This window comes from Citrobacter sp. L55 (assembly GCF_002850715.1).
Classification (GTDB): Bacteria; Pseudomonadota; Gammaproteobacteria; order Enterobacterales; family Enterobacteriaceae; genus Citrobacter; species Citrobacter braakii.
On record NZ_KZ559402.1, the window covers coordinates 228,940 to 285,507 of the forward strand.

General features: G+C 53.1%; 54 protein-coding genes, 3 tRNA genes, 2 pseudogenes and 1 other annotated feature (1 of these 60 only partly in view). Of the genes and pseudogenes, 35 read left to right on the forward strand and 24 right to left on the reverse strand.

Annotation, left to right across the window (positions count from 1 at the left end):
* The 6 genes and pseudogenes from opgB to B9P82_RS11145 form a co-directional block, all read right to left on the reverse strand.
* Positions 1–1,105: pseudogene (opgB, locus tag B9P82_RS11120) on the reverse strand (phosphatidylglycerol--membrane-oligosaccharide glycerophosphotransferase); it reaches 1,186 nt to the left of the window's first position.
* 230 nt (positions 1,106–1,335) lie between these two features.
* The gene (locus B9P82_RS11125; protein WP_016151586.1) at positions 1,336–1,827 is read right to left on the reverse strand and encodes a YjjA family protein; all 492 of its coding nucleotides are present in this window, start codon (positions 1,825–1,827) and stop codon (positions 1,336–1,338) included.
* A 70-nt stretch (positions 1,828–1,897) separates the two neighbouring features.
* On the reverse strand, positions 1,898–2,635 hold the full coding sequence (dnaC, locus tag B9P82_RS11130) for a DNA replication protein DnaC (RefSeq protein ID WP_101700348.1): 738 nt from the start codon (positions 2,633–2,635) through the stop codon (positions 1,898–1,900).
* 2 nt (positions 2,636–2,637) lie between these two features.
* Positions 2,638–3,177, reverse strand: a complete 540-nt coding sequence (dnaT, locus tag B9P82_RS11135) for a primosomal protein DnaT (protein ID WP_016151588.1) — start codon at positions 3,175–3,177, stop codon at positions 2,638–2,640.
* 122 nt (positions 3,178–3,299) lie between these two features.
* Entirely contained in the window at positions 3,300–3,773 is a 474-nt protein-coding gene (locus tag B9P82_RS11140) for a threonine/serine exporter (protein ID WP_016151589.1), read from the reverse strand.
* Positions 3,764–4,540 carry a threonine/serine exporter family protein gene (locus tag B9P82_RS11145; protein WP_016155624.1) on the reverse strand — a complete coding sequence of 259 codons (777 nt, stop codon included), beginning with the start codon at positions 4,538–4,540 and terminating at the stop codon, positions 3,764–3,766. Before B9P82_RS11145 ends, B9P82_RS11140 begins: the two co-directional genes overlap by 10 nt.
* 458 nt (positions 4,541–4,998) lie before the next feature.
* Here B9P82_RS11145 and B9P82_RS11150 point away from each other — a divergent pair, with 458 nt between their 5' ends.
* A complete protein-coding gene (locus B9P82_RS11150) occupies positions 4,999–5,724 on the forward strand; it encodes a helix-turn-helix transcriptional regulator (protein ID WP_016151591.1) in 726 nt (241 codons plus the stop codon).
* Positions 5,685–6,362, forward strand: coding sequence for a DNA-binding transcriptional activator BglJ (bglJ, locus tag B9P82_RS11155; protein ID WP_101700349.1), 678 nt, complete (start codon positions 5,685–5,687; stop codon positions 6,360–6,362). Before B9P82_RS11150 ends, bglJ begins: the two co-directional genes overlap by 40 nt.
* A gap of 57 nt (positions 6,363–6,419) precedes the next feature.
* Here bglJ and B9P82_RS11160 read toward each other — a convergent pair whose 3' ends face one another.
* Positions 6,420–6,878, reverse strand: coding sequence for a YbaK/EbsC family protein (locus B9P82_RS11160; RefSeq protein ID WP_101700350.1), 459 nt, complete (start codon positions 6,876–6,878; stop codon positions 6,420–6,422).
* A 365-nt stretch (positions 6,879–7,243) separates the two neighbouring features.
* Between B9P82_RS11160 and B9P82_RS11165 the strand changes: the two genes are divergently transcribed.
* Positions 7,244–8,587 carry a PTS sugar transporter subunit IIC gene (locus B9P82_RS11165; protein WP_016151595.1) on the forward strand — a complete coding sequence of 448 codons (1,344 nt, stop codon included), beginning with the start codon at positions 7,244–7,246 and terminating at the stop codon, positions 8,585–8,587.
* Between the two features lie 29 nt (positions 8,588–8,616).
* Here the strand turns inward: B9P82_RS11165 and fhuF are convergent, their stop codons facing one another.
* A complete protein-coding gene (fhuF, locus tag B9P82_RS11170; RefSeq protein WP_016155626.1) occupies positions 8,617–9,405 on the reverse strand; it encodes a siderophore-iron reductase FhuF in 789 nt (262 codons plus the stop codon).
* A 108-nt stretch (positions 9,406–9,513) separates the two neighbouring features.
* The gene (locus B9P82_RS11175; RefSeq protein WP_016151597.1) at positions 9,514–10,590 is read right to left on the reverse strand and encodes a GGDEF domain-containing protein; all 1,077 of its coding nucleotides are present in this window, start codon (positions 10,588–10,590) and stop codon (positions 9,514–9,516) included.
* 216 nt (positions 10,591–10,806) lie between these two features.
* Here B9P82_RS11175 and B9P82_RS11180 point away from each other — a divergent pair, with 216 nt between their 5' ends.
* Entirely contained in the window at positions 10,807–11,082 is a 276-nt protein-coding gene (locus B9P82_RS11180; protein ID WP_019078313.1) for a DUF1435 domain-containing protein, read from the forward strand.
* A 39-nt stretch (positions 11,083–11,121) separates the two neighbouring features.
* Here B9P82_RS11180 and B9P82_RS11185 read toward each other — a convergent pair.
* The 4 genes from B9P82_RS11185 to rsmC all read right to left on the reverse strand — a co-directional run bounded on the left by B9P82_RS11185 (position 11,122) and on the right by rsmC (position 12,677).
* Positions 11,122–11,207, reverse strand: a tRNA-Leu gene (locus tag B9P82_RS11185).
* A 31-nt stretch (positions 11,208–11,238) separates the two neighbouring features.
* A tRNA-Leu gene (locus tag B9P82_RS11190) sits at positions 11,239–11,324 on the reverse strand.
* Between the two features lie 28 nt (positions 11,325–11,352).
* Positions 11,353–11,439, reverse strand: a tRNA-Leu gene (locus B9P82_RS11195).
* A gap of 209 nt (positions 11,440–11,648) precedes the next feature.
* A complete protein-coding gene (gene rsmC / locus B9P82_RS11200; RefSeq protein WP_047358379.1) occupies positions 11,649–12,677 on the reverse strand; it encodes a 16S rRNA (guanine(1207)-N(2))-methyltransferase RsmC in 1,029 nt (342 codons plus the stop codon).
* 103 nt (positions 12,678–12,780) lie between these two features.
* Between rsmC and holD the strand changes: the two genes are divergently transcribed.
* The 8 genes from holD to B9P82_RS11240 all read left to right on the forward strand — a co-directional run bounded on the left by holD (position 12,781) and on the right by B9P82_RS11240 (position 19,291).
* The gene (gene holD, locus B9P82_RS11205) at positions 12,781–13,194 is read left to right on the forward strand and encodes a DNA polymerase III subunit psi (protein WP_003837254.1); all 414 of its coding nucleotides are present in this window, start codon (positions 12,781–12,783) and stop codon (positions 13,192–13,194) included.
* Positions 13,163–13,609, forward strand: a complete 447-nt coding sequence (gene rimI, locus B9P82_RS11210; protein WP_047358378.1) for a ribosomal protein S18-alanine N-acetyltransferase — start codon at positions 13,163–13,165, stop codon at positions 13,607–13,609. The genes holD and rimI overlap by 32 nt, the downstream gene beginning before the upstream one ends.
* A gap of 14 nt (positions 13,610–13,623) precedes the next feature.
* Positions 13,624–14,304, forward strand: coding sequence for a pyrimidine 5'-nucleotidase (gene yjjG / locus B9P82_RS11215; RefSeq protein WP_016151600.1), 681 nt, complete (start codon positions 13,624–13,626; stop codon positions 14,302–14,304).
* Positions 14,305–14,396: 92 nt separating this feature from the next.
* Positions 14,397–15,986, forward strand: coding sequence for a peptide chain release factor 3 (prfC, locus tag B9P82_RS11220; RefSeq protein WP_016151601.1), 1,590 nt, complete (start codon positions 14,397–14,399; stop codon positions 15,984–15,986).
* Positions 15,987–16,292: 306 nt separating this feature from the next.
* Complete coding sequence (gene osmY / locus B9P82_RS11225; protein WP_016151602.1) at positions 16,293–16,910, forward strand: molecular chaperone OsmY; 618 nt, start codon at positions 16,293–16,295, stop codon at positions 16,908–16,910.
* A gap of 127 nt (positions 16,911–17,037) precedes the next feature.
* Complete coding sequence (locus B9P82_RS11230; RefSeq protein WP_003019081.1) at positions 17,038–17,199, forward strand: DUF1328 domain-containing protein; 162 nt, start codon at positions 17,038–17,040, stop codon at positions 17,197–17,199.
* 245 nt (positions 17,200–17,444) lie between these two features.
* Positions 17,445–18,518 carry a patatin-like phospholipase family protein gene (locus tag B9P82_RS11235; protein WP_016151604.1) on the forward strand — a complete coding sequence of 358 codons (1,074 nt, stop codon included), beginning with the start codon at positions 17,445–17,447 and terminating at the stop codon, positions 18,516–18,518.
* Complete coding sequence (locus B9P82_RS11240; protein ID WP_101700351.1) at positions 18,515–19,291, forward strand: metal-dependent hydrolase; 777 nt, start codon at positions 18,515–18,517, stop codon at positions 19,289–19,291. Before B9P82_RS11235 ends, B9P82_RS11240 begins: the two co-directional genes overlap by 4 nt.
* A gap of 32 nt (positions 19,292–19,323) precedes the next feature.
* On the opposite strand, the gene B9P82_RS11245 is transcribed toward B9P82_RS11240, so the two are convergent.
* Positions 19,324–20,187 carry a YjjW family glycine radical enzyme activase gene (locus B9P82_RS11245; protein WP_047358375.1) on the reverse strand — a complete coding sequence of 288 codons (864 nt, stop codon included), beginning with the start codon at positions 20,185–20,187 and terminating at the stop codon, positions 19,324–19,326.
* Positions 20,159–21,709, reverse strand: coding sequence for a YjjI family glycine radical enzyme (locus B9P82_RS11250; RefSeq protein ID WP_101700352.1), 1,551 nt, complete (start codon positions 21,707–21,709; stop codon positions 20,159–20,161). Before B9P82_RS11250 ends, B9P82_RS11245 begins: the two co-directional genes overlap by 29 nt.
* 261 nt (positions 21,710–21,970) lie before the next feature.
* On the opposite strand from B9P82_RS11250, the gene deoC reads away from it, so the two are divergent.
* The 4 genes from deoC (at position 21,971) to deoD (ending at position 26,445) form a co-directional block, all read left to right on the forward strand.
* Positions 21,971–22,750 (forward strand): deoxyribose-phosphate aldolase, encoded by a 780-nt coding sequence (deoC, locus tag B9P82_RS11255; RefSeq protein WP_016155634.1) that lies wholly within the window; start codon positions 21,971–21,973, stop codon positions 22,748–22,750.
* A 179-nt stretch (positions 22,751–22,929) separates the two neighbouring features.
* A complete protein-coding gene (deoA, locus tag B9P82_RS11260) occupies positions 22,930–24,252 on the forward strand; it encodes a thymidine phosphorylase (protein ID WP_016151609.1) in 1,323 nt (440 codons plus the stop codon).
* 50 nt (positions 24,253–24,302) lie between these two features.
* Positions 24,303–25,526, forward strand: coding sequence for a phosphopentomutase (gene deoB, locus B9P82_RS11265; RefSeq protein ID WP_016151610.1), 1,224 nt, complete (start codon positions 24,303–24,305; stop codon positions 25,524–25,526).
* 199 nt (positions 25,527–25,725) lie between these two features.
* A complete protein-coding gene (gene deoD / locus B9P82_RS11270; protein WP_000224864.1) occupies positions 25,726–26,445 on the forward strand; it encodes a purine-nucleoside phosphorylase in 720 nt (239 codons plus the stop codon).
* A gap of 85 nt (positions 26,446–26,530) precedes the next feature.
* Here deoD and lplA read toward each other — a convergent pair whose 3' ends face one another.
* Positions 26,531–27,547, reverse strand: coding sequence for a lipoate--protein ligase LplA (lplA, locus tag B9P82_RS11275; protein ID WP_101700353.1), 1,017 nt, complete (start codon positions 27,545–27,547; stop codon positions 26,531–26,533).
* A 20-nt stretch (positions 27,548–27,567) separates the two neighbouring features.
* A complete protein-coding gene (locus B9P82_RS11280) occupies positions 27,568–28,209 on the reverse strand; it encodes a YtjB family periplasmic protein (protein ID WP_101700354.1) in 642 nt (213 codons plus the stop codon).
* A 115-nt stretch (positions 28,210–28,324) separates the two neighbouring features.
* On the opposite strand from B9P82_RS11280, the gene serB reads away from it, so the two are divergent.
* From serB to nadR, 3 genes are all read left to right on the forward strand, one after another.
* Positions 28,325–29,293 carry a phosphoserine phosphatase gene (serB, locus tag B9P82_RS11290; protein WP_003829946.1) on the forward strand — a complete coding sequence of 323 codons (969 nt, stop codon included), beginning with the start codon at positions 28,325–28,327 and terminating at the stop codon, positions 29,291–29,293.
* Between the two features lie 83 nt (positions 29,294–29,376).
* Positions 29,377–30,759, forward strand: coding sequence for a DNA repair protein RadA (gene radA / locus B9P82_RS11295; RefSeq protein WP_016151613.1), 1,383 nt, complete (start codon positions 29,377–29,379; stop codon positions 30,757–30,759).
* A 65-nt stretch (positions 30,760–30,824) separates the two neighbouring features.
* Positions 30,825–32,054: a multifunctional transcriptional regulator/nicotinamide-nucleotide adenylyltransferase/ribosylnicotinamide kinase NadR gene (gene nadR / locus B9P82_RS11300; protein WP_016151614.1), complete on the forward strand. Its 1,230-nt coding sequence runs from the start codon at positions 30,825–30,827 to the stop codon at positions 32,052–32,054.
* Between the two features lie 99 nt (positions 32,055–32,153).
* Here nadR and ettA read toward each other — a convergent pair.
* Positions 32,154–33,820 (reverse strand): annotated as a pseudogene (gene ettA, locus B9P82_RS11305) (energy-dependent translational throttle protein EttA).
* A 408-nt stretch (positions 33,821–34,228) separates the two neighbouring features.
* Here ettA and sltY point away from each other — a divergent pair.
* On the forward strand, positions 34,229–36,166 hold the full coding sequence (gene sltY, locus B9P82_RS11310) for a murein transglycosylase (RefSeq protein WP_047358370.1): 1,938 nt from the start codon (positions 34,229–34,231) through the stop codon (positions 36,164–36,166).
* Positions 36,167–36,255: 89 nt separating this feature from the next.
* The gene (trpR, locus tag B9P82_RS11315) at positions 36,256–36,582 is read left to right on the forward strand and encodes a trp operon repressor (RefSeq protein ID WP_019078321.1); all 327 of its coding nucleotides are present in this window, start codon (positions 36,256–36,258) and stop codon (positions 36,580–36,582) included.
* 76 nt (positions 36,583–36,658) lie between these two features.
* Here the strand turns inward: trpR and yjjX are convergent, their stop codons facing one another.
* Positions 36,659–37,174: an inosine/xanthosine triphosphatase gene (yjjX, locus tag B9P82_RS11320; protein WP_016151618.1), complete on the reverse strand. Its 516-nt coding sequence runs from the start codon at positions 37,172–37,174 to the stop codon at positions 36,659–36,661.
* Positions 37,175–37,226: 52 nt separating this feature from the next.
* Here yjjX and gpmB point away from each other — a divergent pair, with 52 nt between their 5' ends.
* On the forward strand, positions 37,227–37,874 hold the full coding sequence (gpmB, locus tag B9P82_RS11325; RefSeq protein WP_016151619.1) for a 2,3-diphosphoglycerate-dependent phosphoglycerate mutase GpmB: 648 nt from the start codon (positions 37,227–37,229) through the stop codon (positions 37,872–37,874).
* On the opposite strand, the gene robA is transcribed toward gpmB, so the two are convergent.
* Positions 37,871–38,740 carry an MDR efflux pump AcrAB transcriptional activator RobA gene (gene robA, locus B9P82_RS11330; protein WP_003837295.1) on the reverse strand — a complete coding sequence of 290 codons (870 nt, stop codon included), beginning with the start codon at positions 38,738–38,740 and terminating at the stop codon, positions 37,871–37,873. The two genes, gpmB and robA, sit on opposite strands and share 4 nt — an antisense overlap.
* 211 nt (positions 38,741–38,951) lie before the next feature.
* On the opposite strand from robA, the gene creA reads away from it, so the two are divergent.
* From creA to creD, 4 genes are read left to right on the forward strand one after another with little or no spacing between them, the layout of a single operon-like run.
* On the forward strand, positions 38,952–39,425 hold the full coding sequence (gene creA, locus B9P82_RS11335; protein WP_016151621.1) for a protein CreA: 474 nt from the start codon (positions 38,952–38,954) through the stop codon (positions 39,423–39,425).
* Between the two features lie 12 nt (positions 39,426–39,437).
* Positions 39,438–40,127 (forward strand): two-component system response regulator CreB, encoded by a 690-nt coding sequence (creB, locus tag B9P82_RS11340; protein ID WP_016151622.1) that lies wholly within the window; start codon positions 39,438–39,440, stop codon positions 40,125–40,127.
* Positions 40,127–41,551 (forward strand): two-component system sensor histidine kinase CreC, encoded by a 1,425-nt coding sequence (gene creC, locus B9P82_RS11345; RefSeq protein ID WP_101700355.1) that lies wholly within the window; start codon positions 40,127–40,129, stop codon positions 41,549–41,551. Before creB ends, creC begins: the two co-directional genes overlap by 1 nt.
* 57 nt (positions 41,552–41,608) lie before the next feature.
* Positions 41,609–42,976 carry a cell envelope integrity protein CreD gene (creD, locus tag B9P82_RS11350; protein WP_046275505.1) on the forward strand — a complete coding sequence of 456 codons (1,368 nt, stop codon included), beginning with the start codon at positions 41,609–41,611 and terminating at the stop codon, positions 42,974–42,976.
* Between the two features lie 60 nt (positions 42,977–43,036).
* On the opposite strand, the gene arcA is transcribed toward creD, so the two are convergent.
* Positions 43,037–43,753: a two-component system response regulator ArcA gene (gene arcA / locus B9P82_RS11355; protein WP_001194359.1), complete on the reverse strand. Its 717-nt coding sequence runs from the start codon at positions 43,751–43,753 to the stop codon at positions 43,037–43,039.
* A gap of 95 nt (positions 43,754–43,848) precedes the next feature.
* On the opposite strand from arcA, the gene yjjY reads away from it, so the two are divergent.
* From yjjY to thrC, 6 genes are all read left to right on the forward strand, one after another.
* On the forward strand, positions 43,849–43,989 hold the full coding sequence (gene yjjY, locus B9P82_RS11360; protein ID WP_042998021.1) for a YjjY family protein: 141 nt from the start codon (positions 43,849–43,851) through the stop codon (positions 43,987–43,989).
* Between the two features lie 399 nt (positions 43,990–44,388).
* On the forward strand, positions 44,389–45,075 hold the full coding sequence (locus B9P82_RS11370) for a tRNA/rRNA methyltransferase (RefSeq protein WP_016155643.1): 687 nt from the start codon (positions 44,389–44,391) through the stop codon (positions 45,073–45,075).
* A 206-nt stretch (positions 45,076–45,281) separates the two neighbouring features.
* Positions 45,282–45,408 (forward strand) — a sequence feature (Thr leader region).
* Positions 45,287–45,352 (forward strand): thr operon leader peptide, encoded by a 66-nt coding sequence (gene thrL / locus B9P82_RS11375; protein ID WP_032337689.1) that lies wholly within the window; start codon positions 45,287–45,289, stop codon positions 45,350–45,352. It overlaps the preceding feature by 66 nt.
* Before the next feature lie 23 nt (positions 45,409–45,431).
* Entirely contained in the window at positions 45,432–47,894 is a 2,463-nt protein-coding gene (thrA, locus tag B9P82_RS11380) for a bifunctional aspartate kinase/homoserine dehydrogenase I (RefSeq protein ID WP_101700356.1), read from the forward strand.
* A 1-nt stretch (position 47,895) separates the two neighbouring features.
* Entirely contained in the window at positions 47,896–48,825 is a 930-nt protein-coding gene (thrB, locus tag B9P82_RS11385) for a homoserine kinase (RefSeq protein ID WP_016155645.1), read from the forward strand.
* Positions 48,826–48,828: 3 nt separating this feature from the next.
* Complete coding sequence (gene thrC / locus B9P82_RS11390; RefSeq protein WP_101700357.1) at positions 48,829–50,115, forward strand: threonine synthase; 1,287 nt, start codon at positions 48,829–48,831, stop codon at positions 50,113–50,115.
* Between the two features lie 84 nt (positions 50,116–50,199).
* Here thrC and yaaA read toward each other — a convergent pair whose 3' ends face one another.
* Together yaaA and B9P82_RS11400 are read right to left on the reverse strand one after the other, a co-directional pair.
* Positions 50,200–50,973: a peroxide stress protein YaaA gene (yaaA, locus tag B9P82_RS11395; protein ID WP_016155647.1), complete on the reverse strand. Its 774-nt coding sequence runs from the start codon at positions 50,971–50,973 to the stop codon at positions 50,200–50,202.
* A gap of 77 nt (positions 50,974–51,050) precedes the next feature.
* Positions 51,051–52,481: an alanine/glycine:cation symporter family protein gene (locus tag B9P82_RS11400; protein ID WP_047358364.1), complete on the reverse strand. Its 1,431-nt coding sequence runs from the start codon at positions 52,479–52,481 to the stop codon at positions 51,051–51,053.
* Positions 52,482–52,755: 274 nt separating this feature from the next.
* On the opposite strand from B9P82_RS11400, the gene tal reads away from it, so the two are divergent.
* The 3 genes from tal to B9P82_RS11415 all read left to right on the forward strand — a co-directional run bounded on the left by tal (position 52,756) and on the right by B9P82_RS11415 (position 55,839).
* Positions 52,756–53,709, forward strand: coding sequence for a transaldolase (gene tal / locus B9P82_RS11405; protein ID WP_016151631.1), 954 nt, complete (start codon positions 52,756–52,758; stop codon positions 53,707–53,709).
* A 110-nt stretch (positions 53,710–53,819) separates the two neighbouring features.
* A complete protein-coding gene (mog, locus tag B9P82_RS11410; protein WP_016155649.1) occupies positions 53,820–54,407 on the forward strand; it encodes a molybdopterin adenylyltransferase in 588 nt (195 codons plus the stop codon).
* Between the two features lie 124 nt (positions 54,408–54,531).
* Complete coding sequence (locus tag B9P82_RS11415; protein WP_094168661.1) at positions 54,532–55,839, forward strand: MFS transporter; 1,308 nt, start codon at positions 54,532–54,534, stop codon at positions 55,837–55,839.
* Between the two features lie 34 nt (positions 55,840–55,873).
* Here the strand turns inward: B9P82_RS11415 and satP are convergent, their stop codons facing one another.
* Positions 55,874–56,440: an acetate uptake transporter gene (gene satP / locus B9P82_RS11420; protein WP_047358362.1), complete on the reverse strand. Its 567-nt coding sequence runs from the start codon at positions 56,438–56,440 to the stop codon at positions 55,874–55,876.
* Between the last annotated feature and the right edge of the window lie 128 nt (positions 56,441–56,568).

Consider the following 56,568-nt stretch of genomic DNA (forward strand, 5'->3'; position numbering starts at 1 on the left):
TCCTGGCTGCAGCTGACCGCGCTGAAGGATTGGTTGGCCTTCCCGTCGATGTCATAACGTTTACGGTTGCAGTTACGTGAGATAAATCCATCTGGATGATGGGTATCCACAGTCAGCGTAAATAGTGAAAAGCGCTGGCCCGAACGTGAAAGCTCTTCGAATTTTTTCCATGCTTCATCCAGCACGGTATCGTCGTAGAAGCCCCAGTCGTTGCGATAGGCTGGGTCCGCAACCACGCTTTTTAACTCTTCCGCACCGTAGAGATGATCAAAACCGTGAGATTTCAGGAACACGTCTTTGCCGGCAAAGCGCAGGTTGGCTCCCTGCACAAAGTAGTTTTGATAGCCGGAGTTTTTCAGGATATCGCCCAGACAATATTGTTGGGGAAGAAGCTGGAGACCGATGCCGAGGCGTTACCTTCAAACGGCGCAAACAGCGGAATACCGCACTGGGAGGCGACCATGCCAGCGATGGTGTAATCGGTACCCGGCAGTTGCATGGTATTGCTGAAATCCAGCCCTTCGTTTTTCAACGCACCGAGTTCCGGGGTCAGATCCGGGAACGCGTCGTTGTTAAAATAGGTGCGCTCGAGGCTTTCGCCATAGATATAAACCAGATTCAGCTTCGGGTTGGGAATCGTTTTTGACGGCTCTTTATAATAGGTTGGGAAATCCGGATCGCCATCGCGCGACTGCGACTTTACCAGTTCGGTTATCTGGTGAAACGCCGGGCTGGCATCTACGGAGGCCAGCGCCAGCAGCAGGGCCAGCAGACTGTAACCCACATGATGCGGATGATGGCGACGGCGGCGCAGAATCCAGCCGAGAGCGACAAAAACGATCGTCAGCGCCAGCGCAATCCCGACGCCAGGTAAGATATATTTTCCAATTCCCGCGCCGGTCAGGCTGTTGGTCAGCGTGTACAGAACCGCGTCATTGATACCGTCGCCGGTGAAATAGTCACTGGCATACAGCGTGATATTCAAGACAATAAAAATCCCCAGCACCGTTAACGTGGCAGCAAACCACCAGGTGTTGCGACCCGCTTTCCAGGCGTAAATCAGCACTGAAGCGAGAAACAGAGTAATGGAGATGAGTTCTGACAACGATCGATCCTCAGTAAACCGGGCAAACGCCAGGCAGGCTAATGATTTTGGGAAAGCACAATGTAATAGCGATGTTGCATTGCTGCAATTGTAGTGACATTAAATTACGTTGTTATTCAGAATTGGTTTAGATATGCGTGTTTTTTGCGGGGGATTTACTGATTATTTGACGTGTGAATTTTATGGGGAGCAGGTTGATGCCGCGCAGGGTATACGCGGCATGTCGTGCGTCAGGAAATGAAGTTCATACCCTGTTTTAACACCAGATCGCAGGCCTTGGTTTTTACCTGCTTCGCCAGCGAGCTGTTGCCAATTGTGTTCAGGTCCAGTTGTTGACCATCTTTGGCGTTGAGCAGCCCCTGAATGCCGTCCATATAGTTGGTGTCTTGTTTCTGCTCCGGAGCACTGAGGCCTAGTTTATCCAGCACCTGGTTTTTGACGTTCTGCGTGTCGGTGACCGAGGCCAGTTTCTGTTTCGCGCAATATTCCAGGATCCCGGCGGCGTTATTCATGCTGCTGGAGGTCAGCGACTGATTGCTGCCATTCAGTAGACTGGTCAGGGAAGAGAGCGACGAGCCGCCCTGCGAGCCGGAGCTTTGTTTGCTCAGTTCGCTGGCCGCGCTGGAGAGCGAATCCTGCCAGGAGGCGGCGAAAACGCTGGTCGAGATGAGCGTGCTGGCGGCAAGCGCACAGCACAGCAGACGTTTGGTTGTTTTCATCATTATATGCAACTCGTGTTATGCCTTTTCAGCGCAGTATAGCGCCGGCAGTCTTAGGAGTGGTCCTAATACGTTAATACTCTTTACCGGTTACCCGACTACGGTAGCTTTCCCAGTTGAAGTTTACCCATAAGCTATTGCCTAAGCGCATACGATCCATGACCCGTTCGCCGAGAAGTTTATTCATTTCATCCATGGTCAGGTTGGTCAGCATACCGGTTGGCCGTTTAGAGGACGAGCGACGATCGACGATCTGGTTGATGATCACCTTTTCATAGCGGGATTCGGTCTGCACCCCGATTTCGTCGATCACCAGCAAATCGACATTGCTGAGATCGTTGAGTAGCTGTTCTTCGCTGGTTTCACGGTTGCTGAAGGTATCTTTCATGGCTGACATAATGTCCGCAACGGTGATAATCAGCACCGACTTGCCGCGCAGCAGCAGTTCGTTGCAGATAGCGGCGGCCAGATGGTTTTTGCCGGTGCCGGGCTTGCCAGAGAAAATAAAACTGGCGATGTTGCCGTCAAACTCTTCAACGTACTGGCGAGCTTTGCTCAGGGCGTTCATCTGACCTTCGCATTCCACCCGATAGTTATCGAACGAACAGTTCTGATGCAGTGGACGAATACCGGAACGGTTGAATGTGCGCTGCATTTTCATGGCTCGGTTTTCACGGGCCAGCGCTGCGGCGCGAATTTCACCTTGCTCTTTTTGCCATGCCAGCAGCTCCTCGCCCGTTTTAAAGGCTGGCTCGACATTAGCCGGCATCATTTTTTGCAGACGTTTCATCAGGTCGCCAACGTTTTTCATCGTTATCCTCTAAAACCCGGTGGAATATGGTTGTCAGGCTCGCTGACACTGTTCACATCGCGCTTCGGCATTCCGCCATTGCTGGCCCGGCCAATCTGGATGCTGCGTGCCAGTTTTTGCTGCCACTGAATATGGTGAAAGACTTTGCCTTCGGCCTGCCAGTAGGCGACAAATGAGGCCAGTTCCTCGGCGGTGACCGGTTCTCTTAACGCCACGCCCCACAGGGCGGCCTGGCGCTGAAAGTCGGCATCGGGCTGCCAGTCAGCGTACATCGCAAATTTCCCCATTGGCACGACAACAGGAGCGGTTTGCGGCTCTTCATAAAATTGTGCATCCAGCGTCACATCGCTTCCCGGGCGTGACAGCTTCTCTTCAAGCGCTAACAACTCGGCCAGTCGTGCAGGCGTCACCGCGTAAAATGCTGGCGCGTTATTGGCGAATACGGCTACGGCGCCGCCCGCAGACCTGGCCAGCACCGTATGGTGATCGTGTAGTAAGGCGTCAATGCTAGTGACGTCCGGCGTCAAAATTTTGCTGGGCATAATGTTTCTCAATACTGAACAACAACCGAGAAGGGGACTGCTTTTATAGTAACACAGAGAAGAAGGAGAGCAGCAGATGAGGGGACGATTCCCCTCTCTGCGAGGGCTAACAAAGCGTGCCGCTAAACGCGCGGGCGTTTGCGATACAGCCATAATCCCGGTACGGATAGCCCGATGGAGAGCGCTCCGACAATCGATGAGGCTTTCAGGAAATTGGTCAACAGCGTGATCATCAGCGCTTCGCTGTAACCAAAATGGCCGATTTTTACCGCCGAGATCATGGCGGTATAGGCCGAGATCCCAGGGAACATGGGGATTACTGCCGCAACGGTGAAGACTTTCGGATGCGCCAGATACCAGCGTGACCACTGGATCCCAATGCAGCCCACCAGTAGCGACGCCATAAAGGTTGACCATTCGATATTAAATCCTGCGCTCATCATCACCATTCGTGAACCGTGGCCGAGTGCGCCGAGTAACGCGCACCAGGGGAGCGCCCGATGTGGTACGTTAAATACCATGGCAAAACCAAGCGCAGGTATTGCCGACAGGATCATGTCCTGCATTAGCGCCAAAATGAAATCGATCACGCCCATCCGCGCAGCCCCCATAAGGTCATCGACATGACTACGCCAATGCAGGTCGCCAGCGTCAGCAGACTGGCAATAGCCCAGCGAGCGAGCCCAGTATTAATGTGTCCCTTAAACATATCCGCGACGGAGTTGATCAACGGAAAACCCGGAACCAACAGCAGCACGCTGGCGGCCATGGCGATGGTTGGAGTGTGGTTAAACGTCGGCAACGTCAGCAGCAGACCAGAAATCGAGGTTGCCACAAACGCAGTAATGCAGAAGTTGATTTGCGGGTGCAAATGCCGGGACGCCAGAATCTGGCGAATATACATCGCCACCATACTGGCGAAAAAGGTGATCACCGCGCCATCCCATCCGCCATTATTGAGTTTACAAAAGCAGGCGCAGGACAAGCCGACCATAAAGGCGACCAACCATCTTGGATAGCGCAGCGGCTTAATCTGGCTAAAGCGTTTCTCAACGCCTTTAACATCCAGCAGTTTGTGTTCCGCCAGAATAACGATGTGCTGCACCTCCGTCACGACGTGCATGTTAATTCCGCGATCCTGATTTTTTCGCGTTGAAGTCAGGCACTGCCCGTCTTTAATGGTGGTCAGGACGATGGCGTTAGAGGAGATAGCGCTTTCTACGCTATCCATGCCAAGCGCCAGCCCGAGGCGGGTGGATAGCTCGTCAACCAGCGCACTTTCTGCCCCATGCTGAAGTAAAAAAAGACCGCATTGAATACATAACCGTGTAACCGTTCGCTGTGACGACTGCTCTGTTTGCATGACTCGCTCTGACTGAAAAGGATCTCTTTGCGTGGCGGATGTCTTCTTTTTATCATGAAGCATGATCCTGTTGGCTCTGGCTAAGATCAATCTTTGCGTCGAAAAAAGATGCAGATCGTACGTCTGATGCGTTTGCACACCTCACTTGCTTATCAATAAAGACAGCGCTTATGAAAATGTAATGTTATTTATCAGGATGGAAAATACGTAAGCAACGCTAACGATCTATTGTAGTTCTTTTAATTGTACAAAGAGTGTATTCATGAGTAATTATTGGCATGATGGTTCAATAGTTTGATGCTACTGGGATTGTAGCGGTATAACTTTGTTTATAAATAAAAGCCAAGGATAAACAATTCACCTCGTCTATTTTTTAGGGTTTCCTGTTAATTAATACTTTTAATTTATCAGGGGATTTTTAATAAGTGCGAATACGGACTGGTGAGTGTGGAGGAGATATGTTGCCAGGACGCTGCAAAAACGCAATTATTATTAGTAAATTACCGATCGTACAAACCGGACTTAAAGGTGTAATGCAGGGGCAGTTCGCTGATTATGAACTTACCTACTGCCGCTCCGTCGAAGAATTGACGTTGCTGCAGCTGCGTTGTGCCGATTTGGTTATTGCTGATTTATCCGGAGACTGTAATCATCCACGTTCAGTCTGCGAACAGTATTATTCTTTATTATCTCAATACCGCGATATTCACTGGGTATTTCTCGTTTCTCGTGTTTTTTATCCGCTGGCCATTGAATTGCTGATGTGTCCTGTCAGTTCGCTGTTATCTGATGCCGAGACGATTGAAAGTTTGGTGAATGTTATTCACGCAGGAAATAGCCGTGCCGAGAGAATTAGCAAGTCGCTGCTCTCTCCGCCCGTGATGCCAGAATTAGCAGACCATAGCGCCCGCTCAATTGTACTTACCCTCTCGGAGAGGAAAGTGCTGAGACTCCTGGGAAAAGGTTGGGGAATTAATCAGATTGCGACATTGCTGAAGAAAAGCAATAAAACGATTAGCGCCCAAAAGAACAGTGCTATGCGCCGCTTGTCGATACATAGCAATGCAGAAATGTACGCCTGGATAAACAGTTCTCAAGGATCGCGAGAATTGAATTTACCTTCAGTTTATGGAGAAACCACGGAATGGAAAGCCGAAGCATCAAAAGAAACGTTGCGCTGGTAGAGAAGTGCGCGATGAGTAGCATCGGTATTAAGAGCCTGTTTAATACCATGCCGGATAACCAATACGAACTTCATATCTTTTCGAGCCAGCCTGCATTTAGTCAGGTGATGTTAAAAACGTCGTTTTCGGCGGTTATTTTCTCCCTCTCTGCAATCAGAACCGATCGCAGGGCCGGGTTAGCTTATCTGACGGAACTGGCTGTAAATTTTCCGCGTATTCGCCGGGTGGTGATTGCTGATGATGACGCTGAAGCGCGATTAATCGGCTCTTTGTCACCGTTGCCGTTAGATGGCGTTGTGAGCAAATCCTCTTCATTAACGGTACTGCAGGACGCGTTATTTACGGTATTGAACGGCCCCAACCGGGGAACCGAAGGTTCTAAAAACCATTGGTATATCAATCAAAGCCGTATGCTCAGTCCAACAGAACGAGAAATACTGCGCTTTATGTCGAATGGCTATTCAATGCCGCAGATCGCTGCTCAGTTAGAGCGGAATATTAAAACCATTCGGGCACATAAATTTAATGTGATGTCCAAGCTGGGCGTGAGCTCAGATGCCGGACTGCTGGATGCTGCAGATATCCTGCTGTACCTGCGTGCAGGTGAACCTGCACCTTTTCTACAGGCGGCTTCTTAGCGGGTAATGTTAGATCGTTTCGTGCCGGGTTTCGTTATCGGCACGGAACGTGAATCATCACTGACACACATCCACCCAGGTGGCGGAAGTCAGCTCAGCCATCCTTTCTGGCGTGATACGAACGGCGCTGTGGATGGCGCCTGCGGCGGGAAGCACTTCAGCGTAATGCTTCAACGAAACATCGCAGTACACCGAAATCGGCGTTTCCAGTCCGAAAGGGCAAACGCCGCCAACGGGATGGCCCGTCGCGTTCACTACTTCATCGCTACTCAACATACGGGCTTTGGCACCGAAAGTGCTCTTTAGCTTTTTGTTATCCAGTCGGGCATCACCTTTGGCGACGACCAGAATAATGTCGTTCTTGACCTTCAGCGAAAGCGTTTTCGCGATCTGGCCAGGTTCGACGTTATGGGCTTTCGCTGCCAGATCGACGGTAGCTGTGCTCTGATCTAATTCGATAATCTCAATATCTGGTGCATATTGCGCTAAAAATTGGCGTACAGATTGCAAACTCATTCTTCTCTCCAAATCGCCTACAGGCAGCTCCATCCAGCAGAAAACCGCATGGCGTAATTTGTCATAGGGGCAAGCTCGCTGTAAATATTTTAATGTAACAACATGGCAACATTGGCAGTTTTTCGATCGTCTTCACAATCAAAGAAACCGGTTACAGTAACCGGTTGCAGAATGCTCAAATGGCGATTAATACTGAAGTTGTCACTTCCTCTGTATTACATAACAAGAGCCATCTATGAAACTGAACTCAAAATGCAGTAGCGCTGGCGTTCCTCCCGGCACGGTTGCGAAAAGTAGTAATGGGCTTTACGTGGTGGTGTTGATACCAGCACGGTTGCAGGGTTTTGCACAACGGGAGAACGGCTATGTCTACTAATCATGCTGTGTTTAATGTGATTTTCCGCTTCGTTGAAAATTACGTCAGCCCTGTTGCCGGGCGCATCTCTTCACAACGTCATGTGATGGCTATCCGTGATGGGTTTATTTCGGCGATGCCCTTTATGATCGTAGGCTCGTTTCTGCTGGTTTTCGCCTATCCGCCTTTTTCTCCGGATACCACCTGGGGGTTTGCACGTGCGTGGCTGGATATGGCGAAACAGTTTGAAGGCCAAATCCTCACACCGTTTGATATGACGATGGGGATCATGTCAGTCTACATATGTGCGGCTATCGCTTATAACCTGGGCAAGCACTATGTGAAGTCACATCAGCTAGATCCCTTCATGTGCGCGATGCTATCGATCATGGCTTTTTTGCTGATTGCTGCACCGAAAACCAAAGGCACGATGCCGGTTGATAGCCTGGGCGGTACGGGGATTTTCACTGCCATCCTGGTGGCTATTTACTGCGTTGAAATGATGCGCTTCCTGAAGGCGCACAACATCGGCATTCGTTTACCCGATCAGGTGCCGCCGATGATCAAAAACTCCTTCGATCTGCTGATCCCTGTGCTGGTGGTGGTACTGACGCTGTACCCGCTGAGTCTGGTGATTCAGTCGCAGTTTGACATGCTGATCCCGCAGGCCATCATGGCCATCTTTAAACCACTGGTGTCTGCAGCGGATTCTCTGCCAGCGATACTGCTGGCGGTGCTGATCGGCCATCTGCTGTGGTTTGCGGGTATTCATGGCGCGGCAATTGTGTCGGGAATGCTGCAAATGTTCTGGCTCACCAATCTCGGGATGAACCAGTCGGCGCTGGCGCAGGGCGCGCCTTTACCGCATATCTTTATGGAAGCGTTCTGGACGTTCTTTATTGTGGTTGGAGGTTCCGGCGCGACGATGGGGCTGGTGATTTGCTATCTGCGTAGCCGCTCGGCCCATCTGCGATCGATCGGGCGTTTGAGCGTTGTCCCGAGCATTTTTAATATTAACGAACCGGTGATTTTCGGTACGCCGATTGTCATGAACCCAGTGTTCTTTATTCCCTTCCTGCTGGCCCCTATGGTGAACGCAGTGCTGGCCTGGGCGGCGATGAAGCTGGATTTAATTGGGCGGGTGATTTCAGTGGTTCCCTGGACGGCCCCGGCACCGGTTGGCGCGGCATGGGCGTTAGGCTGGGATTATCGTGCGGCCATTCTGGTTGTCCTGCTGGCACTGGTGTCTGCCGTCATCTACTTCCCATTCTTTAAGGTTTACGAAAAGCAGCTATTAGCGCAGGAAAAAGAAGAAGCACAGCGTATAGAAGAAGAAAATCAGCAGGTTGCATAACTGACGGGCGAGGGGCTACGGCTCCTCGCTTACTTCAGCGTGCAGTCACCGCATTGCTGGACATCGGGCAGGCGGTAGCGCTGGCAGCAGGTTCTGCGCACTAACAGTCCCTCGCGCGGAACAACGGTACGCCACAGGGGGTTATCCTGACCGCAGGAGAGTTGCTTCTCAAAAAAACAGGTTTGGCGCAGTGTGGTCAGCAGTTCTTCACCTAATAACGGCTTCATTTCCGTTAAATACCAGTGAATTAAATATCCGGTGTTGCTCCAGATAAGCTTCGCATTGATCTCGCCTGTCGCTTCCAGCGCCTGCACAACCGGCGTCAGCGCTGAGAGAATCAGCGTTTCCATGCGTTGCTGAGGAGACTGGGCCGTGACCTGGTGATCCTGATGCACGTCGATCCAGAAGCAGGCAGCACGGCCTGTTTCGTGGAATTCTACGTGCATGTGTTCAGGAGAGACGTCGATGGCCTCTTTTTGCGTCAGCAGGGCCACCATGAGCGGAGGCATCATCAGGCCGATATACCACTGCGCCCAGAGAGAAATCAACGGCTTATTTTCGCGTGGCAGCGTGGGCTGATTGCGATAAATATGGTCCGAATAGACAGCCAGCAATGAACTTAGCGTCGTTGGTTGCGTCCATTCATGTAGCGTCATCGCACCTGGCACGGGCGTTTCGTCAAGACGAATGAAGTCCAGCAGGTGCTCACGGGTGTTGGCTATCGTTGCGCGTACGGCAGCAGCCAGCGAGGGTATCTTTGCAGGCAGAGGGCTACGCCAGATGACATCTTCAACGATCGGTGCGGAACGATAAGCCATGTCGATATAAGGATGTTAATCTTAATGATAATGATTGCTAATCCTATAATTGACATTGAGCGATGGCAAGATCTTTGTCGCCATCCCGGGCGCCACCGCACAGATAGCTCAGGCAGAAGGGCAGTTTACCCGCAGGTCATCGCTGACCAGCGTACTGTTGCGCCCAAGGCTCTTGGCCTCATAAAGGGCTTTATCCGCTCGGGCAACAGCGGCATCAATATCCTGCTCGACCAGAGGCGCAATACCAATACTCACGGTTACGTTGGTTGCCACGCTCTCGTTAAACATGTGAGGAATTTTAAGGTCGTACACCTTCTGGCGAATACGTTCGGCGGCAGCCTGGGCCTGCTGGGGATCGACCGCGGTCAGCAAAACCATAAACTCTTCCCCACCAAAGCGCGCCACCACGTCCCGGGAGCGCACGGAGTCACGAATCGCGGCAGAGACGCGGATCAGCGCCTGATCTCCCATCATATGACCGTAGTGATCGTTATAGGCTTTGAAGTGGTCGATATCCAGCAGCAAGACGTAGTGCTTCGCGTTGCTCAAGGCCAACAGCGTATCGAGTCGGTGTTGCAGCCCCCGACGATTGTACAAACCGGTTAGCGGGTCGAGCATGCTGAGCCCGTTCAGGGTTTCCCGTTCTTCCAGCAGTTTATACATCAGCTGCTGGGCGAAGCCATCGTAGCGCTTTTGTATCACATGCTGGATGGCGATCCCGGCCATGGGCAGCGCCATAAAATAGATAATTCGCAAACCATGCTCGCTGCCATTTAGCCATAAACAGACGGCGACGGAAGGCAATGAGTGAAGCGTAAACGCGATGATATTATTGGCAAAAGCGATAGAACCAATAAACAGCACGCTGAGAAGCGCGATTAATAGAAAATAATAATCATTATGACCCAGAGCGTTATATTTCAGGAAAATATGTAATGCCCATAGCAAACCAAAAACGATTGAAATAAAAGGAAGATTAATTCTTTTATCCACATATTTCCTATGCCATGCCAGCAACAATGTACTCATCACGAGAATCAGCAACGCCGGTACTGACAACGCTTTGACGGCAAACAGGGGAAAAAAAAGCGTAAACAGTGCGGAGACTGCGTTGAGCAGCAGAAACAATCGTAAAGAGAGTTGGTATTTTTTGGTGCGCAGAGCTCGCCAGGATTGTACTGTCATAGGTAAATATTGTTAGTTATCTGCAATGTACGAAGGTGTGTTGGTAAATAAAACAAATAACGAACGGGGTATCATTCGCAGAGGTTTTTATTGTTTTTAGTTGAAAAGCTAACCGGCGAGCAATTTATCACCTTAAATTATTCATGTCATCAATCGTTAAGTAAAACTCATATAATTGATAGTGCCTCCCAGCTGACAAATGAGAAAATTTATCATATGATATTGGTTATCATTATCAATGTCATAGGTGGTACCATGTTGCAACGTACGCTGGGCAGTGGATGGGGTGTTCTGCTGCCGGGAATACTGATTGCCGGGATGGCATTTAGCGACCTGTCGGTCTACGTATGGAAGGCGATGATTGTATTAGGATTACTGTTGACTTCACTCATGCTGTACCACAAGCGTTTGCGGCATTTTGTCCTGTTGCCTTCATGTGCGGCGCTGATCGGCGGCATTGTTCTGGTGATGATGAACGGGAATCAGGGATGAACAAAACAGGGAAGAAAATCGAGAGGGAAATAAGATAATTGGTGCGAGGGGGGGGACTCGAACCCCCACATCCTAAGGACACTAACACCTGAAGCTAGCGCGTCTACCAATTCCGCCACCTTCGCACAGTCATCTTATTTTTTGATATCGCCTCGTTGGTGCGAGGGGGGGGACTCGAACCCCCACATCCTAAGGACACTAACACCTGAAGCTAGCGCGTCTACCAATTCCGCCACCTTCGCCCAGTGCGAGCAATATCAACGTGGATTATGGTGCGAGGGGGGGGACTTGAACCCCCACGTCCGAAAGGACACTAACACCTGAAGCTAGCGCGTCTACCAATTCCGCCACCTTCGCATACCATCGACACTCAAAAAAGTATCGTTACCACGGAGGCGCATTCTAGTGGTTTTCAACTTTTCGTCAATAGTTAATTGCCCTGGACGCGCTTAATTGATGTAAAAATGGGCGCTAAACGCAGGCCGTGTAAACGAAGTGCCACCCCGCATTTAGCAAACCCTGCCGGATGGCGGTGCAGGCACCTTATCCGGCATGGGATGGCCGTTCTACTTCTTCGCCTGACGCGTCATGATGGTGCGATAGACCTTGAAGCGACCGGTCTGCGCGATAACTTCGTGGAAGCCAAACACTTCATCCAGTACCTTCGGATAAGGCAGGAAGGCGTTCGCCACGATACGCAGTTCACCGCCGCTGTTGAGGTGGCGCACTGCACCGCGAATCAGCGTTTGCGCGGCATCGAGGCTGGTCTGCATCCCATCGTGGAAAGGTGGGTTGGAGATGATCATATCAAAGCGACCCGTCACGTCAGAAAAGACGTTACTGGCGATTACGTCTCCTTCAATACCGTTGGCAGCAAGCGTTGCGCGGCTGGCTTCAACGGCGGCGGCACTAACATCGCACAGGGTTAAGCGCACTTTTGGCGAGTGGCTGGCTAAGGCGACGGAGAGTACACCTGCACCGCAGCCGACATCCAGAACTTTGCCTTTGGTGTGCGGCGTCAGCGTGGAGAGCAGCAGTTGGCTGCCAACATCCAGGCCGTCACGGCTGAATACGCCCGGCAGCGTTTTGATGGTCAGATTTTCGGTCTGGTATTCATCCCAGTATTTTTCTGCATCAAAGACCGGCTGTTTTTCCAGACGACCATGGTACAGGCCACAGCGACGCGCGCTGTCGACTTTGTTCAGCGGCGCGTATTCGGCCAGCATCTGCTCTGCGCTACGAACGCCGCTGCGGTTCTCACCAACAACAAAAATATCGGTGCCCACCGGTAACAGCGACAGAATGTTCATCAACTGGAACTGGGCTTCCGGCTTATTCTTCGGCCAGTAGTAGATCAGCGTATCGCTATCGGCAACGTCATCGGTCTGGGCGACGAGGCTAAAGCGAACGTTGTCGCCCATCTGGCGGTTAAGCACCTGCCAGTGGTGAAGCTGCTGAGTGTGCGCACGGCTGGCGGCGCATTCAAAATGGGCAGGCAGGTCATCCTGCAAATCACCGGCAAACAGAATACGGCTTTGTTCGAAATCATCACTGTGGCGCAGCAAGACTTCACTTGCCGGGGTAAAAGCAGACATGGAGTGCTCCTTAAATTGTACAGCGGGGGATTATAGTTGTTTGATGGCACGGATTCGACAAATTTGCTATATTTGCGCCCCTGATAGACAGGAGTGTTTCGCTATGACATCCCGACGAGACTGGCAGTTACAGCAACTGGGCATTACGCAGTGGTCATTGCGTCGTCCCGGCGCACTGCAGGGCGAGATCGCGATTTCAATTCCTGCGCACGTCCGTTTGGTGATGGTTGCTGCACAATTACCCGCACTAACCGAACCGTTGATGAGCGATATTTTACGCGCATTAACCGTCAGCCCGGATCAGGTTTTACAACTGACGCCTGACCGTGTCGCCATGCTGCCGCAGGGCAGTCGCTGTAATAGCTGGCGGCTGGGAACCGAAGAGCCGCTGCTGCTGGAGGGCGCTCAGGTCGAGAGTCCTGCGTTTAATGAATTACGGGAAAACCCCGCGGCCCGCGCCGCGTTATGGCAACAAATCTGCGCATATGAACACGATTTCTTCCCTCGAACCGACTGATTTACCTGCAGCATTTCAGATTGAAAAACGCGCTCACGCTTTTCCGTGGAGTGAAAAAACATTTGCCAGCAACCAGGGCGATCGCTACCTCAATTTTCAGTTGAGGGTTGACGACGTAATGGCCGCCTTTGCGATTACACAGGTCGTGCTGGATGAAGCTACGCTGTTCAATATTGCCGTCGATCCTGACTTTCAGCGCCGGGGCCTGGGGCGTGAGCTACTGGAATACCTGATCGATGAGCTGGAAAAGCGTGGCATTTTGACACTGTGGCTTGAAGTGCGCGCCTCAAATACTGCCGCTATCGCGCTGTACGAAAGCCTGGGCTTTAACGAGGCGACAATCCGGCGCAATTACTATCCGACGGCCGATGGTCATGAAGACGCCATTATAATGGCATTGCCAATCAGCATGTAAGACAAGGTGTAATGATGAAGAAGTGGGACTGGATTTTCTTTGATGCCGACGAAACGCTGTTTACGTTTGACTCGTTTACCGGCTTACAGCGGATGTTTCTCGACTATAGCATTACCTTTACCGCTGAAGATTTTCAGGACTACCAGGCCGTAAATAAACCGCTGTGGGTGGATTATCAAAACGGTGCGATAACCTCATTACAACTCCAGCACGCTCGTTTTCAGAGCTGGGCTGAACGCCTGAAGGTTGAGCCAGGCCAGCTTAATGACGCCTTTATCAATGCGATGGCGGAGATTTGCTCGCCGTTGCCAGGGGCGGTTTCTCTGCTCAATGCGATTCGTGATAAAACAAAAATCGGTATTATTACTAACGGCTTTACGGCGTTGCAGCAAATCCGCCTTGAGCGGACGGGGCTGCGCGACTATTTTGACCTGCTGGTGATTTCTGAGCAGGTTGGCGTGGCAAAACCCGATCCCCGTATTTTTGACCATGCGCTGGAGCAGGCGGGCAATCCTGAGCGTTCCCGCGTACTGATGGTGGGCGACACCGCAGAGTCCGATATTCTTGGCGGCATTAACGCCGGGCTATCCACCTGCTGGCTAAATACGCACCACCGCGAGCAGCCAGCGGGCATTCAGCCGACCTGGACCGTAGCGTCATTAAGTGAACTGGAGCGGCTCCTGTGTAAACACTGATTGCCTCCCCCCCGTTGATGGGTAAAATAGCCGCAATTTTTCGTATTCAACTTGCACGGCCTGTTGCCGTGCTTACCTAAGAAGATTTGACTATGACGTTGTCTCCTTATTTGCAAGAGGTGGCCAAACGCCGCACTTTTGCCATTATTTCTCACCCGGATGCCGGTAAAACGACAATTACTGAAAAGGTACTGTTATTCGGACAGGCGATTCAGACCGCCGGTACGGTAAAAGGCCGTGGCTCCAGCCAGCATGCGAAATCTGACTGGATGGAAATGGAAAAGCAGCGTGGTATCTCCATTACCACCTCTGTGATGCAGTTTCCATATCATGACTGCCTGGTAAACCTGCTGGACACCCCAGGGCACGAAGACTTCTCTGAAGATACATACCGTACTCTGACGGCGGTGGACTGCTGCCTGATGGTCATCGACGCCGCAAAAGGTGTTGAAGACCGGACCCGTAAGCTGATGGAAGTTACCCGTCTGCGTGATACCCCGATCCTGACCTTTATGAACAAACTCGACCGTGACATCCGCGATCCGATGGAGCTGCTGGATGAAGTCGAGAATGAACTGAAAATCGGCTGTGCGCCGATCACCTGGCCGATTGGCTGCGGTAAGTTGTTCAAAGGCGTCTATCACCTATATAAAGACGAAACTTACCTGTACCAGACGGGTAAAGGCCACACCATTCAGGAAGTGCGCATTGTTAAAGGTCTGAACAACCCGGAACTCGATGCCGCCGTGGGGGAAGACCTGGCACAGCAGCTGCGCGACGAGCTGGAGCTGGTGCAGGGCGCGTCTAACGAGTTCGACCATGAGCTGTTCCTCGCGGGCGAAATCACCCCGGTATTCTTCGGTACCGCGCTCGGTAACTTCGGCGTTGATCATATGCTGGATGGCTTAGTGGAGTGGGCGCCTGCGCCGATGCCGCGTAAAACCGACACCCGTGTCGTTGAAGCCTCAGAAGAGAAGTTCACCGGCTTCGTGTTTAAAATTCAGGCCAACATGGACCCGAAACACCGTGACCGCGTGGCGTTTATGCGCGTGGTGTCCGGCAAGTACGAGAAAGGTATGAAAATGCGCCAGGTGCGCATTGGTAAAGACGTGGTTATCTCCGATGCGCTGACTTTTATGGCCGGTGACCGTTCTCACGTGGAAGAAGCGTATCCGGGCGATATTCTGGGTCTGCACAACCACGGCACTATCCAGATTGGCGATACCTTTACCCAAGGCGAAATGATGAAGTTCACCGGTATTCCGAACTTCGCGCCGGAGCTGTTCCGTCGTATTCGTCTGAAGGATCCGTTGAAGCAGAAACAGCTGCTGAAAGGGCTGGTTCAGCTGTCCGAAGAGGGCGCAGTGCAGGTTTTCCGTCCGATCGCTAATAACGATCTGATCGTGGGCGCTGTTGGTGTGCTGCAGTTCGACGTGGTGGTTTCACGCCTGAAGAGCGAATACAACGTTGAAGCGATTTATGAGTCGGTCAACGTAGCGACAGCACGCTGGGTAGAGTGTTCTGACGTGAAGAAATTCGAAGAATTTAAGCGTAAAAACGAAATTCAGCTGGCGCTGGATGGCGGCGATAACCTCACCTATATCGCGCCGACCATGGTTAACCTGAATCTCACTCAGGAACGTTACCCTGACGTTCAGTTCCGCAAAACGCGCGAACACTAATCGACCTTCAGGGCACGGTATCCGCCGTGCCCTACAACTTTTCCTGTCTTTTAAATCCCTTGCGGAATGTTCTTAAAACCTCTCGTTTTTCTTTTGTTTGCACGTTTTTTAGTCAATCTGGACTGCGATCACGAAATCCTGAACTATATTTAACAATGTGATGACATAAATGTCGGCGTTAAATGCTTTTTAGGCTGCCTGTTGCAGCTTCTATTGCTGATATTTATTCCACTTACAAGATTAGTTGCTGGCTCAAGCCGTTTTACGGCAGAGCGCAGCTTTTAGCAAACATACAGGAATACATCGATGACAATGACAGGACTTAAGATTTCTAAAACGCTGCTGGCCGTGATGCTGACCTCCGCTGTTGCAACGGGTTCTGCTTATGCAGAAAACTCCACGACGGATAAAACGCAATCCGGCGTCGAAAGTGCGGGGCAGAAAGTCGATAGCTCCATGAACAAAGTCGGTAATTTCATGGATGACAGCACCATCACTGCGAAAGTAAAAGCCGCGCTGGTGGATCACGATAGCATTAAGAGCACCGACATTTCCGTCAAAACCGACCAGAAGGTGGTGACGCTAAGCGGGTTTGTTGAAAGCCAGGCACAGGCCGAAGAGGCAGTTAAAGTCGCCAAAGGCGTTGAGGGTGTGACCTCCGTTAGCGACAAACTGCACGTACGTGATAGCAAAGACACTTCTGTAAAAGGCTATGCGGGCGATACGGCAATCACCAGTGAGGTAAAAGCCAAGCTGCTGGCCGATGATATTGTCCCTTCCCGCAAAGTGAAAGTTGAAACCACCGATGGCGTGGTACAGCTTTCAGGAACCGTTGAATCACAGGCTCAAAGCGATCGCGCTGAGAGCATCGCCAAAGCGATTGATGGCGTGAAAAGCGTCAAAAACGATCTTAAAACTCACTAATTAGACTTAATTCGTCCTCCCGACGTTTGTCGGGAGGCGTGTTGTGCACCACACTGAAAATATCGCCGATGGGCAGCCTGAGTGCTCATATCAAGCGGTGACATTAACTATGGTAAAGGAGAAGCGCATGTTTCGATGGGGCATCATATTTCTGGTTATCGCGTTAATTGCCGCTGCACTGGGTTTTGGTGGACTGGCGGGTACCGCTGCTGGCGCAGCGAAAATTGTTTTTGTGGTGGGGATCATTCTGTTTCTGGTCAGCCTGTTTACAGGTCGTAAACGGCCCTAGCGACATCCCCTTTATTCTTCAAGTTAAAGGTGCGTTGGCTACGCGTGCTCACCCGTATCACTTACCAGAGTAAGCTGGTCGGGATTCACGCCCTTGCCGCCTTCTTGTGACTTGAATTATTTTGGGGATTAACCGTAAAGATAACTTGCTACTAAGCCAGTCCACCGGACTGGCTTTTACGGTTTTAGCATCAGGCAATTTGCGTTACTTTGTTGTTCTATTACAAAAACAACAGGAAGGCAGAGGTGGGGCAGAGAATACCCGTCACGCTCGGTAATATTGCGCCGTTATCGTTACGTCCGTTTCAACCAGGCAGTATGGCGCTGGTGTGTGAGGGCGGCGGACAAAGAGGCATCTTCACCGCTGGCGTATTGGATGAATTCATGCGCGCGCAGTTCAATCCTTTTGATCTCTTCTACGGGACCTCCGCTGGTGCGCAAAACCTTTCAGCCTATCTTTGTAACCAGCCGGGTTACGGTCGTAAAGTCATCATGCGTTACACTACCCGACGTGAATTTTTTGACCCGGTGCGCTTTGTGCGCGGGGGAAATTTAATCGATCTCGATTGGCTAGTGGATTCGACCGCGTCCCAGATGCCGCTGGCGATGGATAACGCCGAGCGTCTGTTTGCCGCAGGGAAATCGTTTTATATGTGCGCCTGTCGGGGCGATGACTACACGCCTGGCTATTTTTCGCCGAACCGGCAAAACTGGCTCGATCTCATTCGTGCCTCCAGCGCGATTCCAGGGTTCTACCGCGCAGGGGTTGCGCTGGATGGTGTGAATTATCTCGATGGAGGAGTCAGCGACGCCATTCCCGTGCAGGAAGCGGCGAAGCAGGGGGCAAAAACGCTGGTGGTTATCCGCACCGTGCCTTCGCAAATGTATTACACCCCGCAGTGGTTCAAGCGTATGGAACGCTGGCTGGGCGAAAGCAGCCTGCAACCGCTGCTGAATCTGGTCCAGCACCATGAAGCCAGCTATCGCGCGATTCAGAGTTTTATTGAGAAACCGCCGGGCAAGCTGCGTATCTTTGAGATCTACCCGCCCAAACCGCTCCATAGCATGGCATTAGGAAGCCGTATTCCGGCGCTGCGGGAAGATTACAAGACCGGACGCCTGTGTGGTCGTTACTTCCTGGCAACCGTCGGCAAGCTGCTGGCGAAAAATGCGCCGCTGCCTCGTCAGACGCCGAAGATTGTGGTGCCGGGACCGGTCGTGGTTCCTCCCGCGCCGGTGGCTAACGACGCTCACGCCCCCGTGGTGACCAATGCGCCTCAGGCTAACGACACGACGTTTAATAACGAGGATTTGGCGTGAGTTATCGTTTTATTGATACGCATTGTCACTTTGATTTTCCGCCGTTTACGGGCGATGAATCTGCCAGTATTCAGGGCGCGGCTGACGTCGGCGTGCAAAGCATTATCGTTCCGGCCACCCAGGCGGCAAATTTTTCCCGTGTACTGGCGTTAGCGGAAAATTACCCTCCATTGTTTGCCGCCCTGGGGCTGCACCCCATTGTTATTGAGCAACATAGCGATGACTGCCTGGAGCAGTTGCAGCAGGCGCTGGATAAGCGCCCGCAAAAGCTGGTGGCGGTAGGTGAGATTGGGCTGGATCTTTATCGGGACGATCCGCAATTCGATAAGCAAGAGCGGCTGCTGGAAGCGCAGCTTAAGCTGGCGAAGCGTTACGAACTGCCGGTGATCCTGCATTCGCGGCGCACTCATGACAAGCTGGCGATGCACCTGAAACGCCATGCTTTACCGCGAACCGGCGTGGTGCATGGATTTTCCGGGAGCGTGCAGCAGGCCGAACGTTTTGTGCAACTGGGCTACAAAATTGGCGTGGGCGGCACCATTACCTATCCGCGCGCCAGTAAAACCCGCGAGGTAATGGCGCAACTGCCGCTGGACTCACTGCTGCTGGAAACTGACGCGCCGGATATGCCGCTCAACGGCTTTCAGGGACAGCCGAATCGCCCGGAGCAGGTGGTCAGAGTCTTTGATGTCCTCTGCGAGCTGCGCTCGGAACCTGCGGATGTTATCGCTGATGCGCTGTATCGCAATACGACGGCGTTATTTGATTTTTAATTGCCGGACGATGGATACGTCGCATCCGGCAATTACAGGTACAGCGCCGGGAAGATCAAATTATCCACTCCGCGCTCGCGCAATCCTTGCGCCAGTTGCTCCACATCCTCAGGCGTGGCGCTCGGCCAGTCCTTCGCTTCGCCGTACACCCCGTGCGCATGAAAGGCATTTAGCCGCACCGGTACATCACCTGAACGTTTGATAAACGCCGCCAGTGCATCGATATGCTGTAGATAATCCACGTGGCCAGGAATAACCAGCAGGCGCAGTTCCGCAAGTTTTCCCTGCCCGGACAAAAAGGTAATGCTTTGTTTAATCAGCGTGTTATCGCGGCCTGTCAACTGTCGATGACACGCGCTATCCCAGGCTTTTAAATCGAGCATTACGCCGTCGCATACCGGCAGCAGTTTTTGCCAGCCGGTTTCGCTCAGCATGCCGTTGCTGTCTACCATGCAGGTCAGGTGTTGCAGCTGCGGATCGGTTTTGATCGCGTTAAACAGCGCCACGATAAACGGCAACTGGGTGGTCGCTTCGCCGCCGCTGACCGTAATTCCTTCAATAAACAGCACCGCCTTGCGAATATGCTGCAGCACTTCATCAACGCTCAGGGTTTGCGCCATCGGCGTGGCCTGCTGTGGGCACATGTGCAGGCAGGTATCGCACTGCTGACATACGTCGGATTGCCATCTCACTTTCCCCGCACTCAGGCTCAGCGCCTCATGCGGGCAATGCAGGACACATTCCCCGCAGTCGTTGCAGCGTCCCATCGTCCACGGATTGTGGCAATTTTTACAGCGCAGGTTACATCCTTGCAGAAACAGAGCCAGGCGACTGCCCGGCCCGTCGACGCAGGAGAAAGGAATGATCTTACTTACTGAAGCGCATCTGCTGTTCATGGCTAATCACGCGAGGTTGTCGTTCCAGAATGCGGGTATTGCGCGCGGCTTCTTCGCCCAGCCAGGTGGTGTTGGTGCGTGAACCTTCGGCGCGATATTTTTCCAGATCCGACAGGCGTACCATATAGCCGGTGACGCGGACCAGATCGTTACCACTCACGTTGGCAGTAAACTCACGCATCCCAGCTTTAAACGCCCCGAGGCACAATTGCACCAGCGCCTGAGGATTGCGCTTGATGGTTTCATCCAGCGTGAGAATGTCGCTGATCCCAGCGTGATAATACGCATGATGCGGCGCAACGGTTTGCAGGTGAGTGATCGGATCCGGCTCATCGCCGTAGGGCAGACGCGCGCCCGGCGTGGTGCCGATGTCTGAACTGATCCCTGACTGTGCGTGCAGCATTGCGCGCTGCTTCCAGCCAAATTTCACCGGGGTACTTTCTACAAACTCCGCCAGTTGGGCGCTGATGCGATAGCCGAGCTGATTGGCGACCTCATCTTTTCCGTAGCGAGCATTCTGCCCCGCCTTATCGCACAGCAGATTCACCGTCTCCGCCAGGCCATACATGCCGAACATAGGGACAAAACGTTCGGGATCAATCAACCCTTCCTGCACCAGGAAGCTATTCTCAAAGAAATGTGATTTTTCATAGAGGAATTCACATCGTGAATCAATGATGGCGATTTGCTGCTGGCAATAGTGCGGTAGGGTGCGCGTAAAGAAGTCATCGACAGAGGTGCTGCGCTCTGCGATGGCTTTCAGATTGAGCCTGACCAGCGTGCTTCCACCCCCGGCGAGCGGCAACGAGTTGTAACAGCTGACGACGCCATACTGACCTTTTGTGAAAATTTTATCATTTTCGGGGCCGTTGGAAATGTGCGGCTTACTGCACTCGCAGATATTTTGCGCCACGTTGAGCAGCAGGTCGTCAGGTGTAATTTGCGGATCATAAATGAACGTCAGATTAGGCGAAACCTGCTTTAACTCTGCGTCTGCGCGTAAAATTGCACGGGTGACAGGCGTATCTGCGGGGCCGATATTGGCATGCATAAATGCGTCTGGCAGGGTTCTGTCGAGATAACGCCAGAAACGTTTTATTCGAATATCGATCTCATCTTGTGTTAGAATTCTAACATACGGTTGCAACAGAACGTCGAGCTGGCCGAGATAGACCGGCATCGAGGTGACTGACGGAACGTGGTGATACAGGATGGTGAGTAAGGATAACGCGTCATCAAGATCCCTGGCTCCTTCCAGTTCCAGCCATGAGGAACCGTTAGCCAGAAAACGCGCGTAGTCGGGTAAAACATAGCGCGGTTTGAACGGGGCATGACCTTCATACATATCGCAGATCACCCCGTCATCCAGCGCCTGGCGAGCCTCAGCAGGTAGTTGCGGGTAAGGCAGCGCGTTTTCAGCCTCCAGTGCCAGGAAGTGGCGTTTCTGCTCAGGGCTGAGCACCGGACTGGTCACGATTTGTTGGCAACGCTGTTGCAGCGCGAGTTCGCTTGAAGTGGGCATCGTTGATTCCTTTTTATCCCGAAGGTGTAACGCCATTGTAGAAAGCAACGCCGCCACAACCTTTGATCCGGATGCGCCTGATGCCACCGCATCCCTTCTTGAAAGGTGATTTATTTGAAGTAGATCTCATTAGAGTAATGCAAATCTGTATGTGGTTTTCATTAACTGTGATGTATATCGAAGTGTAATAGCGAGCGGATGTTAGAATACTAACAAACTCGCAAGGTGAAATTTTATACGGCGATGCCGTTGGAGAATGTTATGACCGATTTAACAGCAAGCAGCCTGCGTGCACTGAAACTGATGGACCTAACCACCCTGAATGACGACGACACCAATGAAAAAGTGATCGCGCTGTGTCATCAGGCGAAGACCCCGGTAGGCAACACTGCCGCTATTTGCATCTATCCGCGTTTCATCCCTATCGCGCGTAAAACGCTGAAAGAGCAAGGCACTCCGGACATCCGTATTGCAACCGTGACCAACTTCCCGCACGGCAACGACGACATCGAGATTGCGCTGGCTGAAACCCGCGCGGCGATTGCCTACGGCGCGGATGAAGTTGACGTGGTGTTCCCTTACCGTGCCCTGATCGCCGGTAACGAGCAGGTTGGTTTTGATCTGGTTAAAGCATGTAAAGATGCGTGTGCGGCGGCAAACGTGCTGCTGAAAGTGATCATCGAAACCGGTGAGCTGAAAGAAGAGAGTCTTATCCGTAAAGCGTCTGAAATCTCCATCAAAGCGGGTGCTGATTTCATCAAAACCTCTACCGGTAAAGTGCCGGTAAATGCGACGCCGGAAAGCGCACGCATCATGATGGAAGTGATCCGCGACATGGGCGTTTCTAAAACTGTAGGTTTCAAACCGGCAGGCGGCGTGCGTACCGCAGAAGATGCACAGCAGTTCCTGGCGATTGCTGACGAACTGTTTGGCGCTGACTGGGCCGATTCCCGTCACTATCGTTTTGGGGCATCCAGCCTGCTGGCGAGCCTGCTGAAAGCGCTGGGTCACGGCGATGGTAAGAGCGCAAGCAGCTACTAATTACTCGTCATACTGCAAGCCGCAGGTGCGTTAGCTGCACTCCCTCACCCCAGTCACTTACTGTAGTAAGCGCCTGGGGATGAGCTTCCTTGCCGCTTCCTGCGACTCGAATTGTTTAGAGTAATCATTCATTGCAGTGGGTTTTCCGCTGCATTTAACCTGATTTATCGGGGGTTACCATGTTTCTCGCACAAGAAATTATTCGTAAAAAACGTGATGGTCATGCGCTGAGCGATGAAGAGATTCGTTTCTTTATCAATGGGATTCGCGACAACACCATCTCTGAAGGGCAAATCGCCGCCCTGGCGATGACCATTTTCTTCCACGATATGACAATGCCTGAGCGTGTTTCGCTGACCATGGCAATGCGTGATTCAGGAACCGTGCTGGACTGGAAAAGCCTGCAGCTGAACGGCCCGATTGTGGATAAACACTCTACCGGCGGCGTGGGTGACGTAACGTCACTGATGTTAGGCCCGATGGTCGCTGCATGTGGCGGCTATATTCCGATGATCTCCGGGCGTGGTCTGGGGCATACCGGCGGTACGCTCGATAAACTGGAAGCCATCCCAGGGTTTGACATCTTCCCGGACGACGCGCGTTTCCGTGAAATTATTAAAGACGTGGGTGTGGCGATTATTGGGCAAACCAGCTCGCTCGCACCGGCGGATAAACGTTTTTATGCCACCCGCGATATTACCGCGACGGTGGATTCCATCCCGCTGATTACCGGCTCTATCCTGGCGAAAAAGCTGGCGGAAGGGCTGGATGCGCTGGTGATGGATGTGAAAGTAGGCAGCGGCGCCTTTATGCCGACCTATGAGCTTTCTGAAGCGCTTGCCGAAGCGATTGTCGGCGTGGCGAACGGGGCGGGTGTACGTACCACCGCGCTGTTAACCGATATGAACCAGGTACTGGCATCCAGCGCAGGTAACGCGGTAGAAGTCCGCGAAGCGGTGCAGTTCCTGACAGGTGAATACCGCAATCCACGTCTGTTAGACGTCACGATGGCGCTGTGCGTGGAAATGCTGATCTCCGGCAATCTGGCGAAAGACGATGCCGAAGCCCGTGCGAAATTGCAGGCGGTGCTGGATAACGGCAAAGCGGCAGAGATTTTTGGTCGCATGGTTGCGGCGCAGAAAGGCCCGACCGATTTCGTCGAAAATTATGCGAAGTACCTGCCGACGGCAATGCTCAGCAAAGCGGTATATGCTGATACCGAAGGTTTTGTCAGCGCTATGGATACCCGTGCGCTGGGAATGGCGGTTGTTTCCATGGGCGGCGGTCGTCGTCAGGCTTCGGATACCATTGATTACAGCGTTGGCTTTAGCGACATGGCGCGTCTGGGCGACAGCGTAGACGGACAGCGTCCGCTGGCGGTGATCCACGCCAAAGACGAAGCCAGCTGGCAGGAAGCGGCGAAAGCGGTCAAAGCGGCAATTAGCCTTGACGATAAAGCGCCAGAAATTACACCGACAGTCTATCGTCGTATTACCGAATAACTGTATACTGATCTGATCGCTTTTTTGCGGCGCAGATGTTGGAGAACAAGATGAAACGTGCATTTATTATGGTGCTGGACTCCTTTGGTATTGGTGCGACTGAAGATGCGGATCGCTTTGGCGACGTAGGCTCAGACACTATGGGACACATTGCAGAAGCCTGTGCGAAAGGCGAAGCTGACAAGGGTCGCAAAGGTCCACTGAATCTGCCTAACCTGACCCGTCTGGGCCTGGTGAAAGCTCACGAAGGTTCTACCGGTAAAATTGCTGCTGGTATGGACGGTAACGCGGAAGTGATTGGTGCCTACGCCTGGGCGCATGAACTCTCTTCCGGGAAAGACACGCCGTCTGGCCACTGGGAAATCGCGGGTGTTCCGGTTCTGTTTGACTGGGGTTATTTCTCCGATCATGACAACAGCTTCCCGCAGGAACTGCTGGATAAACTGGTCAAACGTGCCAACCTGCCGGGCTACCTCGGCAACTGCCACTCTTCCGGTACCGTGATCCTGGATCAACTGGGTGAAGAGCATATGAAAACCGGCAAGCCGATTTTCTATACTTCCGCAGACTCCGTGTTCCAGATTGCCTGTCACGAAGAGACTTTTGGCCTGGATAAACTCTACGAACTGTGTGAAATCGCTCGTGAAGAACTGACCGAAGGTGGTTACAACATCGGTCGTGTTATCGCGCGTCCGTTTATCGGTGATAAAGCGGGTAATTTCCAGCGTACCGGTAACCGTCACGATCTGGCCGTTGAGCCGCCAGCACCGACTGTGCTGCAGAAACTGGTCGACGAGAAAGACGGTCACGTGGTTTCCGTCGGTAAAATCGCGGATATTTACGCTAACTGCGGCATCACCAAAAAAGTGAAAGCTACCGGCCTGGACGCGCTGTTCGACGCCACCATCAAAGAGATGAAAGAAGCGGGTGATAAGACCATCGTCTTCACTAACTTCGTTGATTTCGACTCTTCCTGGGGACATCGTCGCGATATCGCTGGTTACGCTGCAGGTCTGGAACTGTTCGACCGCCGTTTACCTGAACTGATGGAACTGGTGGGTGAAGATGACATTCTGATCCTGACCGCTGACCACGGCTGTGACCCGAGCTGGACCGGCACTGACCACACCCGTGAGCACATTCCGGTGCTGGTTTACGGCCCGAAAGTGAAACCAGGTTCTTTAGGCCACCGTGAAACTTTCGCGGATATTGGCCAGACGCTGGCGAGCTACTTTGGTACATCGCCGATGGACTACGGTAAAAACATGCTGTGATACCCGTTGTCTTTCGCGCTGTAGATGCGTTGACTTCATTCGCTCGCCCCGGTCACATAGGTAATCTATGCTCCCGGGGGTTCCGAATTCGTCGCCTTCCTACAACGCGAAATCCTTAGGGTATTTGAATTCGTTTTGTCGGTTGGGTAAGGCATTGCTACCCCCTCGACAAAAACAATAAATCAAAAGGGAACTGAAGATGGCAACTCCACATATTAATGCAGAAATGGGTGATTTCGCTGACGTCGTATTGATGCCGGGCGACCCGCTGCGCGCAAAGCATATTGCTGAAACTTTCCTCGAAGATGTTCGTGAAGTGAACAACGTTCGCGGCATGTTAGGTTTCACCGGTACTTACAAAGGCCGTAAGATCTCCGTTATGGGTCACGGGATGGGTATCCCGTCCTGCTCTATCTACACCAAAGAGCTGATCACCGATTTTGGCGTGAAGAAAATCATTCGCGTAGGCTCCTGCGGCGCTGTGCGTATGGACGTTAAACTGCGTGACGTGGTTATCGGTATGGGCGCCTGCACCGACTCCAAAGTAAACCGTATCCGTTTTAAAGATCATGACTTCGCAGCTATCGCTGACTTCGACATGGTGCGTAATGCAGTTGATGCGGCAAAAGCGCTGGGCGTAGACGCGCGCGTGGGCAACCTGTTCTCCGCTGACCTGTTCTACTCTCCGGACGGCGAAATGTTCGACGTAATGGAAAAATACGGCGTGCTGGGCGTGGAAATGGAAGCGGCGGGTATCTACGGCGTTGCGGCTGAGTTTGGTGCGAAAGCGCTGACCATCTGCACCGTGTCCGACCATATCCGTACTCACGAGCAGACCACTGCCGCTGAACGTCAGACGACCTTCAACGACATGATCAAAATCGCACTGGAATCCGTTCTGCTGGGCGATAAAGAGTAAGTGTTGTGATGCCCGGTAGCGCTGCGCTTACCGGGCATACAATCGATGTATGCCGGACCGCCATCCGGCATTTTCAGGCCAGCGTTTAGCTCACTGCACTGGCAATCCACGCTGACAGCTCGCGTAACTCTTTCTCCTGCTGTGGGAAATCAACCAGCAGCGCTTCGCACTCCTGTTGCAGCATATCCGCACGGTACAAACACCCCTGCAGACGACCCGCCAGCGCTTCTAACGGCGCGGGATTGAGGCTGTCGGTAAAGACCTGCGTACGGGTGATATGACCTTTTTCCACGTCGAAATGCAGCTCAACGCCGCCCCAGGTGAAACGCTCGTCCAGAAGATGCGAGAACGCGGGCGCCTGACCAAAATTCCACTCCCAACTGCTCTGACGGGCAAAGGTTTCGGCAAAGTTCGGCAGATCCGGGGTTTTGTCCGGCGAGATAATTTCCGCTTCGACACGTTCGTCGTAGTGGGCAAAAAAGGCTTCCGTGATGGCCTGACAGACCTGTTGATGGGTGATGCCCGGCAATAGCTCCGTTAGATTCGCTACGCGTGAGCGAACCGAGGTGATGCCTTTGGCGGCGAGTTTCTTTTTATCCGGATTGAGATAGTTTGCCAGGCGGCTGAGATCGGCGTTCAACAACAGCGTGCCGTGGTGGAATCCGCGGTCTTTCGTTTCCCGATAAGCAGAGCCGGAAACTTTGCGATCGCCGTCTGGCGTTTTCACGACCAGATCGTTACGCCCGGAGGCGTCGGCGTCTACGCCCAGCGCGTTCAGGGCATGGAGGACAATAGCGGTAGAGATGGTTTTGTCGTACTCCGGTTTACCGGCCATAAAGGTAAAGCAGGTATTGCCTAAGTCATGGAACACCGCGCCGCCGCCGCTGCTGCGACGGGCGAGCCGCACGTTATCTTCTTCCATACGGCGGGTATTACACTCTTTCCACGGGTTTTGCGCCCGGCCAATCACCACCGTATCGGCGTTACGCCACAAGAACAGGACGCGCTGCGTGGCGGGCATCTGGCGAAAAATGCACTCTTCGACCGCGAGGTTAAACCACGGATCGTAAGAGTCTGAGATAAGCAGGCGTAGTGTCGTCATGGTCGATTTCCTTTCTGTTATTACTCTTTCTTCTCGTTATCTTCTTCCTGTACCGGTTTGTTGGCGGTCAGCAGGAAAGGGGATTGCTGCCAGCGGGTGCGCTTGCCTTGCAATAAGGTACGGGTGAGCACCACGCCAATTGCCAGTGACAGAAGCAGCATTAGGCGTAAGATGTTGGTGGTGTTATCCACCTGCTTGGCTTCGGTGGCGAGCGTGTGGGTATCCAGCGTCAGGCGTAGATAGCCCAGCGGACCATTACTTCCCTGAATGGGCTCGACAATCTGCTGGTTAAAATAGCCCCCGGCTTTTTTGCCGTCCAACGCCAGTCGGTCTCGAACGTTGACGCTCTCACCGGTGCGTGTAATCAGGTCTCCCTGTTCATCGTAGACCCCCGCATCCAGAATACGGCTACTTTCCGTGAGCTGCGAGAGTACCGCTTTAATGCGCTTTTCATCCGGCGTTTCGGTACGCATCAGCGGGGCGACGTTCAAGGAGACCTGGCGAGCCAGCGTGCGCGCCAGCTCTTCGAGCTGCGGATTACGCTGCTGTTGGTGGCTTTGACTAAACCAGGACGCGCCCTGCATCAGAGCAACGAGCAGCGCAAGGCAGGACAATACAATCACTGCACGATGAAGTCGGAATTTCAGTTTTGTGCGAGCCATATTCCACCTGCTGAAAATTTGAGACTTAATGTTGCCAGAAGCGCTGGTTACAGGGTAGCCTCATGCGTTATTTTCCCCTGATGATTCCGACCCGAACGATTTTACAGGAGCTTTAATGCCTAACATTACCTGGTGCGATCTACCTGAAGATGTTTCTCTGTGGCCAGGTCTGCCTCTCTCTTTAAGCGGTGATGAAGTCATGCCGCTGGATTACCACGCGGGCCGCAGTGGCTGGCTGCTGTACGGTCGTGGGCTGGATAAACAACGGTTAACGCAATACCAGAGCAAACTGGGTGCGGCGATGGTGATCGTGGCGGCGTGGTGCGTTGAGGATTATCAGGTGATTCGTCTGGCGGGCTCGTTAACGCCGCGTGCGGCAAAACTGGCGCATGATGCCAAACTGGATGTTGCGCCACTGGGTAAAATTCCGCATTTGCGCACGCCGGGTTTGCTGGTGATGGACATGGATTCAACGGCTATCCAGATCGAGTGTATCGATGAAATTGCCAAACTGGCGGGAACCGGCGAAATGGTTGCGGAAGTCACCGAACGCGCGATGCGCGGCGAGCTGGACTTTACCGCCAGCTTGCGCAGCCGCGTGGCGACGTTGAAGGGCGCTGATGCCAATATTTTGCACCAGGTGCGCGAAACGCTACCACTGATGCCTGGCCTGACTCAGCTGGTGTTAAAACTGGAAACGCTCGGCTGGAAAGTGGCAATTGCCTCCGGCGGTTTTACCTTCTTTGCCGATTATTTGCGTAACAAACTACGTCTGACGGCGGCTGTGGCAAACGAGCTGGAGATCATGGACGGTAAATTCACCGGCAACGTGATCGGCGATATCGTCGATGCGCAGTACAAAGCCAACACCCTGACCCGCCTGGCGCAGGAGTATGAGATCCCGATGGCGCAGACGGTGGCGATCGGCGATGGCGCCAACGATCTGCCGATGATCAAAACGGCTGGACTGGGTATAGCGTATCATGCCAAACCCAAAGTGAATGAAAAGACGGAGATTACGATCCGTCACGCTGACCTGATGGGCGTGTTCTGCATTCTCTCTGGCAGCATGAACCAGAAATGATTTAATTGCCTGATGGCAAAGTGACCGTAGGCCGGATAAGCGCCCACGCTGTCCGGTAAACGCGCTAACGAAAGAGGTAAAACGTGGCCAAAGCTCCAAAACGCGCCTTTGTTTGTAACGAATGCGGGGCCGATTACCCGCGCTGGCAAGGGCAATGCAGCGCCTGTCAGGCCTGGAACACCATTACCGAGGTACGCCTTGCCGCGTCACCAACGGTGGCGCGTAACGAGCGGCTCAGCGGCTATGCCGGGAATGCGGGCATCGCAAAAGTGCAGAAGCTGTCTGATATCAGCCTTGAAGAGTTGCCGCGTTTTTCCACCGGATTTAAAGAGTTTGACCGCGTGCTGGGCGGCGGTGTGGTGCCCGGCAGCGCCATCCTGATTGGCGGTAACCCCGGCGCAGGGAAATCAACGCTGCTGCTGCAAACGCTGTGCAAGCTCGCTGAGCAGATGAAAACCTTGTACGTCACCGGCGAAGAGTCTTTGCAACAGGTGGCGATGCGCGCGCATCGACTCGGTCTGCCGACGGCGAATCTGAATATGCTGTCGGAAACCAGTATCGAACAAATTTGCCTGATTGCCGAAGAAGAACAGCCGAGGCTGATGGTTATCGACTCCATTCAGGTGATGCACATGGCGGACATTCAGTCTTCGCCGGGCAGCGTGGCACAGGTGCGCGAAACCGCGGCTTACCTGACCCGCTTTGCCAAAACGCGCGGCGTGGCGATTGTCATGGTCGGCCACGTCACCAAAGACGGCTCCCTGGCCGGTCCAAAGGTGCTGGAGCACTGTATTGACTGCTCGGTGCTGCTCGACGGCGACGCCGATTCTCGTTTCCGTACTCTGCGTAGCCATAAAAACCGCTTTGGCGCGGTGAATGAGCTGGGCGTCTTTGCCATGACCGAACAGGGACTGCGTGAAGTTAGCAACCCTTCCGCTATCTTCTTAAGCCGTGGCGATGAAGTCACCTCCGGCAGTTCGGTGATGGTGGTCTGGGAAGGCACGCGCCCGTTGCTGGTGGAGATTCAGGCGCTGGTCGACCATTCGATGATGGCGAATCCGCGTCGTGTGGCGGTTGGTCTGGAGCAGAACCGTCTGGCGATTCTGCTGGCCGTGCTGCATCGTCACGGCGGCTTGCAGATGGCGGATCAGGACGTGTTCGTCAACGTGGTTGGCGGCGTGAAGGTTACCGAAACCAGCGCCGATCTGGCACTGCTACTGGCAATGGTTTCCAGCCTGCGCGACCGACCGCTGCCGCAGGACTTAGTGGTCTTTGGCGAAGTGGGACTGGCGGGCGAAATCCGTCCGGTACCCAGCGGCCAGGAGCGTATTTCCGAAGCGGCGAAGCACGGCTTTCGTCGGGCGATTGTTCCTGCCGCCAACGTGCCGAAAAAAGTGCCGGAAGGGATGCAGGTCTTTGGCGTTAAGAAGCTTACGGATGCTTTAAGCGTGTTTGACGACCTATAATAAAATACCCGCCGTCTTTCCGGCGGTATTGGGTATTACGTTTATTTTTACAGCAGGAGGCTCTTGTGTCATTTGATTATCTGAAAACTGCCATTAAGCAAAAGGGCTGTACCCTGCAACAGGTGGCAGATGCCAGTGGCATGACCAAGGGATATTTAAGTCAACTGCTGAATGCCAAAATTAAAAGCCCCAGCGCGCAAAAGCTGGAGGCGTTGCACCGGTTTCTCGGGCTGGAGTTTCCGCGCCAGCAGAAGAATATCGGTGTGGTATTCGGTAAGTTTTATCCGCTGCATACCGGCCATATCTATCTTATCCAGCGCGCGTGTAGTCAGGTCGATGAACTGCATATCATCATGGGATATGACGACACGCGCGATCGCAGCCTGTTTGAAGACAGCGCTATGTCGCAACAGCCCACGGTGCCCGATCGTCTACGCTGGCTGCTGCAAACCTTTAAGTATCAGAAAAATATCCGTATTCATGCCTTCAACGAAGAGGGTATGGAGCCGTATCCACACGGTTGGGATGTGTGGAGCAACGGGATCAAAACGTTTATGCAGGAGAAAGGGATCCAGCCTAACTGGATTTACACCTCTGAAGAGTCAGATGCCCCGCAGTATCTGGAACATCTGGGGATCGAAACCGTGCTGGTAGATCCCAAACGAACGTTTATGAACATCAGCGGCGGGCAAATCCGTGAGAACCCGTTTCGCTACTGGGAGTATATTCCTACAGAAGTGAAGCCGTTTTTCGTGCGCACTGTGGCGATCCTCGGCGGAGAGTCGAGCGGAAAATCGACGCTGGTGAACAAGCTCGCCAATATCTTTAACACTACCAGTGCGTGGGAATATGGGCGTGATTACGTCTTCTCCCATTTGGGCGGTGATGAGATGGCGTTGCAGTATTCCGACTACGATAAAATCGCCCTGGGACAAGCCCAATACATTGATTTTGCTGTCAAGTATGCCAATAAAGTGGCGTTTATCGACACCGATTTCGTTACCACTCAGGCTTTCTGCAAAAAGTATGAAGGGCGTGAACACCCGTTTGTGCAGGCCCTGATTGACGAGTATCGCTTTGACCTGGTGATCCTGCTGGAGAACAATACTCCATGGGTGGCGGATGGCTTACGCAGTCTCGGCAGTTCGGTTGACAGAAAAGCGTTTCAGTCGCTGCTGGTCGAGATGCTGCAGGAAAACAATATCAATTTTGTGCACGTTCAGGAGCCCGACTATGACGGTCGATTTTTGCGCTGCGTGGAGTTGGTGAAAGAGTTGATGGGCGAGCAGAGATAGCGTAAATGCCGGATGGCGTTGCGCTTATCCGGCCTACAAGTCGCACTCACCTCGTAGGCCGGATGAGGCGTAACGCCGCCATCCGGCGCTTAACGGTAATTACTTAGAAATACGCTTGTACTTAATACGCTTCGGCTCCAGCGCATCTGCGCCCAGCGTGCGTTTCTTGTACTCTTCGTATTCGGTAAAGTTACCTTCGAAGAACTCAACCTTACCTTCATCCTGGTAATCCAGGATGAAGGTCGCGATACGGTCGAGGAACCAACGGTCGTGCGAGATGACCATCGCGCAGCCCGGGAACTCCAGCAGGGCGTTTTCCAGCGCGCGCAGGGTTTCGATATCCAGGTCGTTGGTTGGTTCATCAAGCAGCAGCATGTTGCCGCCAACCTGCAGCAGCTTCGCCAGGTGCAGACGACCGCGCTCACCGCCGGAGAGTTCGCCTACGCGTTTACCCTGATCAACACCTTTAAAGTTGAAGCGGCCTACGTAGGCGCGGCTTGGCATCTCGGTGTTGCCGATCTTCATGATATCCAGCCCGCCGGAAACTTCTTCCCACACGGTTTTGCTGTTGTCCATGGCGTCACGGAACTGGTCAACGGAAGCTAGCTTGACGGTTTCACCCAGCGTGATGGTGCCGCTGTCTGGCTGTTCCTGACCGGACATCATACGGAACAGGGTAGATTTACCCGCGCCGTTCGGACCGATGATGCCGACGATGGCGCCTTTCGGTACGGAGAAGCTCAGGTCGTCAATCAGAACGCGATCGCCGTAGGATTTACGCAGATTGGTGACTTCAACGACTTTATCACCCAGACGTGCTCCTGGTGGGATAAACAGTTCGTTGGTTTCGTTACGCTTCTGGTATTCGGTGTTGTTCAGCTCTTCAAAGCGTGCCAGACGGGCTTTACCCTTAGACTGACGGCCTTTAGCGCCCTGACGCACCCACTCCAGCTCTTTCTCAATGGATTTACGGCGAGCCGCTTCCTGAGATGCTTCCTGCGCCAGACGCTGATCTTTCTGCTCCAGCCAGGAGGAGTAGTTGCCTTCCCATGGAATACCTTCGCCGCGGTCAAGCTCCAAATCCAGCCCGCAACGTTGTCGAGGAAGTAACGGTCGTGGGTAATCGCCACCACGGTGCCTTCGAAGTCGTGCAGGAAGCGTTCCAGCCACGCAACGGATTCGGCGTCCAGGTGGTTAGTCGGTTCGTCGAGCAGCAGCATGTCTGGTTTTTCCAGCAGCAGGCGGCACAGCGCGACGCGGCGGCGTTCACCACCGGAGAGATTCTCAATTTTAGCGTCCCAGTCCGGCAGACGCAGGGCGTCAGCGGCACGCTCAAGCTGCACGTTCAGGTTATGACCGTCGTGCGCCTGAATGATCTCTTCAAACTTGCCCTGTTGCGCAGCGAGTTTATCGAAGTCGGCGTCCGGCTCGGCGTACTTTGCGTACACTTCATCCAGACCTTTCAGCGCGTTAACCACTTCGGCAACCGCTTCTTCCACGGATTCACGAACGGTATGTTCCGGGTTTAGTTTCGGTTCCTGCGGCAGGTAACCGATTTTAATGCCAGGCTGTGGGCGAGCTTCACCTTCGATATCGGTATCAATGCCGGCCATGATGCGCAGCAGGGTCGATTTACCCGCGCCGTTCAGACCAAGTACACCGATTTTGGCGCCAGGGAAGAAGCTCAGTGAGATGTTTTTAAGAATATGACGTTTCGGCGGAACGACTTTGCCGACACGATGCATGGTATAAACAAATTGGGCCACGTTGGACTCGCCTCTTTATTTATCCCGTCATACTTCAAGCCGCAGATGCGTTGGCTGTGAGTTACTCGGCTCATCCATGAGCCTCGCCCTTGCGGGCCGCTGCTCCGCAGCGTTCAAATCTGTTCCTGACAGATTTGTCGTTCCCCCCAGTCACGCACTATGTACGCTCAGGGGATTTACTCCCTCGCCGCCTTGCTGCAACTTGAATTATTCAGGGCTAATTATTGGTAAATAGTTATCAAAGGCGAAGTGTAGCCTTTTTCATTGCCCAATCCCAGCCAGCAGATCTCACTCGCAACAAAAGTAAAAAAGTGTCCGTGACGTGGCGCATTCTGCAATGTCTGGTTAGCATGAACTAATTAAGCGGCATGATGCTGCACAGACGTAACATGAGAAGAGGAAGAGCTTGTGGACAAAGCCAATCAATTTACCTGGCGCCTGCTGGCGGCCAGCGTATGTCTGCTGACGGTCAGTCAAGTGGCGCGAGCCGATTCCCTGGATGAGCAGCGCAGTCGCTATGCGCAAATTAAACAGGCCTGGGATAACCGACAGATGGATGTCGTAGAGCAGATGATGCCCGGCCTGAAGAATTATCCTCTGTATCCTTATCTGGAATATCGTCAGATTACTGACGATCTGATGAATCAGCCCACCATTACCGTTACCAATTTTGTGCGCGCCAACCCGACACTGCCCCCCGCGCGTACTCTGCAATCACGTTTCGTGAATGAACTGGCGCGACGGGAGGACTGGCGTGGACTACTGGCGTTCAGCCCAGAAAAACCGGGTACCACGGAAGCGCAATGCAACTATTACTTTGCGAAATGGAGCACCGGGCAAACCGAAGAGGCCTGGCAGGGCGCGAAAGAACTGTGGTTGAGCGGGAAAAGCCAGCCGAACGCCTGTGACAAATTATTCGGCGTATGGCGCGCCTCAGGAACTCAGGATCCGCTGGCGTATCTGGAGCGTATTCGTCTGGCGATGAAAGCCGGGAATACCGGTCTGGTCACGGCGTTGGCTGGACAAATGCCCGCGCAATACCAAACTATCGCTTCGGCGATCATCGCGCTGGCCAACGATCCGAATTCGGTGATGACCTTTGCACGCACCACTGGCGCGACGGATTTCACCCGACAGATGGCGGCGGTGGCTTTTTCCAGCGTGGCGCGTCAGGACGCGGAAAATGCCCGCCTGATGATCCCGTCTCTGGCGCAGGCGCAACAGCTGAATGACGAGCAAACCCAGGAGCTGCGCGACATCGTCGCCTGGCGTCTGATGGGTAATGACGTTACCGATGAGCAGGCCAAATGGCGCGATGACGCCATTATGCGCTCGAATTCCACCTCGCTTGTGGAGCGCCGTGTGCGCATGGCGCTGGGAACCGGCGATCGTCGTGGTCTGAATACCTGGCTGGCGCGTCTGCCAATGGAAGCAAAAGAGAAAGATGAGTGGCGTTACTGGCAGGCGGATCTGCTGCTTGAGCGCGGGCGCGAGGCGGAAGCCAAAGAGATCCTGCACCAGCTCATGCAGCAGCGCGGTTTCTATCCGATGGTGGCGGCACAGCGTCTGGGTGAAGAGTACGAGCTGAAAGTGGATAAAGCCCCGGCAAACGTTGACTCTGCGCTGACTCAGGGACCGGAAATGGCACGTGTGCGCGAGCTAATGTACTGGAACCTGGACAATACCGCGCGCAGTGAATGGGCGAATCTGGTCACCAGTCGCACGAAGTCTGAGCAGGCTCAGCTGGCGCGTTACGCGTTCAATAATCACTGGTGGGATCTGAGCGTACAAGCGACGATCGCCGGTAAGCTGTGGGATCATCTGGAAGAGCGTTTCCCACTGGCCTACAAGGATCTGTTTACACGCTACACCAGCGGTAAGGATATTCCGCCAAGCTATGCGATGGCGATAGCGCGTCAGGAAAGCGCCTGGAACCCGAAAGTAAAATCGCCGGTTGGTGCCAGCGGGCTGATGCAGATTATGCCGGGCACGGCGACGCATACGGTGAAAATGTTCTCGATTCCAGGTTACAGCAGCCCGAGCCAACTATTGGATCCTGATACCAACATCAACATTGGTACCAGCTATTTACAGTATGTCTATCAGCAATTCGGCAATAACCGCATTTTTGCGTCGGCGGCCTATAACGCTGGACCGGGGCGCGTTCGCACCTGGCTTGGCAATAGCGCGGGTCGTATTGATGCTGTCGCGTTTGTCGAAAGCATTCCATTCTCTGAGACGCGTGGCTACGTGAAGAACGTGCTGGCTTACGATGCGTACTATCGCTATTTCCTTGGTGATAAGCCGGAGTTGATGAGCGACGCAGAATGGCAACGTCGTTACTGATCGTGTCGGTTGTGTTATGCTATCGTACTCGTTAAAGAGTACAAAAGGGGGAAGCAAGCACGCTTCCCCCGCAACGATGGCGATAACTTATGACTCAGCAATCACCCTATTCGGCAGAGATGGCAGAACAGCGTCACCAGGAGTGGTTACGTTTTGTCGATCTGCTTAAACACGCCTATGAACAAGACTTACACCTGCCCCTGCTCAATTTGATGTTAACGCCGGATGAGCGCGAAGCGCTGGGCACGCGCGTGCGTATCATTGAAGAGCTGCTGCGCGGCGAGATGAGTCAGCGCGAGCTTAAAAACGAGCTCGGGGCGGGGATCGCCACCATTACACGGGGGTCGAACAGCCTCAAATCCGCACCGGTGGATCTGCGTCATTGGCTGGAGCAGGTGCTGCTAAAAAATGCCTGATGGCACTTCGCTTATCAGGCCTAAGGATGTGGCGCGGTTGTGGCCGGATAAGGCGAAGCCGCCATCCGGCACAACGCTATAAATACACTGCGTTATGAAACGGGCTGAGCGCCAGAATCACCGCCTGGTGGTATACGCTTGAGCGCGTCAGCTTGCCCGCGGTAAAGACGCCGATAGCGCCCTCTTTACGGCCAATCTCATCAATACCCGTGTAGTCCGACATCACCGGACCGAGCGCTTCGCCCTGACGGACTCTGTCGAGAATGACAGCTGGCAATGGCAGCGTGGCTGAACGGGCTTCGCCGCGCTGGACGCCATTATCAATCACCACCCAACTGAAGGTCGCATCGTCGTCAATTCCCGCTTCAATAGCGACCCAGAAATCAGCCTGCGGGTGCAGACGGCGCGCATTATCAACGCGATTTCGTGCGCCAGTGCGCGTTTCCTGGTTTCCGAAAGGTTGTTCCGGAACGCCACTCTCGACGGCGACGGGTTCAATATGGCAGGATCCTTCCCCGAAAATCTCTTCAAATGCCCGCAGAATTGCCTGAATTTTGGCAGGATTGGTGGTCGCAGAGATAACCTTGTGCATAATTAAGCTCAGTTTGAAAATTCATCGCATCGCAGTATAACGGAAAAAAAGCATGTTACAGGTATACCTTGTTCGCCATGGCGAAACGCAGTGGAACGCCGAGCGACGTATTCAAGGCCAGTCAGACAGCCCACTGACCGCTAAAGGTGAACAGCAAGCCATGCAGGTGGGCGAACGCGCCCGCACGTTTGGTATTACGCATGTCATCAGTAGCGATTTAGGTCGTACACGACGCACCGCAGAAATCATCGCCCAGGCCTGTGGCTGTGATATCACCTATGACTCACGTTTGCGCGAGCTGAATATGGGCGTGCTGGAGCAACGCCATATCGATACGCTGACGTCGGAAGAAGAGGGCTGGCGTCGCCAGTTGGTGAACGGTACGGTGGAGGGGCGTATTCCTGAAGGGGAATCGATGCAGGAACTGAGCGATCGCGTCCACGCGGCGCTGGCATCCTGTCTGGAGTTGCCGCCGGGGAGTCGTCCGCTGCTGGTCAGTCACGGTATTGCACTGGGTTGCCTGGTGAGTACGATTCTGGGATTACCGGCATGGGCTGAACGTCGCCTGCGTTTGCGCAACTGTTCTATTTCTCGCGTCGATTACCAGGAAAGTTTGTGGCTTGCGCCGGGATGGGTAGTTGAAACGGCAGGGGACATCTCACATCTGGACGCCCCTGCGTTAGACGAACTGCAGCGCTAGCGGCGAATCGGAATCAGGAATTCGCAGCGCAGGTTGATCGGGCGATCTCCCGCTTTGGCATCTTCTGCCGGGTAGTATCGCTCGATATCCTGCCCTTTACGGCGCGTCAGGTTCAGCATTGGCATGCATGTGCCGTAAACCGTCAGGATAAACTCCTGTACACCGGTCCCCAGCCCTTCATAGGTAAACATCACATACTCGCCGCCCTGTAGCAGGATAGGCTGTGCCGACGGCACATAACCATTGGCCTGTTCCGGCGTCAGTGCTGTGGTGTAAAACACTTCCTGCTCGTCATCTTTTTCAATGCTCGGACGCGTTTCGTTCAGCCCGTACAGCACCGGTGGGATCGCAGGAGCCTGGCTAAGGAAGTCGCGCCAGAACTGAATTCGCATTTCATGACGGAAATCTGAAATCTGCTCCAGCGAGCAGGAATAGCTTTGCGTGGTGCCTAGCAGTTGCGTATCTTCCAGCGTGACAAACTCGTGTGCAGGCATGGCAAATTCACCCAGTCGCATAGGCGGGCGAATACCAAACGCGCTCCATTCCGGTGAACGGCGATACAGCGCAGGCGTCTGGGAAAACTGTTTCTTGAACGCGCGGGTAAAGGTTTGTTGAGAGTCAAAGCGATATTGCAGCGCAATATCCAGAATTGGGCGTGCAGTCAGGCGCAGCGCCACTGCGGATTTCGATAAACGACGGGCGCGGATATAGGCGCCAATAGCATGGCCCGTCACGTCCTTAAACATTCTCTGCAGGTGCCACTTGGAATAGCCTGCTTTTGCCGCCACATTGTCAAGCGACAAAGGCTGATCCAGATGACCTTCCAGCCAGATTAATAGGTCGCGAATAATGCCAGCCTGATCCATAAAATATCCTCATCCTTTCAACAACGAGTACCTGACGTCAGGTATGAGGATAATAGCATTTTTTGCTGTTTTAGCATTCAGTGTTTTTTTTGCTCATAAATGCTTTTTTCGATCATTCGAAAGCGTGATTATTGTAATCCTGTGATCTGTATACGTTTTATCTTAGAATGTCGAATAATTACACAGAGTAACTTTTAAAAATGGTAACAATATGAAATATAAGAGCTTAATCATTTCCTCAATTCTGCTGATGCTGGCGCAGGTCGCCCATGCGGAGCAGATTGGATCTGTCGATACGGTGTTCAAAATGTTTGGGCCGGATCATAAAATTGTGGTCGAAGCGTTTGACGATCCTGATGTTACCAACGTGACCTGCTACGTGAGCCGGGCGAAGACCGGCGGCATCAAAGGTGGGCTGGGGCTGGCGGAAGATACCTCCGATGCCGCCATTTCCTGTCAGCAGGTGGGGCCGGTAGAACTGAGCGACAGAATCAAGAACGGCAAAGCGCAGGGCGAAGTGGTATTTAAAAAACGTACCTCGCTGGTGTTTAAATCCTTACAGGTCGTGCGTTTTTACGACGCGAAACGTAATGCCCTGGCCTATCTGGCCTATTCAGATAAAGTGGTCGATGGATCGCCCAAAAATGCCATCAGTGCGGTGCCCATCATGCCGTGGCGGGAATAACAAGGAAGCAAAATGCAACAACCGTTGATCTGGTTGGTTGAGGATGAGCAGGGCATTGCCGATACGCTCATCTACATGCTGCAGCAGGAAGGTTTTAGCGTGGAAGCGTTTGAGCGCGGGTTACCTGCGCTGGAGAAATCTCGCCAGCGTTGTCCTGATGCGATCATTCTGGATGTCGGACTACCGGATATCAGCGGTTTTGAACTGTGTCGACGCCTGCTGGAGCGGCATCCAGCGTTGCCGATCCTGTTTCTGACCGCGCGTAGCGATGAGGTGGATCGCCTACTGGGGCTGGAAATTGGTGCGGATGACTATGTTGCCAAGCCTTTCTCACCGCGCGAGGTGTGCGCCCGCGTGCGTACGCTGCTGCGGCGGGTGCAGAAATTCTCTGCTCCTTCATCGACGACGCGTTGCGGCGATTTTGAACTTAATGAGCTGGCCGCGCAGATTACCTGGTTCGGCAAGCCGTTAAACCTGACGCGCTATGAATTTCTGTTGCTGAAAACGCTGCTGTTGTCGCCGGGGCGCATTTACTCACGCCAGCAGTTGATGGATTTAGTCTGGGCCGATGCACAGGACACCTTTGACAGAACGGTCGATACCCACATTAAAACGCTGCGCGCCAAGCTGCGGGCTATCAACCCTGAGCTTTCCCCCATCAATACGCATCGCGGTATGGGATATAGCCTGAGGAGCGTCTGATGCGCATTGGCATGCGTTTGTTGCTCGGCTATTTTCTGATTGTTGCCGTCGCCGCCTGGTTCGTTTTGTCGATCTTTGTACAGGAAATTAAACCAGGCGTCCGCCGGGCAACCGAAGGCACTTTGATTGATACCGCCACGCTGCTGGCTGCGCTGGCGCGCGATGACTTGCTCTCTGACTCTCCCGCCAACGGCAAGCTGGCGCAGGCATTTTCGCAACTGCATAACCGCCCATTCAGCGCCAATATCAGCGGCATTAACAAAGTCCGTAATGAATACCATGTCTACATGACGGACGCGCAGGGTAAAGTGTTGTTTGATTCCGCAAACCAGGCTGTCGGTCAGGATTATTCTCGCTGGAACGACGTGTGGTTAACCCTGCGTGGGCAATATGGCGCCCGCAGTACGCCGCAAAACCCGAACGATCCGGAAAGTTCAGTGATGTACGTGGCCGCGCCGATCGTAGACGGCGGACGTATTATCGGAGTGCTTAGCGTCGGTAAACCGAATGCGGCGATGGCGCCGGTGATTAAACGCAGTGAACGGCGGATGTTGTGGGCCAGCGCCGTATTGCTGGGCATTGCCTTAGTGATTGGCATCGGGATGGTATGGTGGATAAACCGCTCCATCGCCCGGCTGGCGCGCTATGCCGACTCCGTTACCGAGAATCGCCCCGTCCCACTGCCTGATTTAGGTAGCAGCGAGCTACGTAAACTGGCGCAGGCGCTGGAAAGTATGCGACTGAAGCTGGAGGGCAAAAACTACATTGAGCAGTATGTTTATGCGTTAACGCATGAACTGAAAAGTCCGCTGGCGGCCATTCGCGGCGCGGCTGAGATTTTGCGCGAAGGTCCGCCGCCGAACGTGGTTGCGCGCTTTACCGATAATATCCTGACGCAAAATGCGCGCATGCAGGCGCTGGTCGAAACCCTGTTACGCCAGGCGCGGCTGGAGAATCGACAGGACATTACGTTGACGCCAGTGGCGGTAGATGCGCTGTTTGCTCAGCTCAAAGAGGCGCGTAGCGTGCAACTGGCGGCAAAAAACATCACGCTTACCATTATGCCTTCATCGCTTAGCGTCGCCGCCGATCCTGCGTTACTGGAGCAGGCATTGGGGAATTTGCTCGACAACGCTATCGACTTCACGCCACAGGACGGGACGATTACGCTGAGCGCGCATCAGCAGGATGAACTGGTCACGTTGCAGATAATCGACAGCGGCAGCGGGATCCCCGACTTCGCGTTGCCGCGTATTTTTGAGCGTTTCTATTCGCTGCCCCGTGAAAATGGGCATAAGAGCAGCGGTTTAGGGCTGGCGTTTGTCAGTGAGGTTGCGCGACTGCACGAGGGGACGGTGACATTGTGCAACCGACCACAAGGCGGCGCACATGCCTCGTTTACGCTTCACGCTCACTTCACATAACTTCAAATTCTCCGCACAAAGCTGTTCTACCTTGCTGATATTGCAAAGGAGAACGCTATGTTTAAATCACCCCTGTTTTGGAAAATAGTCACCTTAGGTGGCGCAATACTGCTGCTGTTAATTCCGCTGACGATGGTCAGGCAGATCATCGTGGAGCGATCGGATTACCGTGATGAAGTCGAAGATGCTATCCGACAGAGCACCAGCGGGCCGCAAAAGATGGTAGGACCGTTGATAGCCATTCCGCTAACGGAGCTTTACACCTCACTGGAGGATGGCAAAGAAATCCAGCGTAAGCGTAGCTATATCCATTTCTGGCTGCCGGAATCGTTGGTAGTTGAGGGGAATCAGAACGTTGAAGCGCGTAAAATCGGTATTTATGAGGGCCAGGTCTGGCACAATGATGTTTCGGTGAAGGCTGAGTTTAACGCCGAACGGTTGGGTGATTTAAATCATCCTAATATCAGCATTGGCAAACCGTTTATTGTGGTTGGCGTGGGGGACGCGCGCGGGATTGGCGTGGTAAAAGCGCCGCAGGTCAATGGAACGTCGCTGGCCGTTGAGCCTGGGACGGGGCTGGATGGACGTGCGCAGGGGATCCACATTCCGCTACCCGATGCGAGCTGGGCTGAGCAAAATCTGAGCATGGCGTTGTCGCTTAATTTGAGCGGAACCGGCGATTTCTCCGTCGTTCCGGTTGGACGTAACAGTGAAATGACCTTAACCAGCAACTGGCCACATCCCAACTTTCTTGGGGACTTTCTCCCGGCTAAGCGCGAAATTAGCGAATCAGGATTCAAGGCTCAGTGGCAAAGCAGCTGGTTTGCGAACAACCTCGGCGAGCGCTTTAACGACGAAAAGATTGGTTGGCTGGGCATGCCAGCGTTTAGCGTCGCCGTCGCCACGCCTGCAGATCAGTATCAGTTAACGGACAGGGCAACAAAGTATGCCATCCTGCTGATTGTGCTGACCTTTATGTCTTTCTTCGTCCTTGAAAGTATGACCAATCTGCGCCTGCACCCGATGCAGTATCTGCTGGTGGGGCTATCGCTGGTAATGTTTTATCTGCTGCTGCTGGCACTGTCGGAACACATTGGTTTTACGGCGGCGTGGATAACGGCAAGTCTGGTGGGGGCGTTGATGAACGGTGTGTATCTGCAGGCGATATTGCAGGGCTGGCGGAACAGTATTTTGTTCACCGTGGCGCTGCTGGGGCTGGATGGTGTGATGTGGGTGCTGCTACGTTCACAGGATAGCTCTTTACTGCTGGGAACCGGCGTGCTGTTGTTCGCGCTTTGTGGGGTCATGTTCCTGACGCGTCATCTTGACTGGCACTCGCTGGCACAGCCAAAAGCAAAGCCAAAATCTACAGAACTTCCAGAGCTTCAGCCTGCGCAGAGCGACGAATTTCGCTTGTGGAAATAGAGCGGTAGGGAAATGAAAAACGGCGCATAAAGCGCCGTTTTTATACCAGTGAGGATTGAATTAATCCTGCAGGTCGCCGCAGAAACGGTAGCCTTCACCGTGAATGGTGGCGATGATTTCTGGCGTATCCGGCGTTGATTCGAAATGTTTACGAATGCGGCGGATCGTCACGTCAACGGTACGGTCATGCGGCTTCAGTTCGCGACCGGTCATTTTTTTCAACAGTTCTGCGCGAGACTGGATTTTGCCCGGATTCTCACAGAAGTGAAGCATGGCGCGGAATTCGCTGCGTGGCAGTTTATACTGCTCACCGTCAGGACCAATCAGAGAGCGGCTGTTGATGTCCAGCTCCCAGCCATTGAACTTGTAGCTTTCGACGCTACGGCGTTCTTCGCTGACAGTACCCAGGTTCATGGTACGGGACAGCAGGTTACGAGCACGGATAGTCAGTTCGCGCGGGTTAAACGGCTTGGTGATGTAATCGTCTGCGCCGATTTCGAGGCCGAGAATTTTATCGACTTCGTTATCACGGCCCGTCAGGAACATCAGCGCAACGTTAGCTTGTTCGCGAAGTTCGCGCGCTAACAGCAGGCCATTTTTCCCAGGCAGATTGATATCCATAATCACAAGGTTGATATCATATTCAGAGAGAATCTGATGCATTTCCGCGCCATCTGTCGCTTCGAATACATCATAGCCTTCTGCTTCGAAAATGCTTTTCAACGTGTTGCGTGTTACTAACTCGTCTTCAACGATAAGAATGTGCGGGGTCTGCATGTTTGCTACCTAAATTGCCAACTAAATCGAAACAGGAAGTACAAAAGTCCCTGACCTGCCTGATGCATGCCGTAAATTAACATGATCGGCGTAACATGACTAAAGTACGTAATTGCGTTCTTGATGCACTTTCCATCAACGTCAACAACATCATTAGCTTGGTCGTGGGTAGTTTCCCTCTGGACCCGACAGTGTCAAAAACGGCTGTCATCCTAACCATTTTAACAGCAACATAACAGGCTAAGACATGCCGGACACCCAATAAAACTACGCTTCGTTGACATATATCAAGTTCAATTGTAGCACGTTAACAGTTTGATGAAATCAACGTATCCAAATGTTTGCTTTCATCACAAAATTGCAATATTACAACTAGTTGCACGAGCAAATTAATAAATGTAATGAATCCAACCGGTGCGATCCATTTTAAATTAAATTATCATGGATAAACAGAGGGATATGCAACTTTTGTTAACATAAAAAGCAATAGTACACCCGGGAAATAGTTTAGCATTTTTTAATGGATGCGAAATGCTTTTTCAGTGATTTCTGTTAAAAATATGTAAATTCGCACTGCGTAATATGTTGAAGCACGTCACATTATTCCTTGCAGACTGGCCAAAAAGAGTATCGAAATGCGTTTAACAATTATTCTGGTTGCCCCCGCCAGAGCGGAAAATATTGGTGCGGCTGCCCGCGCTATGAAGACCATGGGGTTCACCCAATTACGCATCGTTGACAGCGAAGCCCACCTGGAACCCGCCACGCGATGGGTCGCGCATGGTTCTGGCGATATTATTGATAATATTAGCGTTTTTTCAACGTTAGCGGAGGCGCTGCACGACGTAGATTTTACCGTCGCGACCACTGCGCGTAGTCGGGCGAAGTTCCATTACTACGCTACGCCGGTCGAACTGGTTCCTCTGCTGCAGGAAAAATCAACGTGGATGGATCACGCCGCGCTGGTTTTTGGTCGTGAAGATTCAGGGCTGACCAACGAAGAATTGGCCCTGGCGGATGTACTCACCGGTGTACCTATGGTGGCTGACTATCCTTCACTCAATTTGGGGCAGGCGGTGATGGTGTATTGCTATCAATTAGCAGGTTTAATACAACAACCCGTCAAAAACATTGAGGTGACGGATGAGCTTCAGCTACAGGCATTGCGCGCGCGCGTTTTGCGTTTATTAGCCACGCTGAACGTTTCTGACGACATCAAGTTGACGGACTGGCTGCAACAGCGAATGGGTCTGTTAGGGCAGCGAGATACGGCAATGTTGCACCGTTTTTTACATGATATAGAAAAAAGCATCACGAAATAAAATATCGACCTACATTTGTTGCGTGGTGTTTTGCTCTGGATTCAAGTAGGGGTGACATACTGTATTGGTCGAAACTAAAAGGGCAAGCAGTCGCTCGTGAACAAGTTTCGGAATGTGACCAATTTAAAAATTTATTGACTTAGGTCAGCAGATACTTTAACCCTAAAAGAATACAGGACAGATAATAAATAATTACAGAGCACACAACATCATGAAACGCATCAGCATCACTATTACCACAACCATCACCATTACCACAGGTAACGGTGCGGGCTGACGCGTACAGGAAACACAAGAAAAAGCCCGCACCTAAACAGTGCGGGCTTTTTTTTCGACCAAAGGCAATGAGGTAAACCATGCGAGTGTTGAAGTTCGGCGGTACATCAGTGGCAAATGCAGAGCGCTTTCTGCGGGTTGCCGATATTCTGGAAAGCAATGCCAGACAGGGGCAGGTCGCGACCGTTCTCTCTGCCCCCGCAAAAATTACCAACCATCTGGTGGCGATGATTGAGAAGACCATCGGTGGTCAGGATGCTTTAGCCAATATCAGCGACGCCGAACGCATTTTCTCTGAGCTGTTGGTGGGTCTTGCCGCCGCGCAACCGGGTTTCCCGCAGGCTCCGCTCAAAGCCTTTGTTGAACAAGAGTTTGCACAGATTAAGCACGTCCTGCACGGTATCAGCCTGCTGGGTCAGTGCCCGGACAGCATCAATGCTGCGCTTATTTGCCGTGGTGAAAAAATGTCGATCGCCATCATGGCTGGCCTGCTGGAAGCGCGCGGGCACAACGTGACGGTCATCGACCCGGTAGAGAAATTGCTGGCGGTAGGTCATTACCTCGAATCTACCGTTGATATCGCCGAATCTACGCGCCGCATAGCCGCCAGCCGTATTCCTGCGGACCATATGATTCTGATGGCAGGATTTACCGCCGGGAATGAGAAAGGAGAGTTAGTGGTGCTGGGGCGTAATGGCTCTGACTACTCTGCCGCCGTACTGGCCGCCTGTTTGCGCGCCGATTGTTGTGAGATCTGGACCGATGTCGATGGCGTATATACCTGCGATCCGCGCCAGGTACCCGACGCCCGACTGCTGAAGTCGATGTCTTATCAGGAAGCGATGGAGCTTTCTTACTTCGGCGCTAAAGTGCTGCACCCGCGCACCATTACCCCTATTGCCCAGTTCCAGATCCCGTGCCTGATTAAAAATACCGGCAATCCACAAGCGCCCGGCACGCTTATCGGTGCCAGCAGTGATGATGACGATTTGCCGGTAAAAGGGATTTCTAACCTCAATAACATGGCGATGTTTAGCGTCTCCGGCCCTGGGATGAAAGGCATGGTGGGGATGGCGGCGCGAGTTTTTGCCGTGATGTCGCGCGCAGGCATCTCGGTGGTGCTGATCACCCAATCCTCTTCTGAATACAGCATCAGCTTCTGCGTCCCGCAGGGCGACTGCGCGCGTGCGCAGCGCGCCATGCAGGATGAATTCTATCTCGAACTGAAAGAAGGTTTGCTGGAGCCGCTGGCGGTGACTGAGCGTCTGGCGATCATCTCGGTCGTTGGCGATGGTATGCGCACGTTGCGTGGCATCTCGGCGAAATTTTTTGCCGCGCTGGCTCGCGCGAACATTAATATCGTGGCAATCGCCCAGGGCTCGTCTGAGCGTTCCATTTCGGTAGTGGTGAATAACGACGACGCGACCACTGGCGTGCGTGTGACCCATCAGATGCTGTTCAACACCGATCAGGTGATTGAAGTATTTGTCATTGGTGTTGGCGGCGTGGGCGGTGCGCTGCTGGAGCAGCTTAAACGTCAGCAAACCTGGCTTAAAAAGAAGCATATCGATCTGCGCGTGTGCGGTGTGGCGAACTCGAAGGCCCTGCTGACCAACGTCCATGGTCTGAATCTGGAAAACTGGCAGTCGGAGCTGGAAAGCGCGAAAGAGCCTTTCAACCTGGGGCGCTTAATTCGTCTGGTGAAAGAATATCATCTGCTCAATCCGGTGATTGTCGACTGTACTTCAAGTCAGGCGGTCGCGGATCAGTATGCGGATTTCCTGCGCGAAGGCTTCCATGTGGTCACGCCGAACAAAAAGGCCAACACGTCGTCGATGGATTACTACCATCAGCTGCGTTTTGCAGCGGCGAAGTCTCGTCGTAAATTCCTGTACGACACCAACGTAGGCGCGGGCTTGCCGGTAATTGAGAACCTGCAAAATCTGCTCAGCGCGGGCGATGAACTGCAACGTTTCTCCGGTATTCTTTCTGGTTCGCTGTCGTTTATTTTCGGCAAGCTGGATGAAGGAATGAGCTTCTCCGAGGCCACCACCATGGCGCGTGAGCTGGGCTATACCGAACCCGATCCACGTGACGATCTATCCGGTACGGACGTGGCGCGTAAGCTGTTGATCCTGGCCCGTGAAACCGGTCGTGAGCTGGAGCTTTCTGACATTGTTATTGAGCCGGTCCTGCCGAAAGAGTTTGATGATTCCGGTGATGTTCCCGCGTTTATGGCGAAATTGCCGCAGCTGGATGACGCCTTTGCCGCGCGTGTGGCGAAAGCCCGTGATGAGGGGAAAGTATTACGCTATGTTGGCAATATTGAAGAGGATGGCGTCTGTCGCGTAAAAATAGAAGCAGTAGACGGCAACGATCCGCTGTTCAAAGTGAAAAACGGTGAAAACGCGTTGGCGTTTTACAGCCACTATTATCAGCCGCTACCGTTGGTTCTGCGCGGATACGGCGCGGGTAACGACGTGACGGCGGCGGGCGTATTTGCCGACCTGCTACGTACCCTTTCATGGAAGTTAGGAGTCTGACATGGTGAGAGTTTATGCCCCGGCTTCCAGCGCCAATATGAGCGTCGGGTTTGATGTGCTCGGAGCAGCGGTAACTCCGGTGGACGGTTCGCTGTTAGGCGATGTGGTATCCGTTGAGGCGGCTGACCATTTCAGCCTCAACAACCTCGGTCGCTTTGCCAATAAGCTGCCGCCTGAGCCGCGAGAAAATATTGTCTACCAGTGCTGGGAGCGATTCTGTCAGGAGCTGGGTAAAAGCGTTCCGGTGGCGATGACGCTGGAAAAAAATATGCCGATTGGCTCCGGGTTAGGCTCCAGCGCGTGTTCCGTTGTGGCGGCGCTGGTCGCCATGAACGAGCATTGCGGTAAACCGCTCAACGATACGCGCCTGTTGGCGATAATGGGTGAGCTGGAAGGGCGTATCTCCGGCAGTATTCATTACGATAACGTCGCCCCGTGCTTTTTAGGCGGTATGCAGTTAATGATCGAAGAAAACGGCATTATCAGCCAGCAGGTGCCAGGCTTTGATGAGTGGCTGTGGGTCCTCGCGTATCCGGGGATTAAAGTGTCGACGGCAGAAGCGCGGGCGATTTTACCTGCGCAGTATCGCCGTCAGGACTGTATCGCCCACGGGCGGCATCTGGCTGGGTTTATCCATGCCTGCTATTCCCGTCAGCCAGGGCTTGCCGCGAAGCTGATGAAAGATGTCATTGCTGAGCCATACCGTACCCGCCTGCTGCCAGGCTTTAGCCAGGCGCGTCAGGCGGTAGCGGAAATCGGGGCGCTGGCCAGCGGTATCTCCGGTTCGGGGCCGACGCTGTTCGCTTTGTGCGACAAGCCGGATACGGCGCAGCGTGTAGCAGACTGGCTGGGTAAAAATTATCTGCAAAATCAGGAAGGCTTTGTTCATATTTGCCGGTTGGACACGGCGGGCGCACGGGTACTGGGATAATCAATGAAACTGTATAATCTGAAAGATCATAACGAACAGGTCAGCTTTGCACAGGCCGTCACACAAGGGCTTGGCAAGAATCAGGGATTGTTTTTTCCGCACGATTTGCCGGAATTCAATCTGTCAGAAGTCGATGAGATGTTGAACCAGGATTTCGTTAGCCGCAGCGCTAAAATCCTTTCCGCATTTATCGGTGATGAAATCCCACAGGAGATTCTGGAACAGCGCGTGCGTGCGGCGTTTGCCTTCCCGGCACCGGTTGCTCAGGTTGCCGCGGATATCGGCTGTCTGGAGCTGTTCCACGGCCCAACGCTTGCATTTAAAGACTTTGGCGGGCGCTTTATGGCGCAGATGCTGACGCATATCAGCGGCGACAAACCGGTCACCATTCTGACGGCGACCTCTGGAGACACTGGTGCGGCAGTCGCACATGCCTTTTATGGTCTGAAAAATGTGCGCGTGGTGATCCTTTATCCGAACGGCAAGATTAGCCCATTACAGGAAAAACTGTTCTGTACACTGGGTGGCAATATTGAAACCGTGGCGATTGATGGCGATTTTGATGCCTGTCAGGCGCTGGTGAAACAGGCGTTTGATGACGAAGAGCTGAAGGTCGCTTTGGGGCTGAATTCGGCTAACTCAATCAACATCAGCCGTCTGCTGGCGCAAATCTGTTACTACTTTGAGGCCGTGGCTCAACTGCCGCAAGAGGCGCGTAATCAACTGGTTATTTCCGTTCCCAGCGGCAACTTTGGCGATCTGACTGCCGGGCTGCTGGCAAAATCACTGGGCTTGCCGGTGAAGCGTTTTATCGCGGCGACCAACGTCAACGATACGGTTCCACGCTTTCTTGCACAAGGTGAGTGGGCGCCGAAAGCGACTCAGGCGACGTTGTCGAATGCGATGGATGTCAGCCAGCCAAATAACTGGCCGCGGGTGGAAGAACTGTTCCGCCGTAAAATCTGGCGTCTGAATGAGCTGGGTTATGCCGCTGTTGACGATCCCACTACTCAGGACACGATGCGTGAGCTGCATGAGATGGGGTACACCTCAGAACCGCATGCGGCGGTGGCTTACCGTGCGCTGCGTGACCAACTGAACCCTGGCGAGTACGGCCTGTTCCTCGGTACTGCGCATCCGGCCAAGTTTAAAGAAAGCGTTGAAGAGATTCTTGACCTGACGCTGGCTCTGCCAAAAGCGCTGGCGGAACGCGCGGACCTGCCGCTGCTTTCTCATCACCTGCCTGCTGATTTTGCTGAACTGCGCAAGCTGATGATGACCCGCGGTTAACGGTTGTGCCCGCTGGCGCTTTGCTTAGCGGGCCTACAAAACCTGTCGGCCGGATCGGGCGTTCGCCCCCATCCGGCCTTTTTACTACTGCTCCTGGCGCTTAAACACCAGTTCGCCATTTCCTGACGCTTCTTCATCAAAGAAATAGCCTTCGCTGTTAAAGGCGGTCAGCTGTTCTGGCTGCGTTAAGCGGTTCTCAATAATGTAGCGACTCATCAGGCCGCGCGCTTTTTTGGCATAGAAGCTGATGACTTTGAACTTACCGTTCTTCTCGTCGAGGAAGACCGGTTTGATAAGCTCCGCATTGAGCTTTTTCGGCTTCACGGATTTAAAATACTCATCCGAGGCGAGGTTAATCACTACGCTGTCGCCTTGCGCTTCCAGCGCTTCGTTAAGTTTATCGGTGATGGTATCTCCCCAGAACTGGTAGAGATCTTTACCTTTCGCATTGGCCAGACGAATACCCATCTCCAGACGGTAAGGCTGCATCAAATCCAGCGGACGCAAAACGCCGTACAGCCCGGACAACATCCGTAAGTGTTGCTGAGCGAAGTCGAAATCCGCTTCGCTGAAGGTTTCAGCCTGCAGTCCGGTATACACGTCGCCTTTAAATGCCAGAATGGCCTGGCGCGCGTTTTCCGGCGTGAAGTCAGGCTGCCAGTCATGGAAACGCGTGGCGTTCAGATCCGCCAGCTTGTCGCTAATTCCCATCAGCTTGCCAATTTGCGGAGCAGAGAGTTGGCGCGCCACGTGAATAAGCTGCTGAGAGTGATCCAGCAGTTCGGGCAATGTATGACGTGTCGTTGCCAGCGGACTTTGGTAGTCGAGCGTTTTTGCAGGTGAAATCAGAATCAGCATATCCAGTCCTTGCAGGAAATTTACTGCGACTTTAGCAAAAAAAACGACAGAATTGATCGATGGTTGCGATTGCCGCGCTAGCCGCGCGGCGTCTCATCCCAGCTTTCGGGCGCAAGTTGTTGTCTGATATCAGGATAACGGCGCGGATCGAATTCTGGGCGCACCCCGAGTTTGCGTTGGCGTAGATAGTCGCAGGCGATAGTCTGTACAACCGGTGAAAGCAGCAGAATCGCCGTCAGGTTAGTGATGGCCATACACGCCATAATGATGTCCGCCAACTGCCAGATCAGCGGAACGCTGACTAACGTTCCGCCGATAACGGTGCTAACGGTGGCGATCCGTAATAGCCAGATGACGCGGATATTGTCCAGCTTCAGGAAAACGAGGTTATTTTCCGCATAGATGTAGTTGGCCACGATAGAGCTAAAGGCAAACAGAATCACAATTAACGCCACGAATCCGGCACCCCATTCTCCCGTCACTGAAACCATCGCTTTCTGAAGTAACTGGATGCCTTCCATCGGTACATAGCTGGCGTCATTACCCGCCAACAGAACAATCATCGCGCTGGCCGTACAGAGAATCAGCGTATCAACTAATACTCCGATCATTTGCACAATGCCTTGTGCCGCAGGATGCGGAGGCCAGGATGCTGCTGACGCGGCCGCGTTCGGAGTTGATCCCATTCCGGCCTCATTAGAAAACATACCGCGTTGAAAGCCGCTGGCAATGGCCTGGCTTAGTGTATACCCGGCGGCACCGGCTGCGGCTTCCTGCCAGCCAAAGGCACTTTTTATAATGGTCATGATAATGCCGGGGAGCTGCCCGAAATGCCAAAGACAGATGACGATGCTGCAACCGACCCACAACAGCGCCATCATCGGAACGAACCATTGCATCAGGCGGGCAACGCCTTTAATGCCGCCAACGATTGCTAATAATGACACTATTGCCAGTGCGATACCGGTGAAGAGGGGAGGGATATCAAAAGCAAAGGTCAGCGCATGAGAGACCGAATTAGCCTGAACGCTGTTAAAAATCAGACCATAAGCAATGAGTAAAAAGATGGCAAAAAGAACGCCCATCCAGCGCATGCCCAGCCCACGCTCCATATACCACGCAGGACCGCCACGAAACTGTCCCTTGCTGTCGCGCTCTTTATACAGTTGGGCAAGAGAGCTCTCGGCAAATGACGTCGCCATACCAATGATCGCCGAGACCCACATCCAGAACACGGCTCCCGCGCCGCCAGCGGCAATCGCCAACGCCACGCCCGCCAGATTTCCGCTACCGATACGTGCGGCAAGACTGGTGCATAAAGCCTGAAAGGAAGTTAAACCGCCCGGCTGCGGGCTGATGCTGTTTTTAAGACTTTTGCCAAACTGGCGAATATAGCGAAACTGAATAAACCCTGTACGCCAGGTGAACCAACATCCTGCGCCAAGCAGGAGGTAGATCATCACCGATCCCCAGAGTATTTCATTAATAAATGAGAAAAAATCAGGCATTAACATCCCTCTTGTTGATGCCGGTAAGCGCGAATATTCCCGTGTAAGCGCTACCAATAATCGACCAGTATATACCTTATAAGGTGATTGATTACGGGAGTTTATCATAACAATCGTTATATCCCTTAATTGCGCATCACAGGCTTAGCGATGCGTAATCAGGGCTGAGCGGCTGGTCGGACAATCCAGGCGGTTGCGCTGAGAGTGCGTCGTGCTATCATCAGGGAAGATCGGTTACATCCCCCTAACAAGCTGTTTAAAGAGAATCGCTATCATGACGGACAAATTGACCTCCCTTCGTCAGTTCACCACAGTAGTGGCCGACACCGGAGACATCGCGGCAATGAAGCTGTATCAGCCTCAGGATGCCACAACTAACCCTTCTCTCATTCTTAACGCAGCGCAGATCCCGGAATACCGCAAGCTGATTGATGACGCTGTAGCCTGGGCTAAGCAGCAGAGCAACGACCGTGCGCAGCAGGTCGTCGACGCGACCGACAAGCTGGCAGTAAATATCGGTCTGGAGATCCTGAAACTGGTCCCAGGTCGTATCTCCACTGAAGTTGACGCTCGTCTGTCCTACGACACTGACGCGTCCATCGCTAAAGCAAAACGCCTGATCAAAATGTACAACGATGCTGGCATCAGCAACGATCGCATCCTGATTAAACTGGCTTCAACCTGGCAGGGCATCCGTGCCGCTGAGCAGCTGGAAAAAGAAGGCATCAACTGTAACCTGACTCTGCTGTTCTCCTTCGCGCAGGCACGTGCATGTGCAGAAGCTGGCGTATATCTGATTTCTCCGTTCGTTGGCCGTATTCTTGACTGGTACAAAGCCAATACCGACAAGAAAGAGTATGCACCGGCAGAAGATCCGGGTGTGGTTTCCGTAACGGAAATTTACGAGTACTACAAACAGCACGGTTACGAAACCGTAGTTATGGGTGCGAGCTTCCGTAACATCGGCGAAATCATTGAGCTGGCAGGCTGCGATCGTCTGACGATTGCTCCGGCACTGCTGAAAGAACTGGCAGAAAGCGAAGGCGCTATCGAACGTAAACTGTCCTTCTCAGGCGAAGTGAAAGCGCGCCCTGCACGCATCACCGAAGCTGAGTTCCTGTGGCAGCACAACCAGGATCCGATGGCTGTAGACAAACTGGCGGACGGTATCCGTAAGTTTGCTGTAGACCAGGGTAAACTGGAAAAAATGATCGGCGATCTGCTGTAATCATTAGTGCGTGGCCCTGATATGGGTCACGCTACCTCTTCTGAAACCTGTCTGTCCTTCCCTTCGCAGTGTATCATTCTGTTTAACGAGACTGTTTAAACGGAATAATCATGAATACTTTACGCATTGGCCTGGTTTCCATTTCTGACCGTGCTTCCAGCGGCGTTTACCAGGATAAAGGTATCCCGGCCCTTGAAGAGTGGCTGGCGTCTGCCCTTACCACCCCTTTTGAGCTGCAAACGCGGTTGATCCCGGATGAACAGGCGATCATCGAACAGACCTTATGCGAGCTGGTAGACGAAATGAGTTGTCATCTGGTGCTGACTACCGGCGGAACGGGTCCGGCCCGTCGTGACGTAACGCCTGATGCGACGCTTGCCGTAGCCGACCGTCAGATGCCGGGCTTTGGTGAGCAGATGCGCCAGATAAGCCTGCACTTTGTGCCAACGGCGATTCTTTCCCGTCAGGTTGGCGTGATTCGCAAGCAGGCGTTGATCCTGAATCTGCCTGGGCAGCCAAAATCGATCAAAGAGACGCTGGAAGGCGTGAAAGATGCCGACGGTAAGGTTATCGTGCCGGGTATTTTTGCAAGTGTACCGTATTGTATACAGCTATTAGATGGGCCGTATGTGGAAACCGCACCGACTGTTGTAGCATCTTTTCGTCCTAAAAGCGCAATACGCGATACAAAAGCCTGAAAGTAGCCCGATCGTGACATAAGTGCCAATGACAGTGGAGTATTGAATTGTTTACGATATAGTAATTTTTGCTTTACATATATCAACAAACAGATTCAATTACTTCACTGACTCATGGTTTGCTATGTCACAACACACTCGACCGCTGAATCGCCAGGATTATAAAACCCTTACGCTTGCTGCCCTTGGTGGTGCGCTTGAGTTTTATGATTTCATTATCTTTGTCTTCTTTGCCGCTGTTGTTGGCGAGCTCTTCTTCCCCGCAGACATCCCTGAATGGCTACGTCAGGTGCAAACCTTCGGCATTTTTGCCGCCGGATATCTGGCGCGTCCGCTGGGGGGCATCATCATGGCGCACTTTGGCGATCTGGTCGGGCGCAAGAAAATGTTCACCCTGAGCATTTTGCTGATGGCGATACCGACGCTGGCGATTGGTCTGTTGCCTACCTACGCCTCAATGGGGATCCTCGCGCCGCTACTGTTACTGCTGATGCGTATTTTGCAAGGCGCTGCCATCGGCGGAGAAGTTCCGGGCGCGTGGGTGTTTGTGGCGGAGCATGTACCGGAGCGTCGCATCGGCATTGCCTGCGGAACGCTGACTGCCGGCCTGACGGTGGGAATTCTGCTGGGGTCGGTGGTTGCGACGCTGGTGAACACCAGCCTGACGCAGCAGGCGGTGCATGATTACGGCTGGCGTATTCCTTTCCTGCTGGGGGGCGTGTTTGGGCTGGTGGCGATGTACCTGCGTCGCTGGCTGCAGGAGACGCCCATATTTCTCGAAATGCAGCAACGTAAAGCGTTGGCGCAAGAGCTACCGGTGAAGTCAGTGGTGAGCAAACATAAAAAAGCGGTGGTTATTTCAATGCTGCTGACCTGGCTGCTTTCAGCCGGGATTGTGGTGGTGATCCTGATGTCACCAGTCTGGTTGCAGAAGCAGTATGGCTTTGCGCCGGCGCTAACGTTACAAGCCAACAGTGTCGCTACCATTATGCTGTGCGTCGGTTGTCTGCTGGCCGGGTTTATTGTCGACCGGGTCGGCGCCAGCAAAACCTTTATTGTCGGCAGCCTGCTGCTGGCCTGTTCAAGCTGGTTTTTCTATCACCTGACCGGCAGCTATCCCCAGCATTTGTTCCTGTTATACGGGCTGGTGGGGTTATGCGTTGGCGTGGTGGGGGCTGTGCCTTATGTGATGGTGCGCGCGTTTCCGGCGGAAGTCCGCTTTACCGGAATATCCTTTTCTTACAACGTGTCGTACGCCATTTTTGGTGGTCTGACGCCAATCGCCGTCACGATGTTAATGAGTGTGTCGCCAATGGCTCCGGCCTGGTATGTGCTGGCGTTATCGCTGGTAGGGCTAGGTTTGGGGATTTGGCTGCGACAGGATCTTTATTATCGCGATTCAAGCGTACAGGCAGAGTTACAGCGCTTGTAAGGAATATCCCCCCGTCAGGGGGGATAGCATCAGATTAGTGCGCTTCACCAATCGGCAGGATGGTACGGCCAAACTGTTCGTTCAGCACTTCACCCATCGCCAGGTAAATGGCGCTTGCGCCACACACTAAGCCTACCCAGCCAGCAACGTGAATGATCGCTTCGTTACCCGCAATGTTGCCCACGGCCAGCAGGGCGAACAGCACTGTCAGGCTCAGGAACACGAACTGCAGCATGCGCGCCGCTTTCAGCGTACCGAAGAACATGAACAGAGTGAACACGCCCCACAGACCGAGGTAAGCGCCCAGGAACTGACTATTGGTTGCATCCGCCAGGCCCATTTTCGGCATCAGCAGGATCGCAACCAGCGTCAGCCAGAACGAACCGTAGGAGGTAAAGGCGGTTAAACCGAAGGTGTTGCCTTTTTTATATTCCAGCAGTCCGGCAAAAATTTGCGCGATACCGCCGTAGAAAATGCCCATCGCCAGAATAATAACGTCCAGAGCGAAGAAACCCGCGTTGTGCAGGTTAAGCAGAATGGTGGTCATGCCAAAGCCCATCAGGCCCAGCGGTGCCGGATTAGCCAACTTAGTGTTGCCCATAATTCCTCAAAATCATCATTGATTGAATGGTGAAATAGTTTCCCCGAATAACGATCGCTGTCTTCGGGGCGCGGCATGATAATCAGGGGAGAGGGCACTGTCTATGATCTAACGAAGGGTAAATGAAT

Bases quoted from the DNA above. Each gene is read 5' to 3' on its own strand.
- deoC (WP_016155634.1), top strand. From the start codon at position 21,971: ATGACCGATTTAACAGCAAGCAGCCTGCGTGCACTGAAACTGATGGAC.
- B9P82_RS11400 (WP_047358364.1), bottom strand. From the start codon at position 52,481: ATGCCTGATTTTTTCTCATTTATTAATGAAATACTCTGGGGATCGGTG.
- yjjY (WP_042998021.1), top strand. From the start codon at position 43,849: ATGACTAAAGTACGTAATTGCGTTCTTGATGCACTTTCCATCAACGTC.
- thrC (WP_101700357.1), top strand. From the start codon at position 48,829: ATGAAACTGTATAATCTGAAAGATCATAACGAACAGGTCAGCTTTGCA.
- B9P82_RS11370 (WP_016155643.1), top strand. From the start codon at position 44,389: ATGCGTTTAACAATTATTCTGGTTGCCCCCGCCAGAGCGGAAAATATT.
- B9P82_RS11280 (WP_101700354.1), bottom strand. From the start codon at position 28,209: ATGGCTCGCACAAAACTGAAATTCCGACTTCATCGTGCAGTGATTGTA.
- B9P82_RS11250 (WP_101700352.1), bottom strand. From the start codon at position 21,709: ATGCCCACTTCAAGCGAACTCGCGCTGCAACAGCGTTGCCAACAAATC.
- creA (WP_016151621.1), top strand. From the start codon at position 38,952: ATGAAATATAAGAGCTTAATCATTTCCTCAATTCTGCTGATGCTGGCG.
- holD (WP_003837254.1), top strand. From the start codon at position 12,781: ATGACATCCCGACGAGACTGGCAGTTACAGCAACTGGGCATTACGCAG.
- B9P82_RS11140 (WP_016151589.1), bottom strand. From the start codon at position 3,773: ATGGGCGTGATCGATTTCATTTTGGCGCTAATGCAGGACATGATCCTG.
- satP (WP_047358362.1), bottom strand. From the start codon at position 56,440: ATGGGCAACACTAAGTTGGCTAATCCGGCACCGCTGGGCCTGATGGGC.
- thrA (WP_101700356.1), top strand. From the start codon at position 45,432: ATGCGAGTGTTGAAGTTCGGCGGTACATCAGTGGCAAATGCAGAGCGC.
- B9P82_RS11150 (WP_016151591.1), top strand. From the start codon at position 4,999: ATGTTGCCAGGACGCTGCAAAAACGCAATTATTATTAGTAAATTACCG.
- B9P82_RS11230 (WP_003019081.1), top strand. From the start codon at position 17,038: ATGTTTCGATGGGGCATCATATTTCTGGTTATCGCGTTAATTGCCGCT.
- deoA (WP_016151609.1), top strand. From the start codon at position 22,930: ATGTTTCTCGCACAAGAAATTATTCGTAAAAAACGTGATGGTCATGCG.
- tal (WP_016151631.1), top strand. From the start codon at position 52,756: ATGACGGACAAATTGACCTCCCTTCGTCAGTTCACCACAGTAGTGGCC.
- creB (WP_016151622.1), top strand. From the start codon at position 39,438: ATGCAACAACCGTTGATCTGGTTGGTTGAGGATGAGCAGGGCATTGCC.
- prfC (WP_016151601.1), top strand. From the start codon at position 14,397: ATGACGTTGTCTCCTTATTTGCAAGAGGTGGCCAAACGCCGCACTTTT.
- bglJ (WP_101700349.1), top strand. From the start codon at position 5,685: ATGGAAAGCCGAAGCATCAAAAGAAACGTTGCGCTGGTAGAGAAGTGC.
- B9P82_RS11415 (WP_094168661.1), top strand. From the start codon at position 54,532: ATGTCACAACACACTCGACCGCTGAATCGCCAGGATTATAAAACCCTT.
- mog (WP_016155649.1), top strand. From the start codon at position 53,820: ATGAATACTTTACGCATTGGCCTGGTTTCCATTTCTGACCGTGCTTCC.
- yjjX (WP_016151618.1), bottom strand. From the start codon at position 37,174: ATGCACAAGGTTATCTCTGCGACCACCAATCCTGCCAAAATTCAGGCA.
- B9P82_RS11175 (WP_016151597.1), bottom strand. From the start codon at position 10,590: ATGACAGTACAATCCTGGCGAGCTCTGCGCACCAAAAAATACCAACTC.
- osmY (WP_016151602.1), top strand. From the start codon at position 16,293: ATGACAATGACAGGACTTAAGATTTCTAAAACGCTGCTGGCCGTGATG.
- rsmC (WP_047358379.1), bottom strand. From the start codon at position 12,677: ATGTCTGCTTTTACCCCGGCAAGTGAAGTCTTGCTGCGCCACAGTGAT.
- fhuF (WP_016155626.1), bottom strand. From the start codon at position 9,405: ATGGCTTATCGTTCCGCACCGATCGTTGAAGATGTCATCTGGCGTAGC.
- B9P82_RS11245 (WP_047358375.1), bottom strand. From the start codon at position 20,187: ATGAACAGCAGATGCGCTTCAGTAAGTAAGATCATTCCTTTCTCCTGC.
- serB (WP_003829946.1), top strand. From the start codon at position 28,325: ATGCCTAACATTACCTGGTGCGATCTACCTGAAGATGTTTCTCTGTGG.
- deoB (WP_016151610.1), top strand. From the start codon at position 24,303: ATGAAACGTGCATTTATTATGGTGCTGGACTCCTTTGGTATTGGTGCG.
- trpR (WP_019078321.1), top strand. From the start codon at position 36,256: ATGACTCAGCAATCACCCTATTCGGCAGAGATGGCAGAACAGCGTCAC.
- rimI (WP_047358378.1), top strand. From the start codon at position 13,163: ATGAACACGATTTCTTCCCTCGAACCGACTGATTTACCTGCAGCATTT.
- robA (WP_003837295.1), bottom strand. From the start codon at position 38,740: ATGGATCAGGCTGGCATTATTCGCGACCTATTAATCTGGCTGGAAGGT.
- lplA (WP_101700353.1), bottom strand. From the start codon at position 27,547: ATGACGACACTACGCCTGCTTATCTCAGACTCTTACGATCCGTGGTTT.
- B9P82_RS11125 (WP_016151586.1), bottom strand. From the start codon at position 1,827: ATGATGAAAACAACCAAACGTCTGCTGTGCTGTGCGCTTGCCGCCAGC.
- dnaC (WP_101700348.1), bottom strand. From the start codon at position 2,635: ATGAAAAACGTTGGCGACCTGATGAAACGTCTGCAAAAAATGATGCCG.
- dnaT (WP_016151588.1), bottom strand. From the start codon at position 3,177: ATGCCCAGCAAAATTTTGACGCCGGACGTCACTAGCATTGACGCCTTA.
- B9P82_RS11180 (WP_019078313.1), top strand. From the start codon at position 10,807: ATGATATTGGTTATCATTATCAATGTCATAGGTGGTACCATGTTGCAA.
- yjjG (WP_016151600.1), top strand. From the start codon at position 13,624: ATGAAGAAGTGGGACTGGATTTTCTTTGATGCCGACGAAACGCTGTTT.
- B9P82_RS11160 (WP_101700350.1), bottom strand. From the start codon at position 6,878: ATGAGTTTGCAATCTGTACGCCAATTTTTAGCGCAATATGCACCAGAT.
- B9P82_RS11165 (WP_016151595.1), top strand. From the start codon at position 7,244: ATGTCTACTAATCATGCTGTGTTTAATGTGATTTTCCGCTTCGTTGAA.
- deoD (WP_000224864.1), top strand. From the start codon at position 25,726: ATGGCAACTCCACATATTAATGCAGAAATGGGTGATTTCGCTGACGTC.
- gpmB (WP_016151619.1), top strand. From the start codon at position 37,227: ATGTTACAGGTATACCTTGTTCGCCATGGCGAAACGCAGTGGAACGCC.
- B9P82_RS11145 (WP_016155624.1), bottom strand. From the start codon at position 4,540: ATGCAAACAGAGCAGTCGTCACAGCGAACGGTTACACGGTTATGTATT.
- creC (WP_101700355.1), top strand. From the start codon at position 40,127: ATGCGCATTGGCATGCGTTTGTTGCTCGGCTATTTTCTGATTGTTGCC.
- creD (WP_046275505.1), top strand. From the start codon at position 41,609: ATGTTTAAATCACCCCTGTTTTGGAAAATAGTCACCTTAGGTGGCGCA.
- arcA (WP_001194359.1), bottom strand. From the start codon at position 43,753: ATGCAGACCCCGCACATTCTTATCGTTGAAGACGAGTTAGTAACACGC.
- thrB (WP_016155645.1), top strand. From the start codon at position 47,896: ATGGTGAGAGTTTATGCCCCGGCTTCCAGCGCCAATATGAGCGTCGGG.
- yaaA (WP_016155647.1), bottom strand. From the start codon at position 50,973: ATGCTGATTCTGATTTCACCTGCAAAAACGCTCGACTACCAAAGTCCG.